At 47.3% G+C, this 49,830-nt stretch carries 59 protein-coding genes and 4 pseudogenes; 12 read left to right on the top strand and 51 right to left on the bottom strand.

From position 1 onward, the window contains the following. Positions 1–42: 42 nt before the first annotated feature. Positions 43–1,263 carry an ISL3-like element ISKox3 family transposase gene (locus ACQG2Q_RS26530; RefSeq protein ID WP_000343760.1) on the bottom strand — a complete coding sequence of 407 codons (1,221 nt, stop codon included), beginning with the start codon at positions 1,261–1,263 and terminating at the stop codon, positions 43–45. A gap of 101 nt (positions 1,264–1,364) precedes the next feature. Here ACQG2Q_RS26530 and ACQG2Q_RS26525 point away from each other — a divergent pair, with 101 nt between their 5' ends. Both ACQG2Q_RS26525 and ACQG2Q_RS26520 read left to right on the top strand, forming a co-directional pair. Further along, a complete protein-coding gene (locus ACQG2Q_RS26525) occupies positions 1,365–1,604 on the top strand; it encodes a hypothetical protein (RefSeq protein WP_001549892.1) in 240 nt (79 codons plus the stop codon). A 2-nt stretch (positions 1,605–1,606) separates the two neighbouring features. Beyond that, positions 1,607–1,963: a S24 family peptidase gene (locus ACQG2Q_RS26520; protein ID WP_004199403.1), complete on the top strand. Its 357-nt coding sequence runs from the start codon at positions 1,607–1,609 to the stop codon at positions 1,961–1,963. A gap of 33 nt (positions 1,964–1,996) precedes the next feature. On the opposite strand, the gene ACQG2Q_RS26515 is transcribed toward ACQG2Q_RS26520, so the two are convergent. After that, on the bottom strand, positions 1,997–2,701 hold the full coding sequence (locus ACQG2Q_RS26515; RefSeq protein WP_001067855.1) for an IS6-like element IS26 family transposase: 705 nt from the start codon (positions 2,699–2,701) through the stop codon (positions 1,997–1,999). Between the two features lie 58 nt (positions 2,702–2,759). Between ACQG2Q_RS26515 and cutA the strand changes: the two genes are divergently transcribed. Next, positions 2,760–2,894, top strand: a complete 135-nt coding sequence (gene cutA, locus ACQG2Q_RS26510; RefSeq protein WP_023408307.1) for a divalent cation tolerance protein CutA — start codon at positions 2,760–2,762, stop codon at positions 2,892–2,894. 4 nt (positions 2,895–2,898) lie between these two features. Continuing rightward, positions 2,899–3,930, top strand: coding sequence for a protein-disulfide reductase DsbD domain-containing protein (locus tag ACQG2Q_RS26505; protein ID WP_004201169.1), 1,032 nt, complete (start codon positions 2,899–2,901; stop codon positions 3,928–3,930). A gap of 10 nt (positions 3,931–3,940) precedes the next feature. On the opposite strand, the gene ACQG2Q_RS26500 is transcribed toward ACQG2Q_RS26505, so the two are convergent. From ACQG2Q_RS26500 to ACQG2Q_RS26490, 3 genes are read right to left on the bottom strand one after another with little or no spacing between them, the layout of a single operon-like run. Then, positions 3,941–4,579, bottom strand: coding sequence for a phosphoribosylanthranilate isomerase (locus ACQG2Q_RS26500; RefSeq protein ID WP_004201168.1), 639 nt, complete (start codon positions 4,577–4,579; stop codon positions 3,941–3,943). A gap of 4 nt (positions 4,580–4,583) precedes the next feature. Further along, on the bottom strand, positions 4,584–4,949 hold the full coding sequence (gene ble, locus ACQG2Q_RS26495) for a bleomycin binding protein Ble-MBL (RefSeq protein WP_004201167.1): 366 nt from the start codon (positions 4,947–4,949) through the stop codon (positions 4,584–4,586). A gap of 3 nt (positions 4,950–4,952) precedes the next feature. Further along, positions 4,953–5,765, bottom strand: coding sequence for a subclass B1 metallo-beta-lactamase NDM-5 (locus tag ACQG2Q_RS26490; protein ID WP_023408309.1), 813 nt, complete (start codon positions 5,763–5,765; stop codon positions 4,953–4,955). A 234-nt stretch (positions 5,766–5,999) separates the two neighbouring features. On the opposite strand from ACQG2Q_RS26490, the gene ACQG2Q_RS26485 reads away from it, so the two are divergent. After that, on the top strand, positions 6,000–6,980 hold the full coding sequence (locus ACQG2Q_RS26485; RefSeq protein ID WP_000019402.1) for an IS5-like element IS5 family transposase: 981 nt from the start codon (positions 6,000–6,002) through the stop codon (positions 6,978–6,980). Between the two features lie 108 nt (positions 6,981–7,088). On the opposite strand, the gene ACQG2Q_RS26480 is transcribed toward ACQG2Q_RS26485, so the two are convergent. The 3 genes and pseudogenes from ACQG2Q_RS26480 to ACQG2Q_RS26470 form a co-directional block, all read right to left on the bottom strand. After that, positions 7,089–8,090: an IS30 family transposase gene (locus ACQG2Q_RS26480; protein ID WP_023408311.1), complete on the bottom strand. Its 1,002-nt coding sequence runs from the start codon at positions 8,088–8,090 to the stop codon at positions 7,089–7,091. A gap of 219 nt (positions 8,091–8,309) precedes the next feature. Then, positions 8,310–9,902, bottom strand: a pseudogene (locus tag ACQG2Q_RS26475) (Tn3-like element IS3000 family transposase); the annotation flags it as partial. Between the two features lie 32 nt (positions 9,903–9,934). After that, the gene (locus tag ACQG2Q_RS26470) at positions 9,935–12,832 is read right to left on the bottom strand and encodes a Tn3-like element Tn5403 family transposase (protein WP_426759286.1); all 2,898 of its coding nucleotides are present in this window, start codon (positions 12,830–12,832) and stop codon (positions 9,935–9,937) included. 94 nt (positions 12,833–12,926) lie between these two features. On the opposite strand from ACQG2Q_RS26470, the gene ACQG2Q_RS26465 reads away from it, so the two are divergent. Beyond that, positions 12,927–13,532 carry a recombinase family protein gene (locus ACQG2Q_RS26465; protein WP_000509966.1) on the top strand — a complete coding sequence of 202 codons (606 nt, stop codon included), beginning with the start codon at positions 12,927–12,929 and terminating at the stop codon, positions 13,530–13,532. 30 nt (positions 13,533–13,562) lie between these two features. Here ACQG2Q_RS26465 and ACQG2Q_RS26460 read toward each other — a convergent pair. Further along, positions 13,563–14,996 (bottom strand): annotated as a pseudogene (locus tag ACQG2Q_RS26460) (Tn3-like element IS3000 family transposase); the annotation flags it as partial. 143 nt (positions 14,997–15,139) lie between these two features. Between ACQG2Q_RS26460 and ACQG2Q_RS26455 the strand changes: the two are divergent. Then, positions 15,140–15,652: pseudogene (locus ACQG2Q_RS26455) on the top strand (Tn3 family transposase); the annotation flags it as partial. A gap of 251 nt (positions 15,653–15,903) precedes the next feature. Here the strand turns inward: ACQG2Q_RS26455 and dqlB are convergent. From dqlB to ACQG2Q_RS26420, 7 genes are all read right to left on the bottom strand, one after another. Continuing rightward, entirely contained in the window at positions 15,904–15,999 is a 96-nt protein-coding gene (gene dqlB, locus ACQG2Q_RS26450) for a DinQ-like type I toxin DqlB (RefSeq protein ID WP_000609145.1), read from the bottom strand. An 804-nt stretch (positions 16,000–16,803) separates the two neighbouring features. Continuing rightward, a complete protein-coding gene (locus tag ACQG2Q_RS26445) occupies positions 16,804–17,082 on the bottom strand; it encodes a hypothetical protein (RefSeq protein ID WP_001093608.1) in 279 nt (92 codons plus the stop codon). Continuing rightward, the gene (locus ACQG2Q_RS26440; RefSeq protein WP_000557557.1) at positions 17,079–17,354 is read right to left on the bottom strand and encodes a hypothetical protein; all 276 of its coding nucleotides are present in this window, start codon (positions 17,352–17,354) and stop codon (positions 17,079–17,081) included. Before ACQG2Q_RS26440 ends, ACQG2Q_RS26445 begins: the two co-directional genes overlap by 4 nt. Before the next feature lie 17 nt (positions 17,355–17,371). Continuing rightward, complete coding sequence (locus tag ACQG2Q_RS26435) at positions 17,372–17,626, bottom strand: hypothetical protein (protein ID WP_000510385.1); 255 nt, start codon at positions 17,624–17,626, stop codon at positions 17,372–17,374. A gap of 109 nt (positions 17,627–17,735) precedes the next feature. Continuing rightward, the gene (locus ACQG2Q_RS26430; protein WP_000196235.1) at positions 17,736–18,557 is read right to left on the bottom strand and encodes a SprT-like domain-containing protein; all 822 of its coding nucleotides are present in this window, start codon (positions 18,555–18,557) and stop codon (positions 17,736–17,738) included. Continuing rightward, the gene (locus tag ACQG2Q_RS26425) at positions 18,554–18,733 is read right to left on the bottom strand and encodes a hypothetical protein (protein WP_023408316.1); all 180 of its coding nucleotides are present in this window, start codon (positions 18,731–18,733) and stop codon (positions 18,554–18,556) included. Before ACQG2Q_RS26425 ends, ACQG2Q_RS26430 begins: the two co-directional genes overlap by 4 nt. 16 nt (positions 18,734–18,749) lie before the next feature. Then, positions 18,750–19,016: a hypothetical protein gene (locus ACQG2Q_RS26420; protein WP_032072053.1), complete on the bottom strand. Its 267-nt coding sequence runs from the start codon at positions 19,014–19,016 to the stop codon at positions 18,750–18,752. On the opposite strand from ACQG2Q_RS26420, the gene ACQG2Q_RS26415 reads away from it, so the two are divergent. After that, positions 19,006–19,656, top strand: coding sequence for a YkgJ family cysteine cluster protein (locus ACQG2Q_RS26415; RefSeq protein WP_000351937.1), 651 nt, complete (start codon positions 19,006–19,008; stop codon positions 19,654–19,656). The two genes, ACQG2Q_RS26420 and ACQG2Q_RS26415, sit on opposite strands and share 11 nt — an antisense overlap. 37 nt (positions 19,657–19,693) lie before the next feature. Here ACQG2Q_RS26415 and ACQG2Q_RS26410 read toward each other — a convergent pair whose 3' ends face one another. The 31 genes and pseudogenes from ACQG2Q_RS26410 to ACQG2Q_RS26260 all read right to left on the bottom strand — a co-directional run. Beyond that, complete coding sequence (locus tag ACQG2Q_RS26410) at positions 19,694–20,149, bottom strand: H-NS family nucleoid-associated regulatory protein (RefSeq protein WP_001293458.1); 456 nt, start codon at positions 20,147–20,149, stop codon at positions 19,694–19,696. 11 nt (positions 20,150–20,160) lie between these two features. Further along, a complete protein-coding gene (gene topB / locus ACQG2Q_RS26405) occupies positions 20,161–22,488 on the bottom strand; it encodes a type IA DNA topoisomerase (RefSeq protein WP_004199098.1) in 2,328 nt (775 codons plus the stop codon). Between the two features lie 3 nt (positions 22,489–22,491). Beyond that, the gene (locus ACQG2Q_RS26400) at positions 22,492–23,754 is read right to left on the bottom strand and encodes an AAA family ATPase (protein ID WP_000517490.1); all 1,263 of its coding nucleotides are present in this window, start codon (positions 23,752–23,754) and stop codon (positions 22,492–22,494) included. An 82-nt stretch (positions 23,755–23,836) separates the two neighbouring features. Beyond that, positions 23,837–24,331 (bottom strand): thermonuclease family protein, encoded by a 495-nt coding sequence (locus ACQG2Q_RS26395; RefSeq protein WP_001215543.1) that lies wholly within the window; start codon positions 24,329–24,331, stop codon positions 23,837–23,839. Continuing rightward, positions 24,328–24,654: a hypothetical protein gene (locus tag ACQG2Q_RS26390; protein WP_004208538.1), complete on the bottom strand. Its 327-nt coding sequence runs from the start codon at positions 24,652–24,654 to the stop codon at positions 24,328–24,330. The genes ACQG2Q_RS26395 and ACQG2Q_RS26390 overlap by 4 nt, the downstream gene beginning before the upstream one ends. A gap of 85 nt (positions 24,655–24,739) precedes the next feature. Then, positions 24,740–25,054, bottom strand: coding sequence for a TrbM/KikA/MpfK family conjugal transfer protein (locus ACQG2Q_RS26385; RefSeq protein WP_000754496.1), 315 nt, complete (start codon positions 25,052–25,054; stop codon positions 24,740–24,742). 87 nt (positions 25,055–25,141) lie between these two features. Continuing rightward, positions 25,142–25,534: a cag pathogenicity island Cag12 family protein gene (locus ACQG2Q_RS26380; RefSeq protein WP_000738524.1), complete on the bottom strand. Its 393-nt coding sequence runs from the start codon at positions 25,532–25,534 to the stop codon at positions 25,142–25,144. Then, complete coding sequence (locus tag ACQG2Q_RS26375) at positions 25,531–27,366, bottom strand: type IV secretory system conjugative DNA transfer family protein (RefSeq protein ID WP_000053822.1); 1,836 nt, start codon at positions 27,364–27,366, stop codon at positions 25,531–25,533. Before ACQG2Q_RS26375 ends, ACQG2Q_RS26380 begins: the two co-directional genes overlap by 4 nt. Positions 27,367–27,368: 2 nt before the next feature. Then, positions 27,369–28,403 carry a P-type DNA transfer ATPase VirB11 gene (gene virB11 / locus ACQG2Q_RS26370; protein ID WP_000650512.1) on the bottom strand — a complete coding sequence of 345 codons (1,035 nt, stop codon included), beginning with the start codon at positions 28,401–28,403 and terminating at the stop codon, positions 27,369–27,371. After that, positions 28,400–28,597 carry a DNA-binding protein gene (locus ACQG2Q_RS26365; protein WP_000629109.1) on the bottom strand — a complete coding sequence of 66 codons (198 nt, stop codon included), beginning with the start codon at positions 28,595–28,597 and terminating at the stop codon, positions 28,400–28,402. The genes virB11 and ACQG2Q_RS26365 overlap by 4 nt, the downstream gene beginning before the upstream one ends. A gap of 1 nt (position 28,598) precedes the next feature. Continuing rightward, on the bottom strand, positions 28,599–29,813 hold the full coding sequence (virB10, locus tag ACQG2Q_RS26360) for a VirB10/TraB/TrbI family type IV secretion system protein (RefSeq protein WP_001295060.1): 1,215 nt from the start codon (positions 29,811–29,813) through the stop codon (positions 28,599–28,601). Then, positions 29,810–30,739: a TrbG/VirB9 family P-type conjugative transfer protein gene (locus ACQG2Q_RS26355; RefSeq protein WP_000783386.1), complete on the bottom strand. Its 930-nt coding sequence runs from the start codon at positions 30,737–30,739 to the stop codon at positions 29,810–29,812. The genes virB10 and ACQG2Q_RS26355 overlap by 4 nt, the downstream gene beginning before the upstream one ends. A gap of 5 nt (positions 30,740–30,744) precedes the next feature. Then, positions 30,745–31,473 (bottom strand): virB8 family protein, encoded by a 729-nt coding sequence (locus tag ACQG2Q_RS26350; protein WP_004199085.1) that lies wholly within the window; start codon positions 31,471–31,473, stop codon positions 30,745–30,747. A gap of 194 nt (positions 31,474–31,667) precedes the next feature. Beyond that, entirely contained in the window at positions 31,668–32,723 is a 1,056-nt protein-coding gene (locus ACQG2Q_RS26345; protein WP_000235886.1) for a type IV secretion system protein, read from the bottom strand. An 11-nt stretch (positions 32,724–32,734) separates the two neighbouring features. Then, on the bottom strand, positions 32,735–32,992 hold the full coding sequence (locus ACQG2Q_RS26340) for an EexN family lipoprotein (protein WP_000759841.1): 258 nt from the start codon (positions 32,990–32,992) through the stop codon (positions 32,735–32,737). Between the two features lie 9 nt (positions 32,993–33,001). Next, complete coding sequence (locus tag ACQG2Q_RS26335) at positions 33,002–33,772, bottom strand: type IV secretion system protein (protein WP_000716326.1); 771 nt, start codon at positions 33,770–33,772, stop codon at positions 33,002–33,004. A gap of 9 nt (positions 33,773–33,781) precedes the next feature. Continuing rightward, complete coding sequence (locus ACQG2Q_RS26330; protein WP_015060057.1) at positions 33,782–36,535, bottom strand: VirB3 family type IV secretion system protein; 2,754 nt, start codon at positions 36,533–36,535, stop codon at positions 33,782–33,784. A 24-nt stretch (positions 36,536–36,559) separates the two neighbouring features. Beyond that, positions 36,560–36,850 carry a TrbC/VirB2 family protein gene (locus ACQG2Q_RS26325; RefSeq protein WP_000916156.1) on the bottom strand — a complete coding sequence of 97 codons (291 nt, stop codon included), beginning with the start codon at positions 36,848–36,850 and terminating at the stop codon, positions 36,560–36,562. After that, positions 36,834–37,478 carry a lytic transglycosylase domain-containing protein gene (locus tag ACQG2Q_RS26320; RefSeq protein ID WP_000953538.1) on the bottom strand — a complete coding sequence of 215 codons (645 nt, stop codon included), beginning with the start codon at positions 37,476–37,478 and terminating at the stop codon, positions 36,834–36,836. Before ACQG2Q_RS26320 ends, ACQG2Q_RS26325 begins: the two co-directional genes overlap by 17 nt. A gap of 232 nt (positions 37,479–37,710) precedes the next feature. Next, positions 37,711–38,220, bottom strand: a complete 510-nt coding sequence (locus ACQG2Q_RS26315) for a transcription termination/antitermination NusG family protein (RefSeq protein ID WP_000455437.1) — start codon at positions 38,218–38,220, stop codon at positions 37,711–37,713. Positions 38,221–38,572: 352 nt separating this feature from the next. After that, positions 38,573–39,733, bottom strand: coding sequence for a MobP1 family relaxase (gene mobP1 / locus ACQG2Q_RS26310; RefSeq protein WP_004199101.1), 1,161 nt, complete (start codon positions 39,731–39,733; stop codon positions 38,573–38,575). A 2-nt stretch (positions 39,734–39,735) separates the two neighbouring features. After that, on the bottom strand, positions 39,736–40,281 hold the full coding sequence (ddp1, locus tag ACQG2Q_RS26305; protein ID WP_001348698.1) for a DNA distortion polypeptide 1: 546 nt from the start codon (positions 40,279–40,281) through the stop codon (positions 39,736–39,738). Positions 40,282–40,621: 340 nt separating this feature from the next. Then, entirely contained in the window at positions 40,622–40,879 is a 258-nt protein-coding gene (locus ACQG2Q_RS26300; RefSeq protein ID WP_004199355.1) for a hypothetical protein, read from the bottom strand. Then, the gene (locus ACQG2Q_RS26295) at positions 40,876–41,040 is read right to left on the bottom strand and encodes a hypothetical protein (protein ID WP_000004083.1); all 165 of its coding nucleotides are present in this window, start codon (positions 41,038–41,040) and stop codon (positions 40,876–40,878) included. The genes ACQG2Q_RS26300 and ACQG2Q_RS26295 overlap by 4 nt, the downstream gene beginning before the upstream one ends. A 74-nt stretch (positions 41,041–41,114) precedes the next feature. Next, complete coding sequence (locus ACQG2Q_RS26290) at positions 41,115–41,453, bottom strand: hypothetical protein (RefSeq protein ID WP_001099725.1); 339 nt, start codon at positions 41,451–41,453, stop codon at positions 41,115–41,117. A gap of 93 nt (positions 41,454–41,546) precedes the next feature. Continuing rightward, entirely contained in the window at positions 41,547–41,789 is a 243-nt protein-coding gene (locus tag ACQG2Q_RS26285; protein WP_000008707.1) for a hypothetical protein, read from the bottom strand. Then, positions 41,779–41,991, bottom strand: a complete 213-nt coding sequence (locus tag ACQG2Q_RS26280; RefSeq protein ID WP_004208549.1) for a hypothetical protein — start codon at positions 41,989–41,991, stop codon at positions 41,779–41,781. The genes ACQG2Q_RS26285 and ACQG2Q_RS26280 overlap by 11 nt, the downstream gene beginning before the upstream one ends. Before the next feature lie 65 nt (positions 41,992–42,056). Beyond that, the gene (locus tag ACQG2Q_RS26275) at positions 42,057–42,608 is read right to left on the bottom strand and encodes a hypothetical protein (protein ID WP_000662998.1); all 552 of its coding nucleotides are present in this window, start codon (positions 42,606–42,608) and stop codon (positions 42,057–42,059) included. A gap of 59 nt (positions 42,609–42,667) precedes the next feature. After that, positions 42,668–42,904, bottom strand: a complete 237-nt coding sequence (locus ACQG2Q_RS26270) for a hypothetical protein (RefSeq protein WP_000792381.1) — start codon at positions 42,902–42,904, stop codon at positions 42,668–42,670. A gap of 58 nt (positions 42,905–42,962) precedes the next feature. Next, positions 42,963–43,478: a DnaJ domain-containing protein gene (locus tag ACQG2Q_RS26265; protein WP_001025390.1), complete on the bottom strand. Its 516-nt coding sequence runs from the start codon at positions 43,476–43,478 to the stop codon at positions 42,963–42,965. Positions 43,479–44,067: 589 nt separating this feature from the next. After that, positions 44,068–44,220, bottom strand: a pseudogene (locus tag ACQG2Q_RS26260) (DNA-binding protein); the annotation flags it as partial. Positions 44,221–44,830: 610 nt separating this feature from the next. Between ACQG2Q_RS26260 and ACQG2Q_RS26255 the strand changes: the two are divergent. The 3 genes from ACQG2Q_RS26255 (at position 44,831) to ddp1 (ACQG2Q_RS26245) (ending at position 46,837) form a co-directional block, all read left to right on the top strand. Further along, the gene (locus ACQG2Q_RS26255) at positions 44,831–45,844 is read left to right on the top strand and encodes a replication initiation protein (protein WP_001348704.1); all 1,014 of its coding nucleotides are present in this window, start codon (positions 44,831–44,833) and stop codon (positions 45,842–45,844) included. A gap of 8 nt (positions 45,845–45,852) precedes the next feature. Continuing rightward, a complete protein-coding gene (locus ACQG2Q_RS26250; RefSeq protein ID WP_001074369.1) occupies positions 45,853–46,296 on the top strand; it encodes a hypothetical protein in 444 nt (147 codons plus the stop codon). 187 nt (positions 46,297–46,483) lie between these two features. Beyond that, complete coding sequence (gene ddp1 / locus ACQG2Q_RS26245) at positions 46,484–46,837, top strand: DNA distortion polypeptide 3 (RefSeq protein WP_000877224.1); 354 nt, start codon at positions 46,484–46,486, stop codon at positions 46,835–46,837. Positions 46,838–46,857: 20 nt separating this feature from the next. Here the strand turns inward: ddp1 (ACQG2Q_RS26245) and ACQG2Q_RS26240 are convergent, their stop codons facing one another. The 4 genes from ACQG2Q_RS26240 to ACQG2Q_RS26225 all read right to left on the bottom strand — a co-directional run bounded on the left by ACQG2Q_RS26240 (position 46,858) and on the right by ACQG2Q_RS26225 (position 48,741). Beyond that, positions 46,858–47,142 carry a hypothetical protein gene (locus ACQG2Q_RS26240; protein ID WP_001043731.1) on the bottom strand — a complete coding sequence of 95 codons (285 nt, stop codon included), beginning with the start codon at positions 47,140–47,142 and terminating at the stop codon, positions 46,858–46,860. A 35-nt stretch (positions 47,143–47,177) separates the two neighbouring features. Further along, the gene (locus ACQG2Q_RS26235; RefSeq protein WP_000469598.1) at positions 47,178–47,489 is read right to left on the bottom strand and encodes a hypothetical protein; all 312 of its coding nucleotides are present in this window, start codon (positions 47,487–47,489) and stop codon (positions 47,178–47,180) included. A 205-nt stretch (positions 47,490–47,694) separates the two neighbouring features. Beyond that, complete coding sequence (locus tag ACQG2Q_RS26230) at positions 47,695–47,979, bottom strand: hypothetical protein (protein WP_001185481.1); 285 nt, start codon at positions 47,977–47,979, stop codon at positions 47,695–47,697. A gap of 99 nt (positions 47,980–48,078) precedes the next feature. After that, positions 48,079–48,741, bottom strand: coding sequence for a division plane positioning ATPase MipZ (locus tag ACQG2Q_RS26225; RefSeq protein WP_000516402.1), 663 nt, complete (start codon positions 48,739–48,741; stop codon positions 48,079–48,081). 380 nt (positions 48,742–49,121) lie between these two features. On the opposite strand from ACQG2Q_RS26225, the gene ACQG2Q_RS26220 reads away from it, so the two are divergent. Continuing rightward, positions 49,122–49,784, top strand: a complete 663-nt coding sequence (locus tag ACQG2Q_RS26220; RefSeq protein WP_001549893.1) for a recombinase family protein — start codon at positions 49,122–49,124, stop codon at positions 49,782–49,784. Positions 49,785–49,830: the final 46 nt, after the last annotated feature.

The following is a 49,830-nucleotide window of genomic DNA, read 5'->3' as shown; positions in this document are numbered from 1 at the left end:
TACTGTATATGCATGGGTCTTCCCCGATCATGGTGGGAAGGCTCAGAACGCCATATTCAGCTTTCCGTAGTGGAACATCACCCCCAGTTTAAAGCGCTCCCGGTTTCGGTATCCCCTGGCTTTTATCCTCAGCAGCCTGATCTTGCTGTTAAGTGCCTCCGCATTTCCGTTTGAGACACTGTGTCGCATCGCATTCAGGATCCCGTACAGCCTTTTTCCTATCGTTTTCGCGGCATTTTTCATCATGGGAACGTCACTGTTAGCCGCCAGCGCCAACCATCTCTGCCAGTCACTCCGTCTTTCCTCGCTCCATGGCCTGTTCCAGATATCCTTTGCCAGCTCTTTCAGCGCCCAGCACTGGCTCGTCAGCTTCATCTGTGCACGCAGCCACATCAGCTTTTCCTGCCGGGATTCGGTCATCCACTTATCGCTGTACTGCCACAGGAAGCGGGTTCCTTTTGCCTGGTGTCGGCTTTCAACAGGGAGGTGCGGATGTTCATTCTGACGGGTTTTATCAACTACCTCGCCCAGTTGCTTCGCCACATGGAAGCGGTCAAAGGCGATTTTCTCAACCGCACTGGGTAAGTGGATACGCGCTGCTCTTATATAGCCCGCGTTCATGTCCATTGAGAGCGTTTTGATAGCCAGCAACTGCCCATCAGTGAGCGTGCGAAGATAGCCGGCAAGACTCTCTGTGCCGCGATCATCCGTTAAGGCCAGCGCCCGACCATCGCGATCGGAGATCACCGTTATGTAACGATGTCCTTTTTTAAAGGCGACCTCATCCACATTCATATGACGGGCGGATAATGGCTTTTTTATCCGGGCAAGACCTCGCTTAACTGCCCGGGTCATAATGCCGTCAACCGCATTCCAACTGAGCTTAAGTTGCTTCCTGACAGCATCAACGGTGCTGATTTTCAGCCATGAGAGAACGAACGATTCGAATAGCAACGTATACCGGCTTCCGGGGCCAGCCCACGGAACAGGCAACGTCAGGCAGCCATGCTCCGGACACATAATTCGTGGAACATCGGCTTCAACAATAGTGGTGAACTGGCAGGTATCAAGATGGCGCCATTTACGATGACGGTGATCGTGAACAGAACAGGATTTACCGCAGGTCGGACAGGCTAGCCGGGTGTTTTCAGCGATCTCAATAGTGACAGTAACAGAACCGGCATTTTCATCGAGAGAAAGGGACTTTACCTGCCACGGATCGGACAGGTTGAGAATATGAGCGTAGAGGGACTTTTCGTCCATGGCGGTGACCTCTGGCGATTAAATACACCATTATCATGCCTTCAGCCACCACAACAAGGGAAGACCCATATGCATACAGCTATATTGATCGGAGGTTTTTCATGCCTAGACACTATGAAATTGACTCAGCCTGGCGTGCGAGCATTAAGCGTGAGCCGAACGGTCGTCAGACAGTTACGACAGAAGCCTTTGTCAGCCAGCTTGCGCTGATTAATTTTCACTGGAGTTGTCGCCAAGCAAATCAGTGGATTGAAACCTACGTGACCGTTTTTAAAGACATTTCCACTCAGGAAGGAGAGAACCGGACATTCATGCTTTTTAACCCCAACGGAGGCCGTTAAAAATGGGTTTTCCATCGCCAGCAACCGACTACCAGGAAAACAGGCTGTCACTCGATCAGCACTGTAATACAGGAGCGCCGGGAGTATTCTTTTTTCGAAGTGATACCTACTCTTTCCGGGAAGGGATAAAGCCTGGTGCGCTGCTCATAGTAGATTTTGGGGGCACGCCCGTTGACGGGTCTTTGGTGCTCTGTGTCCTGGAACAAGAATTCAGGATCATGCGATTGCGACTACACCCCAAGCGGTGTCTCCAGGAACTCGATAAGCTGGATAACTTCAGGGCTATACCTGATGACGATGAGGACGGGTTGGAGGTCAGGGGGGTCATTACGCACATTGTGGCACTGTTGCAAAGTTAGCGATGAGGCAGCCTTTTGTCTTATTCAAAGGCCTTACATTTCAAAAACTCTGCTTACCAGGCGCATTTCGCCCAGGGGATCACCATAATAAAATGCTGAGGCCTGGCCTTTGCGTAGTGCACGCATCACCTCAATACCTTTGATGGTGGCGTAAGCCGTCTTCATGGATTTAAATCCCAGCGTGGCGCCGATTATCCGTTTCAGTTTGCCATGATCGCATTCAATCACGTTGTTCCGGTACTTAATCTGTCGGTGTTCAACGTCAGACGGGCACCGGCCTTCGCGTTTGAGCAGAGCAAGCGCGCGACCATAGGCGGGCGCTTTATCCGTGTTGATGAATCGCGGGATCTGCCACTTCTTCACGTTGTTGAGGATTTTACCCAGAAACCGGTATGCAGCTTTGCTGTTACGACGGGAGGAGAGATAAAAATCGACAGTGCGGCCCCGGCTGTCGACGGCCCGGTACAGATACGCCCAGCGGCCATTGACCTTCACGTAGGTTTCATCCATGTGCCACGGGCAAAGATCGGAAGGGTTACGCCAGTACCAGCGCAGCCGTTTTTCCATTTCAGGCGCATAACGCTGAACCCAGCGGTAAATCGTGGAGTGATCGACATTCACTCCGCGTTCAGCCAGCATCTCCTGCAGCTCACGGTAACTGATGCCGTATTTGCAGTACCAGCGTACGGCCCACAGAATGATGTCACGCTGAAAATGCCGGCCTTTGAATGGGTTCATGTGCAGCTCCATCAGCAAAAGGGGATGATAAGTTTATCACCACCGACTATTTGCAACAGTGCCCCCCGCCCTGCAGGAACGCCTGCGCCAACTGCATCCCTACGAACTCCCGGAGCTGCTCGCGGTCGAAGCCGCGTCCGGCCTGCCCGAATACCTGCAATGGCTGGCCGCCGAGAGCCGACCGGTAAACTGAGCCAATGACCGCATCCACGATCCGCCTGCGCCGCTGGCTGGCCGGGCTCGCCCTGCTGCTTGCGCTGCCCGCGACCTCGGCCGTCGCCCAGGACTTCGAACTGCCGCCGGTCGACGAGGTCTTCGTCCTGTCCGCGCAGGCCACCGCGCCGGACCGCATCGAGGTGCGCTGGCGGATCGCCGACGGCTATTACCTGTACCGGCACCGCACCTCGGTCAAGGCCGATGCCGCCTTCACCGGCGCGACCATGGCGCTGCCGAAGGGCAAGGCCTACCGCGACGAATTCTTCGGCGACGTCGAAACCTACCGCAAGGAATTGCTCGGCACCCTCACCGGCACGCCCGCGGCCGGCGCGAGCGCGACCACCCTGACCGTGAAGTACCAGGGCTGCGCCGATGCCGGCGTGTGCTACCCGCCGCAGACCCGCACCCTGAAGGTCGCGTTGCCGGGCGAAGCGGGCGCTGGCGGCTTCGGCTGTAAGGCGCGCGGGCTGCATGATTATGTCGTCAAGAACGGCTCTGCCGATCATCCCAACGCCGAGGTGAAATTCGCACTGGGTGATGTGGTCAACACCATGATCGGCTGCACTAATGGTGAAACGATCATGCTGTGCCACGACACCTCGCTGCCGCGCCCCTATTCTCTCGGCTTTCGGGTGCAAGGCACCGAGGGGCTGTGGATGGACGTCAACAAGTCGATCTATCTGGAGGGCAAGAGCCCACAGCCGCACCGCTGGGAGCCTGCCGAGGGCTGGTTTGCGAAATACGATCACCCGCTATGGAAACGCTACGCCGATCTGGCGGCAGGGGCCGGGCATGGCGGGATGGACTGGTTCGTGATCCACGCTTTTGTCGAGGCGCTGAAGGCCAAGGCCCCGATGCCAATCGACATTTACGACGCGCTGGCCTGGAGCGCGATCACGCCTCTGTCGGAACAATCGATTGCTGAGGGCAATCGCACGTTAGATTTTCCCGACTTCACCCGAGGGCAGTGGCGCACCCGCAAGCCGATCTTTGCGCTGAACGACGCCTATTGATCGACGCGATTTAGGCCAAGCGCACCGCAAAGGCGAAATTGGTAATCTTGTCGGTATCCTTGACGCCCGGCGCGCTTTCGACGCCGCTGGAGGTATCGACCAGCGGCGCTCCGGTGCGCGCAATCGCCTCGGCAACATTCGTCGGATTTAGCCCGCCTGCCAGCCCCCACGGCAAGGCACCGCGATATCCGGCCAGCAGCGACCAGTCGAACGCCAACCCCATGCCGCCGGGCAGCGCGCCTTTGGGGGTCTTGGCGTCGAACAAGATCAAGTCCGCCGCCCCGGCATAGGCTGCGGCGCGTGCGACATCGCTGGCGCTGGCGACGGGCAGCGCCTTCCACACCGGCTTGCCAAACCGCGCGCGCAACTGGGCCACGCGTTCGGGCGATTCCGAACCGTGCAGCTGCAGCGCGTTCAGCTTGGCTGCCACCAGTGCGTCGGCGATGACAGCATCATCCGCATCGACGAACAAACCGACCATGGCGATCTGGCCAGCTGCGCGCGATGTCAAAGCGCCCGCGACATTCGACGTAACCGCACGGGGCGACGCTGGATAGAACACCAACCCGGCATAGTCCGCCCGCGCCGCGATGGTCGCATCGAGCGCCTCGGGTGTGCTGATCCCGCAAATCTTGATTTTCGCGGGCATGCGGTCAGTCGGGGTTCTGGATCAGCCGCACCAGCGTGCAGTCGGGATCGATCAGGTAGCCGATCCTCAGGCCGCTCGCCTCCAGTTGCGGAGCTTTGAAGCGCGGCCAGCCGGTGCTTTTTTCCTCGGCTCCCGCCGCGTTCACCAATGCCACCATGGCATCGAGATCATCCAACCGCAGGCAACAGCCGAACGAGCTCGTAGCTGGGTCGAGGTCAGGATAGGGGAAGAATTCGAGCTGCAAACCGCCGCGCTGCAGGATCATCCAGCCGCGATCCTTCCAACTCGTCGCAAAGCCCAGCTTCGCATAAAACGCCTCTGTCACATCGAAATCGCGCGATGGCAGATTGGGGGTGACGTGGTCAGCCATGGCTCAGCGCAGCTTGTCGGCCATGCGGGCCGTATGAGTGATTGCGGCGCGGCTATCGGGGGCGGAATGGCTCATCACGATCATGCTGGCCTTGGGGAACGCCGCACCAAACGCGCGCGCTGACGCGGCGTAGTGCTCAGTGTCGGCATCACCGAGATTGCCGAGCGACTTGGCCTTGCTGTCCTTGATCAGGCAGCCACCAAAAGCGATGTCGGTGCCGTCGATCCCAACGGTGATATTGTCACTGGTGTGGCCGGGGCCGGGGTAAAATACCTTGAGCGGGCCAAAGTTGGGCGCGGTTGCTGGTTCGACCCAGCCATTGGCGGCGAAAGTCAGGCTGTGTTGCGCCGCAACCAGCCCCTCTTGCGGGGCAAGCTGGTTCGACAACGCATTGGCATAAGTCGCAATCCCCGCCGCATGCAGCGCGTCCATACCGCCCATCTTGTCCTGATGCGCGTGAGTCACCACCGCCAGCGCGACCGGCAGGTTGATCTCCTGCTTGATCCAGTTGAGGATCTGGGCGGTCTGGTCATCGGTCCAGGCGGTATCGACCAACAGCACGCGGCCGCCATCCCTGACGATCAAACCGTTGGAAGCGACTGCCCCGAAACCCGGCATGTCGAGATAGGAAGTGTGCTGCCAGACATTCGGTGCGAGCTGGCGGAAAACCAGATCGCCAAACCGTTGGTCGCCAGTTTCCATTTGCTGGCCAATCGTCGGGCGGATTTCACCGGGCATGCACCCGCTCAGCATCAATGCAGCGGCTAATGCGGTGCTCAGCTTCGCGACCGGGTGCATAATATTGGGCAATTCCATCAAGTTTTCCTTTTATTCAGCATTAAAAACCCCGCAAATGCGAGGCCTAGTAAATAGATGATCTTAATTTGGTTCACTGTAGCAAAAATATGGGGCGAATTCAAACATGAGGTGCGACAGTTTCAAAAGCCATATGATAATCAACAAGCTGAGCAAATTTCTCTAAGGAAGGTGCGAACAAGTCCCTGATATGAGATCATGTTTGTCATCTGGAGCCATGGAACAGGGTTCATCATGAGTCATCAACTTACCTTCGCCGACAGTGAATTCAGCAGTAAGCGCCGTCAGACCAGAAAAGAGATTTTCTTGTCCCGCATGGAGCAGATTCTGCCATGGCAAAACATGGTGGAAGTCATCGAGCCGTTTTACCCCAAGGCTGGTAATGGCCGGCGACCTTATCCGCTGGAAACCATGCTACGCATTCACTGCATGCAGCATTGGTACAACCTGAGCGATGGCGCGATGGAAGATGCTCTGTACGAAATCGCCTCCATGCGTCTGTTTGCCCGGTTATCCCTGGATAGCGCCTTGCCTGACCGCACCACCATCATGAATTTCCGCCACCTGCTGGAGCAGCATCAACTGGCCCGCCAATTGTTCAAGACCATCAATCGCTGGCTGGCCGAAGCAGGCGTCATGATGACTCAAGGCACCTTGGTCGATGCCACCATCATTGAGGCACCCAGCTCGACCAAGAACAAAGAGCAGCAACGCGATCCGGAGATGCATCAGACCAAGAAAGGCAATCAATGGCACTTTGGCATGAAGGCCCACATTGGTGTCGATGCCAAGAGTGGCCTGACCCACAGCCTAGTCACCACCGCGGCCAACGAGCATGACCTCAATCAGCTGGGTAATCTGCTGCATGGAGAGGAGCAATTTGTCTCAGCCGATGCCGGCTACCAAGGGGCGCCACAGCGCGAGGAGCTGGCCGAGGTGGATGTGGACTGGCTGATCGCCGAGCGCCCCGGCAAGGTAAGAACCTTGAAACAGCATCCACGCAAGAACAAAACGGCCATCAACATCGAATACATGAAAGCCAGCATCCGGGCCAAGGTGGAGCACCCATTTCGCATCATCAAGCGACAGTTCGGCTTCGTGAAAGCCAGATACAAGGGGTTGCTGAAAAACGATAACCAACTGGCGATGTTATTCACGCTGGCCAACCTGTTTCGGGCGGACCAAATGATACGTCAGTGGGAGAGATCTCACTAAAAACTGGGGATAACGCCTTAAATGGCGAAGAAACGGTCTAAATAGGCTGATTCAAGGCATTTACGGGAGAAAAAATCGGCTCAAACATGAAGAAATGAAATGACTGAGTCAGCCGAGAAGAATTTCCCCGCTTATTCGCACCTTCCCTAATGGTGTAAGCCAATCTAACGCCTTTCTAGGACGAGTATTCAGTGACATGGCAACTTGATTTAAATAATGCTGATCTGCCTGATTTAAATCAATCCCTTTAGGTAAATATTGCCTAATTAAACCATTCATATTTTCGCATGTGCCTTTTTGCCAGGGTGAATGTGGGTCACAGAAATATACATCTATGCCTAAATCTTCTTCGAGTATTTTATGTTCTGACATCTCACGTCCACGGTCATAGGTCAACGTTTTACGCAGTTCTGCAGGTAAATATTTCAGAGCTTCAGTTAAAGCCTTGCGCACTGATTCTGCCTTTGCATCAGGTAATGTTGCCAAGATACAGAGCCGTGTATTTCGTTCAATAAGTGTTGCTATCGAACTTTTATTGTCTTTACCTTTAATTAAATCAGCTTCCCAATGACCCGGTATTTTTCTTTCTTGAACTTCGGCTGGGCGCTCATGAATAGTTTTAATATCCTGTAATATAGAATCTTTTTTAGGTTCACCGTTAGCTTTTCGCTTTTTATTTTCATGACGTAGACAGGATAATAAGTCTTTTTTCAACTCACCCTTTGGTAATGCTCGTATCGTTGAATAAATCGTTGTATGGCTTACATTCATTGTTTGATCCAAATCAGGAAATGTCTTTAAACGCTTTGCTATTTGCTGAGGAGACCATAAACAACGGATCGCTTCAACAATAAATTTCCAGAGGATTGAATCGATTTTGAGTTTTCTGTGACCACGTCTACGTCTAGCGAAGGTGTTATCAGAAGCATATCGAGCTTGATAAACGTCATTGATGCTATTTCTTTTAAGCTCACGATAGATCGTACTAGGATGTCTTTTAATGAGTTCAGCAAATTTTCTGGCTGAAAAGCCTTCTTTTCTTGACTCAAGCATTAATGCAGTACGATCTTCAAAGTTAAGATGATGGTATGACAATTTTATATACTCCATAAACCCTTTAAATTAATTAGGTGGTTTATGTCGCACTTCAAGTTTTACTCTGCCAACTTTAAATCAGTGGCTCCACTAACACTCTTCACTTATTTATTTAAAATTTAGCGACGTTAAAAGACAATTAAGTATTTTTAGATAATGGGGTTCTAGGGATTTTCCGTCCAAAAACGACAAAGTGCTCTGGAGGCCGCGCCGTCCGTGGCCTCCAGAGGGGTATTACTTTTCGCTGACGGGTAAATATCCCTCGATTGAGCGCATAAGCTCCTCCAGATCTGGCAATTTTTCGCTCAATTCGAAGTGGTAAGTCCCCTTGAGGTTAATGTTGTGCCAGGCCACAGGGGATGCCTGTTTGACGATATCTATTCTCTTGGTATCTCCTTGGTATTCGAAGCTGGTCAACAGCTGGCTGAGTATCCTGGAGTTGAAGTAAACGATGGCATTGGTGACCAGGCGAGCGCACTCATTCCATAGCTGGATTTCTTCGTCTGAACTGCCCCGGAACTGATCCCCATTGACGCTGCTCACGGCCCGACGCAGTTGGTGATAGGCCTCTCCCCGGTTCAGCGCGCGCTGAACATAGTTTCTTAAACTGGCATCATCGATGTAGCACAGTAGATAATTCGCTTTCACCAGGCGATTGTATTCCGTCAGGGCTTCCAGCAGCGGGTGATTGCGCTTGTACTCCGAGAGCTTTCTCACCAAGGTGGCTTGCGTTGTTTTCCGCTGCTTAAGTGATACTGCAATCCGTTGGATGGTATCCCAGTGCTGCGCAATACGATGGGTATTGATTGGCTTTTTTAAGCACAGCTGAATTCGGTGTTCTTTGTCTTCCTTGACATCAAACATGTCATTGATCACTTTGCCAACCTGGGCATAGCGTGGGGCAAACTGGTATCCGAACAGATCCAGTAACGCGAAGTTCACATGGTTCACCCCATGGGTATCGGTTGAGAGCACATCCGGAATGATGTCTGACGTATTGCTCATCAACAAATCAAAGATGTAGTGCGATTCATGTTCGTTGGCGCCGATCACTCTGGCGTTGATCGCAGCGTGATTGGCGATCAAGGTCATGGCAGAAACACCTTTTTGAGTGCCAAAGTACTTCGACGAATAACGGGTTTTGAAGGTCTCGCGCCGGGCTTCGAACTTTTGACCATCGGCACTGGCGTGGATCACATCTTCCTGGATGTTGTAGTACCGGAAGATGGGTAGCTTGGCTGTCGCGTTATTGATGTTGTCGTTAGCAGCATTCAATGTTTCCAGGCGAAGATAGTTCGCCTGGATAGTGCTGAGCTGATCATAGGTACGATCAGAGATCTGTGCCATGCCGTAAATGCCTTGATTGGTTGCATTGCCGACCAGAATTGCCAACAGGTCATATTCATGGGAACGGCTTCTGGATTGGGAACCCAGCACATGAGCGAAGCAGTCAATGAAACCGGTGTCACGATCAACCATGCGCAGTACATCCGCAATCCCCGTTGTGGGAATTTGCTGGAAGAAGGGATTGTTGACCAGATGATGTTTGCTGGCCGAAGGCAGGCGCCAGAAGCGTTTACCCTGCGGATTACGCAAGATGATATTCCGGTTGTCTTCCTGTTCAAGATATTCGCCGACTTCGTACAAACGGGTATCCAATTCCATGGCCATCTGTTTGATCAGCTTTTCAGGCTCCTCCGCTAATTTTGTAAAATGGCTCTGTTGAAGCAGCGTATATTTGTTTTTTCGCCAATGTTCCCCGTCGATCAGGTCGGCGTCGAGTGCCCGGTATTTAGTGATATCAGGCAGCGTCAGCTGGCCATTCAGGGGTCGGTTCCGGCTGAGGGCGAAATGACACCCTAAGCTTTCGGTTCCTTGGGCCAAAGATATTCGCCAGTCAGTAGAATGTGCGTCCAGCCCAATGGGGATATGTGGGGAAGAAATTCAGGGGGAACATCCAACCCTTCGTTCCGCCGCTCCGTGACGGCATGACCAAGATGGACGGTATTCCAGTAAATGATCACCGCAGTCAATAAATTGAGCCCAGCGATTCGGTAGTGCTGCCCCTCTGTCGTGCGATCGCGAATTTCCCCCTGCCTCCCGATACGGAGCGCATTTTTGAGCGCATGGTGGGCCTCTCCCTTGTTAAGACCGATCTGAGCACGCCGCTGCATGTCCGTATCCAGGATCCACTCAATAATGAAAAGGGTCCGTTCAATACGACCAACTTCACGAAGCGCAACTGCAAGGTTGTTTTGTCGTGGGTAAGAAGCGAGCTTGCGCAGGAGTTGGCTGGGCCTGATTTTGCCAGCGGTCATCGTCGCGGCACAACGGAAAATATCAGGCCAGTTCGCAACGATAAGATCCTCCCGGGCTTTTCCACCTACCAACTTGCGTAACTCCCTGGGGGTCGTATCGGGATTAAATACGTACAACCGCTTCGATGGCAGATCCCTGATTCGCAGAACGAGATTGTAGCCGAGCAGGCTACTGGCTCCGAACAAATGGTCGGTGAATCCTGCTGTATCGGCATACTGTTCGCGAACATGGCGACCGACCTCGTTCATCAGTAGTCCATCGAGAATATACGGTGCCTCGCTCACGGTCGCCGGGATCGACTGACAAGCGAATGGCGCGAACTGGTCGCTTACGTGAGTATACGCTTTGAGGCCGGGAACAGAACCATATTTGGCATTGACCATGTTCATGGCTTCGCCATGCCGCGCTGTCGGGAAAAACTGACCATCGCTCGATGCTGACGTGCCCATCCCCCAGACGCGTGACATCGGCAGTTTACCCTGCGCGGCCACCACAATTGCCAATGCCTGGTTCATGGCTTCGCTTTCAACATGCCAGCGGGCAAGGCGTGAGAGCTGCCAGTAATCATGCGTGTTTGTAGCTTCCGCCATCTTACGCAGGCCCAGATTGAGCCCTTCAGCGAGCAGGACGTTGAGCAGACCGATCCGGTCGCGACATGGAGCCCCGGTTCTCAGATGGGTAAACGCATCTGTGAAACCAAGGGCTGCATCAACTTCAAGCAGCATGTCGGTAATCCGAACGGACGGCATTCGGCGATACAGATCCAGTATGAGTGCCTCGGCACCATCCGGCACGTCTGCTGTCAACCTGTCGATCCGCAACGTTCCATCTTCTATGCTACCGTGCGGAATAGTGCCGTTACGGGCAGCCCGGGCCAGCCGCTTAAGAGCGATCGTGAGTCGCGCCTTTCTGTCTGCCAGCCAATCCTGTGGGTTGGAAGGCACGGCCAGTTTTGCATTTTCCTGCGCCGCGATCATCGGCACCAGTACCTGCTTGAGGTCACCATAGCGGCGCGAATGAGCGAGCCAGACATCTCCGGAACGAAAAGCATCCCGGAGGTGAAAGAGTACCGCCACTTCCCAAAGACGGGTATCTCCTTTTTCCTGAGCTCGTAAATGACGGTTCCATTTGGAGCTGGGCCGCAGGAAACGCCTTTCTGGCGATGCAACACCTTTCATCTCTCCGATCGACAAAGCTGCTGCTACCAATGGTCCGGCGACCGGCGCGGCTTCGAGCTTCAGACAGCGCAACATGCGGGGCGCATAACGACGAAAGCGATGGTATCCCTGCCCGACATATGCAAGAGGCTCATCGGCTAGCGTGTTGCTGAGTTGAGTCCCTGTCGCTACCAGTTGAGCGAGCCGGTCCCATGCAACCGAACTGGCGACAGCCATCTCCAGCGGGGTTCCGTCACTGCGGGCCTCAAGCAACGAAGCTCCCAGCGCGGTGAAGGTACGGATCGTATCCGTGAGTGTGGCTTTAGAGCCGGAAATTGTTTCGTCATGCTGGCGCTTCGCTTCCCGCCAGGTTTTTCCTACGATCCTGTCATGGGTTTCGACTATGGCATCAGCAATCGCCGCTTCCCACTCCACAACACAGACGGCAAGGATCGCCCAGCGGCGGTCCGAAGTGATGTCACGCAAACCGTCGGTGAAGTAGCGTTCACCCTGCCGACGCAGCCGGGCAATGCGATGGGCAGGTATGCTGGCCAAAGCACTATGATTGATATTCAGGGTACGCAGAAATTCGAGCCTGTCGAGCAAACGGTTAGCAGCAGCCGAGTTGTTACCAACCTCGAAGTTGCGAAGCCAGATGAAACGACTGATATTGCCGGCGAGCATTTCACTCAGAAGTTTGTCCAGGTGATCGCGAACATCCGCTGTTAAATTTTCCGCAATCCGCGTTTCAATCCGCCGCTCAGCGGCGACCAGAGCATCCGCGCACAAGCGCTCGATTGTCGATACTGCGGGCAGAATGGTGGAAGTTTCCCGACACCGCACAATAAAACGATGAGCAAGATCCTCGTTTGATCTGGCATCTTCGGCCTGGCCGAAAGTCCACTCCCGCAGATCACGGGCACCACGGCCCGTGAAGGTCTTGTAGCCGTAAATTTCGCGCAGCGTGTCCATGTGCTGCTGACGGGTTTGGCGCCGTGTGGCATAAGTGAGAAGCGCATCAGCCGGAACTCCAAGCTGAGCACCGACGAAGGAAAGGACTTCACGCGGGATCATCTCACCAGGAGCCAGTGCACGGCCCGGATATCGTAAGGCACAAAGTTGCAGGGCAAAGCCAATCCTGTTTTCCGGTCTGCGGCGCTGCCTAATGTTTTCCAGGTCATCATCGCCCAGCGTGTAGAACTTCAGTAGCGACAGTTCGTCCGTGGGCAGATCGAACAGCGCTGCTCGCTGCCGTTCGGTGAAAATATGGCGTCGTGACATACAAATTCGTCCCTTTTGAAGTATAGTCTGTTTTGGACAACAGCCAGCCCATATAAATCAGGGCGTTCCGATACAAAAATCCAGGAGGGTTCAATTGGGACATCGTGCCGCCATTTACTGCCGGGTTTCAACAGCGGATCAGTCTTGTGAACGCCAGGAATTTGATCTGCGAGCCTTCGCCGGCCGTGCCGGCTACGACGTGGTGGGAATATTTAAGGAAACAGGTTCAGGAACTAAACTCGACCGGGCCGAGCGAAAGAAAGTCCTGGCGCTTGCCCAGTCCAGACAAATTGATGCAATCCTGGTCACTGAGCTTTCCCGGTGGGGGCGCTCGACGCTCGATCTGCTCAATACGCTACGTGAACTGGAGAACTGGAAGGTTTCCGTGATAGCCATGAATGGAATGGCGTTCGATCTTTCGTCGCCGTATGGACGAATGCTGGCGACGTTTCTTTCCGGCATTGCGGAGTTTGAGCGGGATCTCATCAGCGAGCGGGTCAAGTCAGGCCTTGCTGTTGCGAAGGCACGTGGTAAGAGGCTTGGTCGTCAGGCCGGAGTGCGACCAAAATCAGACCGACTTTTGCCTAAGGTGGTTGCGATGAGGGCCGAGGGACGCAGCTATCGCTGGATCGCACGCGAGCTCGGTATCAGCAAGAATACCGTCGCTGACATCGTGCAACGACACAGAGCTAACGCTTAGGGTGTCATTTCGCCCTCAGCCGGAACCGACCCCATTCAGGCGATCAGGAATCTGTTGATAGAGGAACCACTCATAACGATCGATCAGGATATTCCCTTCACCATCCAGCAGGAATTCACGTGATTTTTTGGAAAGGAGTCTGGTGTCGGCAGTTTGCAACTGAGCGTCCTGGCCGTTGAGTTCGTTTTGTGTTTTCGCCAAGGCGGCCGCTAAGTGCTGGGTGCCGTCGCAGCCTTCGAAGCGCAGACATAGGAACAACTCTCGCAGCAAACCTTTCCGCAGACTTTCTTTCTCGTCGCAGTACTGCCACATGGCTTCATCGACCGATCGTCGCTGCTCGTTCAGGAAGAGACATACAGATTCCAGATCCCTTTTGGTCAGCAGGCTCAGTGCTTGCTGTCTTACTGTTGCAAACGGTAGTTGCAGATCAATGCTGTCATCAATGAACAGGTGCAGTACTTCAGCTGCCTTGCTGACATTTTTAGCTGCTTTTTGCCAATCCTTAAACACCGCTTCCTGCGCATAATCCTTTGCCTTCTGTTTGGTCTGTCTGACATGATGCACAAAGCCATCGGCAATACGTTCCAGCGCTTGCTGCCATCGCGTTTGAAGATAGCACAATAAATACAGCCATTGGCTGCCTACGGTTTGACGTTTCAGTTTGGCACCGTAGTAGTCGACTTTCTCTGCCAGGTGTTGCAGATTTTTCTGCGACAGTGATAGCGTGCTCAACAGCAGATCCACTTCCGGCATCCAATGCTGGATATGGCGATAGACAATCAGTTCTTTCTCCAACTCGGTTCCGGTGAAGTTACGAGCCGATTGTCGCAACTGTCGGAACGGCAGTGGACCTGTGCCGTTCACGAGCTCCGCCAGTGCTTGCTTAAGACCGCGTGACATTGCACGCTCAAGGTGCGCGGCCATGTGTTCCTGTTCGTCTCCCACCACCTGACTGATGATCTTTTGCAGCGTGCTGTAGGCAGGGATTGCGATCTTCTGCCCCGAACAATATTCATTGGCCGCATCGAAGAGGTGCCTAGGCGCTGTCCAGGCTCTGGCTTGCTGGGATAAGTAATCTCTCAACGCCGCTCCATGGTCTTTGACATTCCAGCGCTGGTAGTTGCAGAGCTGGAAAACACGTTGGTAAATCCGTTCGTTCTCTTTTGGCGTGAGATTAAAGGGTCTACAGCCTGGGCCTGGTAGAACGGTTTGATAAACGTATTTGAGGTCCTGCTTGATCTGATGAAAGCCGGGATTCAGCACCACCGGCTTGGCTTTGAAATAGCCCAGCAGTACCACCAGCATGTAACGCTGGCCCCGATGACGGAGGCTTTTAGCGATCGCCAGTTCCTTATCGTTCAGCGAGAAAAAGAAGCGTTGGTCGGCGGAGGTGAAAGCGGGGGGTCCATATAACTCATCTTGTTCTGCCTCGGACAAGATTTGGACACGTTCTTCGAATGCCATGGATTTAGCCCAAAAAGACTAAATCTTACTCAAACAGAGCCCAAATAGGGATCTCGAAAAAAGTAATACCCCTCTGGAGGCCACAGACGGCGGGGCCTCCAGAGCACTTTGTCGTTTTTGGACGGAAAATCCCTAGAACCCCTCAGTGGGACGAAATGATCCGGACCGCTGGCTCCCTGAAGCTGGGCAAAGTACAGGTTTCAGTGCTGGTCCGTTCATTGCTGAAAAGTGAACGTCCTTCCGGACTGACTCAGGCAATCATTGAAGTGGGGCGCATCAACAAAACGCTGTATCTGCTTAATTATATTGATGATGAAGATTACCGCCGGCGCATTCTGACCCAGCTTAATCGGGGAGAAAGTCGCCATGCCGTTGCCAGAGCCATCTGTCACGGTCAAAAAGGTGAGATAAGAAAACGATATACCGACGGTCAGGAAGATCAACTGGGCACACTGGGGCTGGTCACTAACGCCGTCGTGTTATGGAACACTATTTATATGCAGGCAGCCCTGGATCATCTCCGGGCGCAGGGTGAAACACTGAATGATGAAGATATCGCACGCCTCTCCCCGCTTTGCCACGGACATATCAATATGCTCGGCCATTATTCCTTCACGCTGGCAGAACTGGTGACCAAAGGACATCTGAGACCATTAAAAGAGGCGTCAGAGGCAGAAAACGTTGCTTAACGTGAGTTTTCGTTCCACTGAGCGTCAGACCCCTGTTACCGATGCAAGAACAGGGGAGTTTCATGAAATGCCTGTTTAGGAGTGATTAAAGGTAACTTGTGCGCAGAAGGTCAGGTGTGTGGTGGTTAGTACAGACTAGTGAATGTTGTAACTAAACTATATTTTTATTAAAGGCCGGAGGTGGTGTTCCTCCGGCCTTAATTACGTTTCCGTGTTCATTAGTCGATGAACTGGCGGATCAGTTCCAGAATGGCAATCAGCGCGTTTGCAAGCGCCGCTACCGCCCTCAGAACGATGATTAACAGGTTAATCATCCGTTTTCTCCATAAATGGAGTAAAGACACCGTGGCTTGCTCTTACACTGCCTGTCACCACGGCTTCTCTTCGTCTTGTCAGTTGTAGAGAGTCTCACTCCTGCCAGAGCACAGATAACCAGCACCACCTGTATTACCTGTCAGGACTTTGAACCTGTTCATGCCGCATTTAGCGGAATGCAGGGAGAGACTCACCACAGAGCTAACCCTCTGATTATACGTTTATCTAACGTTCAGGCAAACCGTTAACGCACAGTCACTGCCCGTCATATTGCATAATCAGGCTTCACGGATTATCATACTATTGTCAGTTGTAGAGAGTTTCCCTTCCGGGCTGAGTTACCAGCTCGCACCGGAACCGTAAAAAAGCCGACCTCACCAGTCGGTTTTTTTACGTCTGCGGTTTCCCGCTTCGTTTAAATCTATTTTAAATGAATAAATTGTTCTGCGGCAAACCCAACAACATAAGGACGTTAGGGTTGATGGTTGCCGAAATCGCGGTGCGTTACGTGAATTCTGAGGTTTTGCGAGGGGGATTGGGCGCGAGAATTTACGAGAGAGCGCCGGAACAATGCCGGGATCACAAACCATCACCCGTGAAAGAAATCTTCCGGCATTGCCCGGTCAGGTAGTATGACATTCATTGTCAACGGCCATCAATTTATAAGCTGCTTTGCACTTCATAAAAGATCACCACCAGGGCTGCTAAAACAGTACCGATAGCCAGCACGTTAAAAAGTACGTCCTTCATCTTTACGAACGACATACTGATTTGCGTCCTTTCCCTTTTGTCAGCCTTCTCTATCATCCAGCGTTGGTATGAATCACTGTTACTTTTTCTGTCCATGTTCCCCCCAATTCATCAATGAGCACCAGGCGGCCACCAGGCTTCTTGCCAACAAAGTAACGGCCTCGCGGCAGACGTTCGCCAGTCTTCAGCCGTTCGATCCAGTCCTGAAATGCAGGGCGCGGTTTATAGCTGTAGCGGCCAAAATCAGCTAAAGACTGCGTGACCATGACTGTTTGGCAGCCATGCTTTCTCATATCACGAAACGTATTTTCCAGTGCAGCCAGTGTATTCATTTGCACGTTCTCTCTGCTTTTCCCATGAAGATATTAACGACACTCAAAACTAACACCGTTGGCATGATCACGGCAGCATAGCCGACAGCAACGGCCTGATATATGGTCAATGAGTAGTCGGGCTGTTTATACAATACGACTGAAAAAATGCTCCCCAAACAAGCAAGCAGAGTTAAAAACAAGTAATCGACAAATCTGTTTTTATAGATAACCCATGCAACGATGCAGGGATATGACACCAGGCACAGGATAATCGCATTTGTGGTATGCACGTTTCGCTCCTTGTTATTTAAGGGTTGTCAGCCAGATCAAACAGATTGTTCAGGCTGGAACGGAATTGTTTTACCGATGATACCAGCTCCTGACTCCGCGCTTTTTCCTGCGCCAGTTCACGCCGTAGCTGCGCCATCTCGTCTCTGTTACGCTGAAGCTCAAGGATAGCCGTCATAAAGGTTTTGCTGGCTGATGCCTGTCCGGTCGCTTCCTGCGCCTTTTTAATGGCCTGATCTTCGTCGTCATTCGTTCTGATTGTGTAATGCCCCATGATACCCCTCTTTTGCTGTCATTTTTGCGCTGCCGGCGCGAACCCGGGAAGAAACTTTGCTGGCAAAAAACACTGGCCAACAGATGTGACCGGGAAAATTTGCTGGCAATTAATTTTCGATGAAAGCCAGCTCGCAATCGCCGCATTCAATATTCAGTCCGGCTTTGCCCCACACGGCAGCGCCACACCCGCGACACTGATATTTAACTTTATTTCGTTTTGGCTTGTCCTCAAATGCTGCAACTGACAAATCATTGTCATTGCTCCCGGCCATATCATCTGAATGGCTCCCGTTCTGCGGTGACACTGACGGCAGCAGAGCCATAGAAAGCACCGCTTCTATATCAATCCCGGCCTCAGCATTTTGATGCGCCAGAGCAAGCGTTTCGCGCCATTGCTCTATTACGGCGGTCATATCTTTTTGTTGTTCGACCTGGACAGGGAAGCGATCAAACCAGCTCAAAGCAAATTGCCCCTGGAACAGTTCCAGTGTGACGCGCTGGAAGCGGCCACCAGGGATCGGATAGTCATTAATCTTCTGGCCGACTTTCGCACCACCAGGTCTCCCGGTGGAGGAGGGCATAAGTCCGATACTTTCCATTTTTGCCGCCCACTGCGCATTGTGGTACGTCTTACGCGACGGGTTGCCGTAGTGGTACTGCCACATATGGCACTGCTCATGAACCAGCGTTTGCATGACTTCAATAAGCGGGTACACCGGGAAGTATTCAGGATTGAGGGCGATTTCATCAATCATCCTGCCGCTGCCGTCAGCAGCAACAAAGCGCCTGTAACTGAAATAGCCCATTGTGTTCTTGCCGCGCTGGAACGTAATCAGACAGTCAGGGAGTTCGCCGTCAAAAAGGCGCTGGTTATAGAAATCAAACGCCTGTTGTAGCTCGCTGTAAGCGCGTTCCGTGGCTCTTGTCATGCTGAAGTTCGCTTAGCGGCGTTCCGATATTCCTGTAACTCTGCAACAATAGCAGGGAACACATCAGCGCAACGCTGTGCCAGCTTAACCGCCTTTGAACAAACGCCCATACCATGTGCTCTTTTGAGCGCCTCCAACAAATCTACCAGTTCCTCGTCAGTGATTTTTTCAGTCATCTATTAAGCTTCTCCATTATCTGTATCGTACGATACAGATAATATAAACCACACCTTTGATAGCGGCAATCTTTTTTGCTGGCAATTTCACGCCCAGGGCGGGCATCGAGCGGGTAATATTGCTGGCAAAAATCAACGGCCAAACCGGCTGCAGGAAACTGGTTTGCTGGCAAGCGTGATTTACTGCTGGGCTTGACACCTTGCCATTGTATGACGCTTGTTTTAGTGTCAAATGAACAACCAGCGCGAGAAGAATATAGGAAGCAAAAGCAATGGATATCAAACCTAACTCAGTGATCCACCTGGAGCCAGGCGAAACATTACCCGGCTATACCAATCTGAAACCCGTACCTGATAAGTATTTCGATGAGTTAAAGGCACTCATAAATAAACTCAATACTCAATCCGGTAATATTTACCTCAAGTTAAAACAGATGTACGCCTTTTTGGATCGTTTTAACAAAGAATTTGTGAGCACGTTTACCTCCTGTCAAAAGGGGTGCTCTTCGTGCTGTAAAATGGATGTTCATTTAACCGCGCTTGAGGCAACACATATTGCACAAGCAAGTAAACTTACTGCCAGAGACAACCCGCTTACGACCGGGCATGAGTCAAAATGTCCGTTTTTGTCTGAGAAGGGAACATGCTCAATCTACAATTACCGCCCGCTGTTATGCAGGACATATCATGTACTCACTCCGCCGGAGATGTGTAATGACCTGGATGCACAAGTCATGCAGTATGGTTCTCAAAGCGCGAACATGGGAAATCACATCTACAAAACAATAGCAGAGTGGATCTATTTTCAGACGTATCACTGCACTGGTAAGTTAGAAACCAAAGATATCAGAGACTACTTCCCTTATCCCCGCGAAGATATCCAAAGATTTCTTCACCATAACCCCCCGCGCCCTTTTTGCTAAAAAAAAGCCTCTGACGCAGTGTCAGAGGCTTGTTAGATTACTGTTCGTCACCAGCAGTGCTGGAAGCATCTTTTTTGATGAGAAACTCATCAAGAGAACGGCCAGCTTTTAACGCTTCGTCGATTGGTTTTGGTGTCCGGCCACGACCAGACCAGTATTTCGTTTCGCCGTTTTCATCAAACTGATATTTAGGCGGCGCTTTTGGCAACGTCTTTTTGCGTGTTTTTTGCGCATCTTCGGACAGGCCAAGCAGTTCTTCCGGTGAAAAACCTTCTCCGGCAATCAACTGGAGCAGTTCCTGGCGCTTTCTTTCGCGCTCTGCGCGTTCTGCTGCCTCACGCTCTGCTTCTTCACGACGTTCTTCGATCACGGCGTTAAGCTTTTCCTGCATTTCCAGCAGTTGTTCAAAGCTGGTTTCTCGCGCAAAAACACGAACAGAGCGAATATTCAGGAGTAGCTTTTTTGTTGCGTCAAACGTTTCATTTTCACTCATCGAGTTAATCCTTATTTTTTACTGAACTGAAACCCAAGTTTACCCGTAGTTTTATCCTGCAAAACAATTGCAGCGTCAAACTTTTTCCCGGTTTTATTACTGGTAAAGCCTTTAATCTCTCCGGTTTTACCTTTTTTGATTAATGTCTCAACCTGATTTTGTGTCAGTTTTTTTCCTGACACTTCAGACCAGATTTTAAACTCGCACCCGGAACAGAAAAAGCCTTTAGGCCGGATAATAATTTCTTTACTGCATGAAGGGCAGGGGGCTTCGAGCCGGGACATGGAACCTTCTGATCTGGATTTTGCTTCCATATCCGGTTTGCCGTCTTTGTCCGGGAATGTTGTCTTGCATTCAGGGTAGCAGGAGCATCCCCAGAAAAAGCCATTTTGCCCCTTACGCTTACGCAGGAAACCGTTGTTACAAACCGGGCAGGGCGTGGCATTTGAAGAAATCGAAATTCCGTTCCTGTCCAGCTCGTCGATTAACCCCTGGACGTACTCATCATTTTCCTTAATAAACTCCTCAACTGTCAGCTCTCCGGCTTTGATCTGAGACTGCTTTTCAGCCCACAGAGCGGAGATATCCGGTTTAGTGATTTCAGGAGGCAGTGCAGCGCAAAACTCCTGGCCTTGTTTTGTGGTTTTCCATACCAGCTCCGAATACCCCTTTTCTTTTTCGATGGAGATAAGCCCGGTATTTGCCGCCAGTTTCTCAAGAATACCCGCGCGGGTGGCTTCCGTTCCGATACTGCCACGATCACTGCTGCCCTCGTCTTTCGCTTCCAGCGCCTTTCTGAGAGCCGGATCATCAATGAATTTTGCCGCACTCGTCATGGCGGCCAGTAACGTTGACTCTGTGAAATAGCGAGGTGGTGTAGTCTTTTTCTTGTCCACGTCTGCCGATTCACACAGGCCGCTGTCATTAAATTTCAGCAATGAAAGGTCAAAACCGTCCGTTCCGGCATCTTCGGTTTCGTCCTCGTCATCACTATCCTTACCCAGCGCTTCCCAGCCCTTTTGTACCAGAACGCTCTGTGTGGCCGTAAAGGTATCCCCCTTAATATCAAAGTGGATTTTCGTCTTGTTGCGGATCGCATCCGGGTAGAACAGCCCGATAAAGTAGACGGACACCAGGTTATAAACGTTCCGCTCTTTTTCATTAAGCTGAATACCGGCTCCGCTTTTTGTCGTCGGGATGATGGCGTGGTGCGCCTCAATCTTACTGGCATTAAAGGCTTTGTGTTTCTGGCCTTTATCCATATCTACGATCGCAGACGCCAGTTCGGGTACGGTGGCCGCTATAGCAGTGGCAATATCTCCGGCCTGGTAATAATGCTCATCTGAAAGATAGCGATTGTCAGAACGTGGATAGGTCAGAAGCTTGTGAGTTTCATACAGCCCCTGCATCACATCGAGCGTATCTTTTGCAGAATAACCAAATCGCTTTGCGCAGAGCTGCTGAAGCGTGGAAAGGTTAAGCGGAAGCGGAGGCTTGCTATTTTCCGGCTTTGTCGTCGCGATAGTAACAATAGCATCCTTACCCGTAACACGTCCGGCAATATGCGCGGCCTGAGCTTCGGAGATCAGGCGTTTTTTCTCGTCTATCTGATCGTCGTCTGTTGTCTGATATTTCGCCTTAATCTGATGCCCGTTCATCGACAGACTGGCGAATACATCGTAATAAAAGCTTTCTGTGTGATTCTGGTTCGCCAGCGTGCGCATGTTCACCAGACCAAGAACGGCACTTTGTACCCGGCCAACGTTCAGAACGCCGTCATAGCCCTTCTCACGGCCTTTTAATGTACATCCCCGCGTCATGTTATAGCCAAAACCCTGATCGCACAGGGAACGCGCCAGGGCGCTTAACGTCATACCGCGAAATTTATCGTTAGGTTGTAAATTCGACAGTGATTTTTGCACTGGCGCAAGGTTGAGGTCGGCAACAAGCAGTCGCTGGACGGGTTTCTTGTTTCCGGCATAACCCAGAATCTCATCAACCAGCAAACATCCTTCATCATCGGGGTCGCCTGAATGAACGATGCTGTCGGCTTTATCGATAAGAGACAAAATAATGCGGGTCTGTGCTTCTGATTCAGGCTTGATTTTATATTTTGGCGGATAAACCGCTTTAATGGGTAAATCACTATAACGCCAGTTGGAATATTTGTCGTCATAATCCTGTGGGTCGTAAAGCTCCAGCATATGACCATAACACCAGGTAACGACATCAGAACCGTGTTCAAAATAGCCGTTTTTCTTTTCTGTATTGGGATTTCCGCCCAGTCCTTCAAAAATAGCCTTTGCTAAAGACGGTTTTTCTGCAATAAAAAGTCTCATTAATCAATCCTCAAGGTAACTTGAATAGTCAGGCTGCGCACCATTCTTTTTAAAGATTTCTTCCCTTTCCTCTATGTCTTCTTCTGCCTCCTGCACACTAAGGTCAAGGGTTCCTTTCAAAAAGGCACGCGCATTCTTGATTACATCTACTGTTAATTCGTTTTTTGTTCCGCGAATCATGCCAATAGCAATATTTATTATCTCCTTTATTTCAGCAGGAGTCGTTCTGTCCAGCACCGCGCCAAGTTCTTTAAGGTCAATATTTATATCGTCTGGTAAGTACATTTTGGCACAAGCGGCAGCGGCTTTAGTCCGAAAAGCACCTACAGATATGATTCTGTCAATTCTGCCAGGGCGTTTTCTGATGCGCGGATCAATCCGGTTAGGATAGTTCGTTGAAAAAATAACATATGTCCCGGCAAGATTTCGCGGTGTATCAGCCCCATCAAGAAAACTTAACGTTCCGGCATCAGCCCGATAAAGTTCATCAACCTCTTCAGCTATTATGATAACGGGTATTTTCTTTTGAGCTGCGGCATAGCAAACATCTTTAAAGTAATCATCAGCATAAACAAATACATATTTATCCTGATATTTTGCCCCCAAAGCTTTTGCGATAGTCGTTTTCCCTGTGCCCGGAGGACCAGTAAAAAGCACTTTTCGCATTCCTGACTGACCATAACGGGTGTAGAAATCAATATCCGAAAAGAACTGATTAAAGTCATTCTCCAGCTCATTAAACTTTGGATGAACAGAAAAACGTAAAGCGTTTTCTATTTCTTCCTTCCTTGCCTTACCGTGATAATAAACGCCGTCGTAACACCCGATTTTCCAGATACCTTTACGGGGTAAAGAGCGGTTTAATTTAGCGCGTCCAGCTTCGCAAAGATTATGAAGCATCGACATACTTTTGGTTGTGCCAACTGCGTACTCCATTCTGACTTTAGAGTTAAGAATGAAGCGAATAATATGAACCACTTCATTTTGACCAAGATGAATCCGGTATGCTCCCGAACCATCTTTAAACATAAGCTTTTTAATCCTCCCGGCTTTAGCCATAACAGGGCTACTTCCCGTATGAACGACGGTTGAAGCAACGGGTTCGATATCAAGATTCGAATAAATTTTACGATTCTTTCTGTTTATAAAAATCTCTGCCACTTTAGGATAGTAATCACAATCCTTTACGACAGTACCAAAATTATCTTCACCGTAATATTCTTTATGGAGCCGTAAAGCCTGCTCTACCAGAGTTAATTTACCCATATGCGCACCATGTATATTAAAAACCGTGACGTTGCCTGAAGATTTTCTTCAGGCAGAGGAGGGGTTGGACAAGCGAAGCGCGTCAGTTTTGTTTATGACGCCACTCCCACGGAGGAACGGGATTACTGTCAGCCCACAGGCCGCGCTTCTGTGTCTGAGCTTCCCGTTGCAGAGCCGGTAATGAGTTATCGGTGTTGTACCTGTCATAAACCCATGCAGCCCCTTTTAGCACTTGCTGGCGGTTAGCCTCAGTGCCGTTCGCTGTCACCACTCGTCCCAGGACTCGCCCGTAGCGATCTGTTTGCGTATAAGAGACGGTAACTGATTGCCCTGCCAGCAGGGCTTTAAGTTGATTGGTTGACCAGCGACCAAAGGGTTGTTTTTTTTCCGGTGCATCGATATTTATCAATCGGACTCGAATCGGAACTTCATACACAACAATTTTCGCGGGTAGTGTTTTAACTTCGATGGTATCTCCATCGAGAACGCGAATAACTTTCCCCTGAATCTGAGCAGCACACAATGTAGCTGGCAACAGGGCAACAGCAAAGGAAAGAACATTAAAAAAATGTCTCATTGCTTTCTTCCCTCCCATATTGCTGAGAGTCTTTTAAAAATGGATAAAACGACGACTAAAGCCACTGCGATAACAGCCAACGAAGGAAGTACATAGCTGTATAACTCAACCATGAAATTAATAAACTCAATGAGCGATTGCGGCTTTAAGGAAGCATCCCACAAAACGATAACAAAACGATAAAGCCCATAGACAATTGCCGGAAACCAGACCATAAACAACAAAATTTCAGTAAAAACAGAAGCGACCGATTTGACACTATCGATAATTTCAATTCCGGCAATTCTCACACTTCTTGCATCAGGTACGTTAATAATTTTCATCCTCCCACCCCTGTAAAAAATGTTCGCAAGTTCCAGTCTCAAACCTGAAACTTGCGTATTCACATCAGAATTAAATCAAACAGAATTAAAAGTTTTTCAATCGGCCAAAGCTTGAAATAATTTTACTTACTGTACCTGCATCAGCCGCAGGACATTCATTTAGTTTTTTCTTTCTGGCATCTGCCGTGTGATCGGGTAAAAAACCATGTTTATTCTTTTTCCTGATTGACATAAAACTTTTATACATCGGGTCACATTCTGCCGGACTACTTCCGTCAAGTTTTCCGGCAAGGCATAACACCATTGCACATGGATCGTTCGGGTCGGCCTTTTCCTCAGCATGAGCAGTTCCGGCAGCGAACGCACAAAGCAGCACTGCCGTGGTTACGGTCTTTTTCATATACACCTCATGGATAACGGGCAACTAACGCCCTGCGGTTGTTCAACCCCGGCTCAATAAAATTACAAGAATTTTATTAATCCGGCGTTATCGTGATAAATAAACACTGGTAGTCCGGCAAGAAAAACAGTTCATTTTATAACGATACTGTATGACACCGTTTGCACCGTTCGCCCTCAACCAGTTTTTAGCTGTGAAAAAGTCTGTTCCGTTACTGGTTTCAACAATCACTGAATCAGAATGTGCAACAGAATAAAAAACAGCATCATCGTAAAGGCGGTTTTCAGGCCTGAAATTATGGATAACCTTAACCCACGATGAATTAACCTTGTCTGATTTAATAACTGAGTATGTCGGTTGCCAGTCCATTAATTGTGTATTCACCGTTTCAGGATTCTGTTCCCAGTCAACCTGTGGTGGTTCAGGCGGAGAGGAACAGGCAGAGAGAAAAAGGACACTGACCATTAACATTTTTTTCATAGTAAAACCTCTGACTCCAGCTCACCGACGGAGAGCATTTTTTCTTTAGAAGGATATTTAAGCCCTTTAACACCCAATACTTTTTTAGTCTTATTCAGAGAGGCGGTTAACTCGGTAAGTTTGGGGCTTACCATCATCAGCCTGTCCATAAAATACGGGTCGAGGAAGTAGAGGGCTTTCTCAGCTTTAACCGGGTTTTCACCTTTAAGAATGATAAATTCTTCTTTAAAATCCAGCGTTCCCAGCTCCTGCGGGAGCACAAGGGCGCGCTGCGCCTCACTTTCTGAACTGCTTTTCGACGTTGAGCGTCCGCTTGTCTTGCTTGAACCTGTCGATTTGGTGGTGATATAGCCCAGCTTTTCCGAAATCTTTTTAGCGTCATCTTCTTCACTGACAGCGTAGATAATCCGGCAGGGATGCGCACTCATCAGCGTTTTGGCACCTTCAACACCATAGATTTCATTAAGCTGACTGATATTCTGGTAAATCGTCAGAAGTTTGAGTTTAAACCCGGCAATATAACCCGAACCTTTTTTAATGATTGGCATGTAACCAATAGACGGAAACTCATCCAGGAACATCAGACAGTCATGTTTCAGTGTCGGGTCAAAGTCAGGGTTTTCTCGTAACGTGACTTCCACAACGAAGTTAAAGAACAGGTTGAGGAAGTCATAGGCCAGGGACATATCTTCAGCATTAACGCCAACATAAACAGTGATATCTTCCCGGCGCAACTGGCGAAGGTCGAAATCATTGCCGTCTGTACATTTGCGAACAGTCGGAAGATAAAACAGACTCATTTTCTTACGAAACGAACCATCAATACTCGAACGTTGTTCGTCTTCGGTTTCGTGATACTCCCTGATTTTGGTCAGGGCATCGCGCAGATGATACAGCGCGTTTTCATCAAGTCCTTTTGTTCCCTCCAGGTCTTCTCGCTTACTGAGTATCAGCTCCCGGTCGATGTTGCTGTACAAATCGACTACAGAACCAATTGAGAAAACAGGTTTAAGCCCGAACTCACCAAGCCAGGAGGGGTCGTAGTTAATAAAGAAATGAAGCAATTTTGCCAGCCCCGTCCAGTACTGCCCCGCGAGGTTATTAAAGTGTGCTTCCGCTCCGGTCAGACCGTAAGACGGGAACAGGATCTCAATCAGCTTCAGCAGGTCTTTAGCCCCGCTCTCTTCTTTTAAATCAATATAGAAAAGCGGGTTAAACTGATGCGTTTTACTGTTGAAAGGGTCAAGAAGATAGACCTTATTACCCAGCAGTTTTTCACGTACCTTACTGGTGATTTTCCACAGTTCCTGTTTTGGATCTAATGCAATCAGGGAATGTTTCCTGACCAGCAGGTTTGGAATACCTATTGCAGCCCCTTTACCTGCGCGGGTTCCTGCGCCAAGTGATACAAAATCTGGTGCGGTATACCACAGGTATTTACCTTTATATGCACCTACAAGAATATCAGTATCGTTTTCTTTCTCCCATTTCAGAAGTTTCGATTTTCTTAAATCATTATCACTGGCAAACTTCGCGTCACCATAAAGAGCAACATCCGTTTTATTCAGTTGCCAGATAATAAAAACAGGCACAATGAGAGACGAAACCATACCTGATAAAAGAGAGGGGATTGCGGTTAACCTGATATCTGTCCGTATATTACTCTCTGTTATTATCCGCCACAGCAGCATGGAATCAAAATTCTTCCATATATAAAGCGGCGTTTTTCCGTTCAGGAAGTAAACAGCAACTGAGCCAGTATAATACGTCACAAGACACATAACCAGACCGATAAAAGCCCACTGGCCTTTATCGGGTAGTTTCAGAGACATAATCACTCCTTCAGCTTTTCAAAGTATTCCTGAAAATGAATATCACGATAGTAAATACCCGATGCAAATCGGTTATCTTCCTCATCGATGTACTTAATACTCATAATCACATCGACGTTGCTTAACACCCTCCGCAATATAATGTTATAAGGCAAATTCTGACATTCAGGGTTCATATAGCACCGTTGAACCAGTCCAAGCACAGCATCTTCAGGGGTGCTCTCATGGACGGTTGTAAGGTTCCCTGCATGGCCGGAACTTGAGCCTTTGAGAAAATCCCAGGCTTCCGCGCCGCGAACCTCAGTCATGAGGATTCTGTCCGGGTTCATACGAAAACCAGAACGTAAAAGAGAAGCGGAACTGACAGTGCTACTTTCCCCTTCTGACGGGTAATACAATTTCACATGATTTTTGTGGAACCTGAACTTTGCTTCATCTGTATCTTCAATTGAAATACATCGTAAATGATGGGGTATGTACTGAAGACAGGCATTTGCAAAGGTGGTTTTACCCGCCCCCGTTCCGGCACAAAATACCATCGTTTTACCCTTAACCAGGCATTCAGGGACAAATTGTTCAAAACAATTATCTTTAAACATTGAAGATAATTCATCTTCTTTATCCCTGAATTTCCCCCCTTGATTTAGCCTTGAGTAAAACCCTTGTTTAACAAAGGTATCATGGTCGATAAACACACTGGACGGCTTACGGATTGTAATAGACACCGTTTCCCGTTCCGTTGCCGGGGGAATAACTATTTGTACACGCTCCCCTCCGGGGAGCGTAACAGAACGTAAGGGATATTCTGGCGTAACCGACCCACCATCATGATAATCAGAAATTGCCCCTGCAAATGACATACAATCTTTAAAATCCATTTTTAATTCATGCTGCTGCCATTTCCCACTCACTTTAACAAACAGTTCATCAGGCCGATTTACCGCGATTTCAGTTAAACCATCGACTTCATTAAGCCAGTGGTGGAAGTATTCATCTATTATTTCATAAACAATATGTCTGTTCTCTGCATCCTTCATAATTCACCTTTTCCTTTAAGATCTTCAATAAAACGCATGACTTCTTCGTAATTAAATCGATGCGTTTTGATTTGTTTCAGTGGTTTGGGGAAAGGAACGCCATTTATTGGTATGCCCTTACGAATATGATGGTATATTTCGCTTTCCCTTATTCCTAACAGCATTGAAAACTCTTTGATATCCAGCGTTATCAAATTACCTCCGGGTACCCACCATTTTTAATTTGTAGATGCTGGAGAAATCCAAATCCTGACCAACGATCAGAGTAATGATTTCCCCCTGGTTTTTATAAAGCGTTGGAGGGATATTTACGCTGTTTGCAAACGCTTCGCGTGCTATATCAGCAAAAGCCTGGCGACTGTTAGCTGTATAGTCGGTCTGATTGTCTTTATTACTTTTAGCCGCTCCACTTGCGGCCTGTGCCACATCGGGGATCATGCCAACCATCATCGCGCCCATAAAGCGATCTGCAAAATGTGTGTCAATCCAGCCTGAAGCCCCGGCCTCACCCAGCGCTCCCGCCGCCTGTGTATCAATCAGCGGAATATCAATGAAAGGTTCCTTACGTGTTCTAAGCTTCGTAGCAGCGATAAACACGGCTCCCTGACCATGATTGAACGTGCCCGTTTTATACATCAGATATGCGGCTGTTCCCTTTTCAATTAGCTTTACATTCCTGTTTGCACTGTATACGTCCTCATTAATCGTACAGACCAGCTTGCCAGCCAGATCAGAAATAAATCGTCTGTCCAGCGAGCACTTAATCGCGGTATTTTCAGGAATGAAAAGGTTAGGGTCATAAGGAACGCGCGTAATTTTAGAAAGCTGCGCGGGTTGCCCTGCATTAACAGGCTGAACCTCTGCCTGTTTGTCACTGCCGTCCCCCTCGTTCCTGGTATTGCTGGCCGTTGATGAGCTACCACCGGAATTTGAGGAAGCAGAGCTGCTCCCCCCATAGGCCACATCCAGCGCACGACTGAAGTTTTGTTGTACTTTTTCCGGTGGCGTTTCCGCTTTGCCGCTGCTTTCCTTCCGTTCTTCCGTCTTAGCCGGTTCTTCCCTGGTGTTGAATGGATCAACATCATCGCTGAGTCCTGTCGCGCGTTTTACTGAACCAGTAGATACCGCATTACTGGCAGGCTTATCATCACCGCTGGACATTGCACGAATAATCGACGGGATATAGTAGACAGACACCCCGGCGGCCAGCAGAAGGAAAGCGGCCACAATAATCACCAGCCCCTTACGCGATTTTTTAAGCTTCTCGATACCCAGGCGTTTTACTGATTTACCGTCATCTTCATCTCCCTTATCCGTTTTATCGTTTTGCTCAATTTCTTTCTGATGCCGTTCCCGTAGTGCCTGTTCAATTTCTACAGCGGTCGGGATTTTATTTTCCTGTTCGCTCACTGGATCACCTCTTTCTCAACGTTCGGGGAAACGGTATCTCCTGCCGGAAGACGGACTTTGCCAAAGCCCCGGTTTTCAACCCCAACAACCTGATTTCCCATACGCAAAACAAAGCGCTGGTCTACAGGAACACCAACAACGGTGAAACTACCGCTGTTTTTGACTACCGGGTTAGTCAGCGTTTCCTGTTCGCCGCTCATAACAAAGACGCTGGGGATTTTCTTCAGGGGGCTGAAGCCAAACCAGGTATAGCGGCCATCGTCATACGCATAATCCGGGCTGATTGACTGGCTGCCGTCAGCTACCCGCTTCCAGTAATCCCAGTTCTTGGGCGACTTCGCATTTTCAAGAGAACGGTTGATTGCCTGCTCCTCCTGCCGCTTGTTAAGAGCCTCAATCCGTTTCTTCTCGATTTCGGCTTGCTCCTTCCGGCGTTCCTGCGGGTACTGGTAATTAACAACAAACGCGATCTTATCCGGCTGCCGGAACGTTCGGGCGTTCAGCTCCATGCTGTAATTACGTTTTGTTGTGCGAACAAACAGGTTTGTTCGCCAGCGTTCCAGGTCGTTTTCAGGATCAAGGGCTACACTGACCACCTCTGAAGACTGGTTGCCATTGTCATCGGTACTGTTCTTCTGTACGGTCTGTTTGACGGGCTTCACTTCGAGATACACCAGGTTATCTTCTTTGTTCACTTCCCAGCCCTGGGGAAAGCCGGTTCTGGCACTGATGACCGTTTCATCCTCGTCAAATACCAGTGTGGTTGTATAGCCAACCGCACTGTTTATGACTGTCGTGTTTTGCGGGTTATAACTGACAATCTGATTACGGGGATCAAAACGGCTGGCTGCTGGCGTAACGGCTGCATGGCAGACGTGCGACACCAACAGAAGCGCCACAATTAGCGCTCCTTTATTCATTTTCATAGTTTTCACCCTTTCACTTCTTTATCGCGTACATAGCTCGTTACAACGAATTTAAGCGGGTTATTGTTTCGGTCACCCGATGCCATTTCGACCTGTGGTTCAATACGGTAGGTCAACCGGACGTTCCAGTATTCATAATCATCCTGGCCTGTCGCGACATTTCGAATGGTTAATTTAAACCGGATATATGCTCCCATATCCTTATCATCGCGCCGGGATGACGGACTGATAATCACGGACGGATTATCCTGAACAGATGCGGTTTTTTCCGCTTTATTATAAATAACCTTTGGTGACTGGTTGCCGTTGATTAAAGCGTTGTAATCCGTCGCCACATTCTCAGCGCTGTATAACAGAACATAATCATAATCATGCTGGAGACTGAAATAGTTATACCCTTCACGACGCTTCACATACTGAGTAATGAAGTATTTCGCCAGCGCTTCATTTTCAGAGAGGTTTTCTTTTTTAACAGAAGTCAGTCTTTCAGCAACGCCAGTGACACCATTAATAAGATAAGCTTCGACAACCGTACTCTTTAACGGTAGCGCTCCATTCAGTGCCAGCAGAGACAACACACCTACGGCAATTCCTGCAATACCACCGAATTTATAAATGCGGTTCATTTTCTCCTGCATCAATACATTTTTCTCTTCAAAAGTAGTTGAAGAGTCTGTTACTTCTTTTTTCTTGTTAAAACCGGGAAGTTTTAATCCTGAGAGTTTAAACCCCATTGCGCATTACCTCTGCTGAATTAACAGGTTCGCTTTTTCCGGATACCGGAGGTTGTTTATGTGACGCCTGGCATCCGACAAGGCAAAGCGTCACGATAGCCGTGATAAGTAGTTTCATAATGTGAGAACCTAAATAGAGGAGTGAATATTTACTGCGGAATACTCAGAGTTGACAGATTTAAATAATAAATCGGTTAACCTCCATATTTCTTTTTCGCCGCATCTATCGCAGCCTGGCGAAGCCTCTTAGCGCCAATATTAACGCCCTGCCCGGTCAGATTCCCCAACTTACCGGATACACCAGGAGACTGGTTGAACCCTCCATCCTGACGGCGAACGCCTTTCCATGCGCCAATCCCTGCATTTTTACCCATACCAAGCAGATTACGCCCCATACGGGAAGCGCCGAACACGCCAGCACCAATCCCCATTGCGGCTGCCCCTTGCATCGCGCCTTCAACACCTACCCCTGCGAGCTGGGAAGCATAGGTTTTGGCTTGCCAGATAATCCAGGCCATAAATGCACCTGCAACCCCGGCCTGAGCACCTGTTGATATCAGATTTAATTCATCTGCGTTAGCTATCGAGATTGTCAGAATGCCATTAAGGAACGTCATTCCCGCTTTAATTGCCAGTCCACAAAACAAGAATATGAAGCATGAGCTAAATATTAACTGAAGCCAGCTATTAAACATCTGCCTTAAAAAACCAAATGAAAGACAAATAATAAACAACGGCGCGGTAATAGTAAGTATCTTAATAGTAACTTCGGCGGCGAGATAAACTATTGAAGTTAGCAATAATGCAATTATCCCTCCAGCATATGTTAATAAAGATGCGATTGCCCCATCTGTTTTCACATACTTCGAAGTATCTTTGGACATAAGATATGCAGCTACCTGCTGAACTTTCTCCCAAAGCTCGTCAACCCATTTCCAAGGATCACCTCCTGCAAATGTTTCCTTCAGCCCATCAATGGCCTGAGTTGCACTATCTAACCACCCCCCCATATTTTTGACAAAAACAAGAATTAACCAGAATCGACATAGATTCCATAAAAAATCCTGCACTGCGGTTTTTTGCTTCCCAACTATTGTGGTATAAGCATACCACAATATATAAATGGAAATACCATACTTACCCAACTGAGACGCTATTGAAGAAAAGTTATCTAACTGACCAGTCAAAGACTGGTCAAGAGTTTTAACAATAACGTCATGAGCGGCCTGGAAATACCTAGAAGTTGCCATAGTGGCTCCTTTTAACTTCCATCTTTACCCAATACATTTTTGAATGCATCTTTATAGTCAACATGCTTAGGATGTAATTGCTTATACCTAAACAAACCTTCCTTAGCGTTTTTACAATTTTCGCTATCACTCCCAGACTTTTTGCATTCAGCTACTTTTTTCGTTGCATCGTCTACGTGAGACTGCCACCAGTCTACAGATTTAACCTCTTCACACCCGGTAAGAAAGAATGTAAGCCCCAACGCCGCAACTAATCCATATTTTTTCAAAATGCCCCCTCAGTTCATTTCATAACTCTGCTGCTCAAATGCTGCCTTATAATCAACAACTGGAGTTTCTTTATTAACAGCCCCTAATTGTTTCTCCTGGAAAGCAGCCTGTAACATTTTCTCCTTGTATTCTGCAAGATCGCGCTGCTTATCGCGATACATTTCATACTGAAATTTGAGCTTGTTAAATTTCAGGCTTGCCAGAGATACAGCGTTTGTCGCGTCCTGCGTGGCTTTCGTGTCCTGGGCGTTCTTCACCTGGTCGATAAGGTCGGCCATTTCCTGATTATCTTCACGCAGTTTACTTTCCAGCTTATTGCCGTACTCGATCCCCGCCAGTTGGGACAGGAACGAGGCTTCACAGCCCCGCACCAGGTCGCCCGTATATCCCAGCCCCTTACAGGTGTTTGTCACCTTATAATCGGCCAGTAGTGATCTGGCTTGCTCAGACAGGGTGGCTTCCGGGTTCTTAATGTAATCATCAATGAAGGAGTTCCCCTGGTCGTAAATATTCTCCAGCTCCTTACTGACAGATTGCGCAGACTGCACCAGTCCCTGAACATCACGAATGCCCGTTTTGGTCAGCAGCTCCTGCTTATAGGCATTAATCTGTTTCTGGTAGTGGTTCACGGTGTCCTGCCACTGTTTGAGGCGTTCTGTCCAGCGCTGCGCTTCGACAGCCCATTCAGGGTTTGCATCAATGGCAACGGGAACACCAGCCTGAGCACCAGAAATAACCGTAACAGAGGCGATAAGTGCCGCAACGATATGCTTTTTCATAGGGATTCCTTAAATCAGGTTTGCACGTTCCAGATAGGTATCAAGCCACTCTTCCGGCTTCATACCCTCTTTCCAGATTTCATCGAACAGTTCAAGCTGGGGTTTCGATGCGCTGAGAACCGGTAGGTAATACGCCGCTTTTCCCAAATCCAGTCTTGCGAAAGCCGCAAAATCATCACTTTCCCCCTTCCTCTGTGGGTTTTTGACGACCAGGAACTGACGAGATAACGGGTCAATGGCTTTAATTTTGTCAAAATAAAGTTCTCTCACTTCCAACTCGTCTACGTACTCACTACGTTTCGCTTTGGGGTTCGCCAGATAAATATGTGTTGCGCACTGCTCACGAACGGCAGCCGCGATAGGTGATTTAATTAGTTCATCCGGCGATTGTGTCGCTACGACAAGCACCATATCCAGCTTACGCGCGGTTTTGAGTTTGTTATAAACAAAATCTCTGAACGCTTCGTTGTTAATCCATTGCCAGAACTCATCCATGTAGATAAGGAGTCGGCGGCCATCAGCCAGCATGGTGACACGGTAGATGAGATAGAATGAAGCGGCGCTGGAAAGTACTTTGTTATCCAGAAACTCCGTTCCGTCTATACCGAAAACGTCCAGGTTGTCCACATCAAACGTATCGTCCGGGTTATCAAACACCCAGCCAAATTCCCCTCCCTGCACCCAGGCATTCAGGCGTGCTTTAAGCCCATGCCGCCGGGTTTCAGTATCATCAGGCTCCAGAATGAGTGGTCGCAACTTACTGATCGGATAAGAGCGGTTTGACCTCTGCATCAGGCGCTCAACGGCATCAGAAATCAGGCGGTTCTGGTAATCATCAAGCGGCTCACTGTTAAGCGTACAAAGTAGCCTCACCAGGTCTTTCATAAAGGAAATATTTCGTTTGGTTGGTGGCAAAGCCGCAGGGTTCCAGCCAGTCGGCTCTCCTTCTTTCACCCGAAAGTAAGCACCTCCCATTGAACGTATACCGGGTTCCGCTGCCCGATCTTTGTCGAAAAATACTGTAGTTAACTTCTTTAATTTCCTCTCAGGTGGAAAAGACTCCGGCGTTCCGAACTGCTGGGCGGCGAAAGCCTTAGTCATCATCACTACCGTTTTACCCACGTTTGACGTACCAAGAATTTCGGTATGCCCCAGCGTGGGGTTTTTACCGAAGTAATTTTGATGCTCGGTAGTCATGTGATAGTTCAGGTTATAAATATCATTTCCTGAGCCGCCCAGGGTGATAAGGTTGTTACCCCAGGTATTTCCTTTCTCCTTGCCCGTAAAGAAATTATGGAAGCTTTCCATTTCGGCAAAGTTCAGACTGCTGATAGAACTCAGGCGTGGCCGTAACGTGTAGTTACCAGGTAACTGAGCAAAATACGCTGCGCCAAGACTCAAGGTTGAATAGGTTACGATCAGCCCTAAATCCTCCAGGGTCGTCGTTACAATATTGGTGTCCTTCACCAGACGCTCCGGCGAATCTGCGTAAACAATCAGTGTCTGGTGACTTTTCCCGAAAGAAATATAGCCGCTGGAGACCATATCGAGACCAACTTTCAAATCAGCGAGCAAGGATTTAGCGGCATCATCGGTCATTTCGAGTTTGTCGATCTGATCATCCAGCGCCTTGATTGCAGACTGCTTGTCTATCGGAGTTAAAGAGGAAGTCTGTACATACTCAACCGGGAGATACATCAGTGCATCAAAAATTCCGGCATCCGTTTCCTGAAAGTAGTCCTTGATCTCGATGCAACGAAAGTACCGGGCATGGTCAGAGGCAGTGATTTGTCCAGCATCGTTACCAAAGAACAGGTCTTTACCACCCAGGTATGTATAAAACGGACTATTGGTGACTCTGACTTTCTGCCAGCGCCCGGATAGCAGTTTCTGGAACAGCGTAAGCTGTTCTGAATAAACTATATTATTTTCTTCATATAACCCAAGACGACGGGAATGAAACCGGGAGAGATAGGTGCTCAATCTGCCACATATTTCATTCATATCATTAATGGGTTCTTCGAAGATATTTTTATTACCCTTTTTCCTTGAAAGAAAATGCGTCACTTTATCTTCAGCGCTGAACGGTTTATAGCATACGGTTAAGTATAATTTGTTTTCAAAATACTCAGCCGCCGAAAGCGATTCGTAATAATCGTTCATCACTCTGTTGACGAATGGGATCTTGCTGTCAAATACAGGTCGCACTTCTTTTCTAACCCGAATACGATGCGTATAAAAGGTAACGGGTTTCCCATCAAAACTACGTATCAGCGTATTGAGCTGGTCAGTAAGCAAGGCTAGATCCGCTTCATCTACACATTCAAAATAAGCTCCGTCAATCTGCCAGGTCGCCAGTAGATCATGGTTTCTGGTAACAATGAGGTTATCAGTGATGTGTGATGAATACGGGATTAACTCTTCAAGAGAAGACTGGTCTTTAAGCTTCATAAAATTGTCCACTTTCGATATATCGACTGCGTCGTACGAACTCCCCGCATAATGGACGGCATTGAAGCGCTTGTTTGCCAGAGGATTACCTTTGATTTGCATTCGCAGATAAAGCAGGTCAAAAAAGCGTTCATCTATCTTCGTAACTCGCTTGATGGCATACCAGCCAGGGAGGATGAGGGCATACATAGCCTCATGAATCCAGACACCAAGCAAAACGCAGATAACGCACATTCCAAGAAAGGGGTAGAGCGGAACGCCCAGCCCCCTAATCAAAGCGGGGCGTGTCAGCCCTTTAAAAACGGTACTCATTTTTACGCCCCCTTTTATTACATATTACGCTAACCAGTCAGGCAGATATGGCGCAACAATAAAGATGATAATCCCGATAATTAAAGGCGTAATCCACGCTGCATGCTGGCGTGAGAAGATAGCGATATAACCAATTACCAGCGCAATGATGGTGATTGCTGGCTTACGGATATCCGTCAGAAAATCGATAATCTTCTGCAAGAAGCCAGTTGTTTTAGTGGATACATCATCAGCAAAGGCGGGTTCTGCTACACAAAGCATCAATGCAGCCATAAATACAGAAAGAGTTAAATAACGTTTATTGAGTTTTAACATCGTTTGTTTCCTTTTCATCTAAAACAGTGCCACGCATGGCATATTGGGGATATACGGTAACTTCTTTAGGTTTGATACTCTGTGTTACATTCTCCTTTCTGATTGCATCTTTAACTGAAGGAACCACCCAGTTTTTTTTGTTATCAGGCGGATTAAACCCTATGCGCTGTATATAACTGGTGTTATTAAAATCTGATTCAGGTTTAGTTCCTGTTTCTGGATTGCCGGAATAATAGCAACTCAGGCCACGTAAAATATCGCCACCACGTTTATAACAATCCACCAAAATTTGCTCTGAAACCTTGAGATTTTCGCAGGGGTCAAACATTTTCTCAGCGGTTGTATTGAAGTTTGCAAAATTCGTACTCGTTATTTGCATAAGACCGACTGAGTAACGATGATTTCGTGATTCAATTTGATTTACGATCTGGAGTGCAGCCTCCTTAGTTTTGGGAAAGTAGGACACTACGCCTTTGTCACCGGGCTTACGTTCAACCTTCGGTATTATCTCGGCAATAGCATATGGGTTAAAACCAGATTCAACCCTTGCAACTTCATGCGCAGTATCGGGATGAACGCTGGCCGCGCATTGCAAAGCAAGCGCCGCAAAAGCAGTAGTAGATAACATGATTTTCTCCCGGCCAGAACAGCGCGGAAAGTTTAGACTGAATGGTTAGTCATCGAAGTCGTCATCGTCTTCATCGTCTTCGTTTATCAGCTCCTCAATAGCCTGGCTGGAATATTTTTTTATGAGGTACTGGACAACACCAGAGCTTGAAATACGTCGCCCCCTGCGATAGCCAATCTCCAGAGCAATTTTATCCAGTTCCTCACGAGAAGCTGAGGGCAGGTAGAGTGTATTACGTTGGGGCTTGCGTCTCGTTGCGGTTTTTTTTCGGGTAGCAGTCATTTTTCTTCCGTTTCATTTTGTGGGTTAAGCTTCTCTCTGTGATGTAGTGGATGAAAGCCATACTTCTTTGCTGCGGATTATCCATGAGTAGAATTTCAGCAAAATCGTGTGGAATTGATTTCCTTAAAAGATTTGCCTGAGCTGTTGTATGTGATTGTCTGTACAAAAGCTCCGCCATCACATCTTCTGGTACAGGTAAAGGCTCACCGCCAAATGAGATAAAGCGTTGTACGTAAGGGATAGCAGTTATTGTAGTGGAATGAACCTCTTCAAAATCTGCCTGGATAAAAAGATAACCGGGAAAAAGCGGCAAACGTCTTTCTCGATATGAAATTATCTTATCCGGGCGACGATACCTTTCAGTCTCCATAGGACAGAAGTAAGAGAAGTTCAGGCGTTCGAGATGAGCAAAAACTGCTGCAAATCTCGTAGTGGTGAATTGCAAAACATACCATTCCATAGTTTTTCCTTTCAGGCGCTCTCTCGACTCGGATGACCCCGAATCAGAGAAAAAAAACAAAAGGACAAATTTACATCTCATAAAAACTTTATCAGCTACATGTGCTGCGTTCAACCACACAAGCAGATCTTTAGATCGCATTTACGACACATTTCATTTTGTTTGTGCTTGTATTTTATTTATATCTAGATACATATGCTATTTGATAACAAAAAAGCAGATCGATTGATCACCATGCGCTTATTTTATAGTCAAGTTAACTAAATTTTTTACCGCTAGTTACTTTTTACAAAAACTCTGCTAACAAGATAAATAAATCGATCTTAATCAATAAGTTACCGGAGAGTATGAATTATCCTAAACGAATTCCGATTTTCACTTTCTGTTCGCTTTGAATCATCGACTGTTTTATTTGCGAGAAATTTCTCATCTGGAGTTGCTGTTTCTTAATCATCTCCGCGCTGTTCAGCACCAGCTCTTTACTGGATGAAGAGATTCTGTCTATGCCCTTAACCCCCAGGTTCTCTAGCTGCCACTCATTCCTGTGTGCAGTCTTCCAGCCATGCTGTACACCGTTCTTATCAAGTGCAGGGATTTTCACCTCCTTTTGTCCTAACTTCTTCAGCTTAACAAGATCACCTTTCTTAACGTTCTCGCGAGTGGTTAACTCACCAAAATCAGCCCCCCAATATGTTTTCTCCACGCCCTTGTTCAGTGTCTTAAGCTTTATGAAATGCTGCTTTGGTTTGGTTTTATCGTTCTGATAATGGTCGTAGCCAACATCAACAACCTCATAAACGCCCTTCTGTCGTTTTGGCGCTGTTTTGTGCGCATCTTTAATAGACTGGTTAAGTCCATGCTGCTGCTTATGAGTGGCTTTAACGTCATAGCCCTTCATCTTCAGCTCTTCACAAAAACCTGTACGAATTTCCCGTAAATCTTTTTTCCTGATATCAGCTCGTTTACCGTCATTATCACGAATACGAAAAACGACATGCACGTGTGGATGTTCTTTTTTGTCGTTATGATAGCCAAGCACAAAACGATGATTTGGGTACTTCTTGTTCATCGTTTTCCTGACAGACTCAAGCAGATCTTCAGGTTTTACCTTTGCTGATACAGGCGGTGAAAACACAATATTTTGGGTTACTTTTTTATTTTCCTTACCTTTATCATCGAAAACATTTTGAGGGTCATTAGCACGATCTATCATGTGCTCTTTAGCCTCCTGAATCTCATCACCTTTCCATACCTGACCGCTTTCACTCATCACTGGCAGCTCTGACTCCCGGCTCATATAGTCAATACTGTTTCGAACTCCCTGCCGGGTAATCGCACCTCCTGAGATTTTGACAACAACCTCCTTACTGGCACCCTTGCGGTTGATACGTTCCTGAACGTTGCGTTGATAGTTTTTACCACCATTTTTAACTTTATGGGCGAAAGCAGACTTGCGGCCAGCTTCAGAGGACTTACGCTTAACCCTGAATTCCTTGTCAACATAAACGCCCATGATTACACCTCAACCTTGTTAGAAACAGTTCGCCCTTTGCATAACATAATGTAGTTTTCAAACTCACTTTTGAGACTCATTATCTCTGAACTCAACCGCTCAGCGTCCTGATAGAACCCATCTTTATCAAGTACTCTGGCATTATCATTAACGATAATATAATGAAAGTTTCGCCCTATTTTATCTATTGCATTACGGCAACGATTCATCACCAGAAGTTCCTGATCGAAAAAATCAAGTTCATTTTCAAGTGTCGTCTGGATTCGATAACGACATTCTCTGGATAAATTCCAGCCATGACGATGAGCCGCTTTCTCTATTAAAGTTCTTTGTTTCCCTGTCAAATACATTGTGGTTTTGATAAAATCATCATTGTCTTTTGACACATTAACATCTTCATTTTTAACCTTGCTTTTCAGTAAAGCATTGGCAAGCAGCTTCATTCCTTTTGCCACGGTTAAACCCGGTTCATCTGGATAAAGTGTTTTAAGACAATCAAGTAGATCATCATGTTGGCTTTCTTCAATCCTGAATTGAACTTTTTTCATAAAACTCTCCAACAAGAACCGACTGTAGGTCACCGGGCAAACGTTGCGGAATGGCGTCAGAGACGTCATTTTGCGGCGTTTGCCCTATCCTGCATCGCAGTGAACTACCTCCACACATAAATTGTGCTTCAGCGTCCATCGAAATGCAAAAAATGAAAGGCTATCGTGGCTGTGATCTGGTGCGTCTGCGACCGGAGACAACGGATTCGCGGCTAACTTGGGCGGAAATAAATTCGCTACGCGAATGGCCTGGCAGGGGGCGCGAGCGCTGTTTTACGGAATATACAAAAAAAGCACCTCCCGTAAACGGGAGGGCTTCGGCGATTCAGGAACGGGAATTTTATTCTGCCTCTGGTGTGTCGCCTTCCATGCCCTGCCGGGCATCATGGAGCCAGCGGCGGAGGTTACTCATTCTTTCCCGGTTTGCCCGGCTGGGACTTTTTCCCCTGTTACCGCTTAGTATACTCCAGACTCTTAACCCGGCCTCGTTAGTCCAGTGCAATACAATTTCCCCTTTGCTGTTAAATCCCAGCGAAAACCGGACAGCTCCCCGCCTCTGTTCTGCACTGATAAAATCTAAAAACTCCTGTTTTTTCATAGCACCTCCTGTTTTTCTATCAGTGCTTTTGTTTCTTTCTTTTCCAGGGCTTTTCTGAGTAATGCCATGTACTCAGGAAAAGCAGAGAATGGCATCAAGGGAAAAACCGGACGCCCACCCTTTTCAACAGTCTGTATTGCTGATAACATGCGTTCCGACATTTTATATTCCTCGCGAGGGAATTGAGTGTCACGGTATCAGGTTGCCTCCACAACCTGATACCACCCCTAATTGATTAACTCCGCAGTTCTCTTATCGCTTCATTTTTGGCTTCCTCCAGTTCTTTAAGGGTATATGCGAAATTCTTCCAGTTAATTACTTCGTTTATAACCTCAGATTTACTTAAACCACACTCATTAAACCAAAAGTTAATATTTTTCTTGAGGGAATTTTTCGCCGTCAGTTCCTCGGACAACAATTCACTAACAGACGTGATAACATAACCACGACCGCGATTTTTATCTTCGAAAGAATGAACGGCAAGGAAGAGAGTTTCTGAATGGACAAAAGCAGAGCAGGTGATTTTTTCTTTCTTAGTGTTTAAAGCCTGGAAAGTGATAACATACGTGTTCATTTTAGTCTCCCGCCCGTTTGGGCTACTGGATCATGGTAAGGAACTATTCCCGACCTACAAATAAATTATACCATCATATGATGGTAATGCAATTTATTTAGTCACTTTATCCTGATTTTTTTCTCTCTTAACGAGCTGGTAATCTGGATGTTCATCAGCCAGGAGCAAAAGTAATTCATACGTACCAGCGGCTAAACCACGAGACGTTTTACCGGATGTTTCTTTGGCTTGCCAGGCTGATAACGTAAAACCAAACCGTTCAGCGGCTTCCTGCTGCGTAAAGCCAGCTTTAATACGTGCTTGTTTCACCTCTTCAGGTGTTGGCTTAAAACTCATGATTTTGTACCTTCACAATAGTATCTGTATAGAATTTCAATAAAATTGGATCATCAATTTCATCTTTAACGTTCGAGAATTCTTCGTAATAAAATGATTTTTGGAAAACAATCTTTTTAGTTGTTTTTTTATCCGCTTCTTTAGAGCGTACCTTCATCAGTTTTTCAAGTTCAATAAACAAACGTGTTGCATCTTCAGACACAACAATCCTGTATGTTACATTACCTTTGTTTTTCCTGTCGCTCAGGACTTCATTCATTTTTTGCCTCATAGCTGTTTAATAAACCCCGCTACCTTTATGAGCTGATCTACACTCAGGCCACGAATTACCATTTCATATCCGTCGCCCCGTTCTGATACGTTACCATCTAACCCATTCTCAACTTTAAACCCGGTCAATGTCCCATGCCAGCTTTCAAGATGCACTAAACGAGATAGCATTCCTTTCAGGATCAGTTTTTTCTCGCGTTTTTGCTGTAACTGTTGTTCATACTCTCGCGCCATATCTACATTATCTAAAGCATCCGACAGGATTTTCTTTTCAATATCGGCGGCGATTTCTACAGGGTTACGTTCTGGCGATACTGTGCAAGTATGGTAAGGACTTCTCCAGCTGCGACTATCTACGCTTCCAATGATAACTAACCTTCCTTTCTCCATTCGAATATGTATAGAGTAATTTTTAAAATCAGGTGAGGTTAGCTTAATCCTGTACTGGCAATCATCGAGCAGATTTACACGCCAGCCGTTCCCCAGGATTCGACAAACGATTTCAAACACCGGTTTATACCGTTCAAAGAAATTTTTCTGTTCTTTCATCGATTCAGCCTTTTGAACTCAATAAAAAAGCCGTAAATCGAATTACGGCAGTTTTAAGACTATTCATCAAAGTGTCCATCATCACTTGCAGCTTCCTGGGCTTCGCATTCCTGCTGATATGCTTCTTCCTTCGCAAAAAGATGCGCCCATCCTTCTGCGTTTAAGCCACGGTGCAAGACTGAACCATTTTCATTGCATTCTTTGGCTGTAACTTCGATCTCATCCGGGCAAATGTAGGCTCCGTAACTTTCAAAAATGTTTATCAGCTCCGCTTCCGTTATGGTCTTGTTTTTCATCAACGTGTCTCCGAATCAATCTTTGCCATGTTCTAGGGGGCTTTCGCCCCCATTCCGGTTATGCGCTTGCTTCTACACGTGTCCAGCCTGACGCCTTACGTTTACCCGCTGTACCATACATTTCACGAATTTCTTCAATGCTGTGTTCTTTACGGTTCCAGCGGCTTTTGTGTTCTTCAGGACGGTAAAACCATTGTTTTTTCTTAGATGCCCACTTACAGCCCATTTCCTTTAAAATGTCTTTGTGTTCTTTAGTTTCTCCGCTAATCCAGACCCAATTACCAATAACTTCATAGACAATCCCTGTAAGGCCGGAAAGCGTATTCAGAACTTTTTCCAGATCTTCACCGTAGTTGTAACGTGCGTTTTCATCAGTGCTTTGAAACTGATTGATTTTATCAATGTTAGCCATGAGAAAATCAAACGCAGCATTTACTGCTTTCATCAGCTCGGCACCCAATGGATTGCGGTCTGGATGATATTTTAAAGCCGCTTTTTTGTATGCCGCCTTGATGTCCTTTTCAGTCAGATCACCGGATAAACCAAAAACGTTTAATGCTTCCTGAATATTCATTTTTCGCTCCCGCCCGTGTGGGCTTCTGGAATCTGGCAGGGAACCATTCCCAACCAACAAATTCATTATACCATCAAATGATGGTTATGGAATCATTTTTAATGCTTTACATTGTAAAGATTACATAAAGATGTATATTGCTTTACCGCGCATGAAGGGATTTCCGAAAGAGGCGCGAACTGTAGTTACATAATGCGCTGTCGTAACATCGCGCCGGAGACGTTCGCCAGGACTGGCGAACCAACAAGCCCGAATGAGAGCGATAACCCCCCTCACCCCTGCCAGGCCAATTTCTGACTATCAGACGATGTTTAGCCTGTCGCAGTTAGCGCGTGAGCTTGCGAACGGTACGCCGGGTCAGTGTGAAACACTGGCGCGGGGCGCTGTATCTGCGCGTTATGAGATGCGTTAGCAGCGAATTACGGGGCGGGTTGCTGAAACCGATTGATGCCTGACAGCAAAAAATGAATCCGGGCGCCAGCTGCTGCACGAAAATTGCCAGCAAAAAACACTTGGCCATCCTCGCCGGTCGTGAAATTTTGCTGGCGTAAGAAATAATCCCCCCGGTATGAGGGGCTTGTCTGAAAGGTTAGTGGTTGGGCTTACTGAGAGTGAACTGTAACCCGGCTACTGCTGCAAGCTGTGCAAGTGTTGTGATGGTCGGGTTTCCGTTCGGGGATAATGCGCGGTAGATACTCTGACGAGCAAGGCCGGATTTTTTGGCCGCCTCTGTTATACCCCCTGATTAGGGATCAGGTTAAAAACGAGCTGTATGACGTTCTAAGCGCATTTTACCCGCTCCGTTGAACCATGACCGGGTTAAAGCGGTTAAAACGCCTCTGAGGGCTTTTGAGAGCATTTAAGAATTGGATCGGAAAAGGATCCCGTCTGGATCTTTTAGAGAGATTACACCGCTCGCCGCAGCCGAACGACAGGGCGAAGCCCGCGAGTGAGCGAGGAAGCGGAATTTCCACGGGGTTTCAATAGAGCACTTACGCGCTAAGGTTAATATTTGCTCAATTTTTGGTGGTGCAGTGCTCAGGGAGGCCAGACGGATCTATCCTCTGGATTTATGCTGAGTTATCCACAGACGCTGTGCATTAAAAGCCTTATATTTTCTTCTTGATCTTAAAAACTTAAAAACTTAGCTCGCTTCAATTACCTGAAAATTATGGAAAAAAATTGCTAAAGGTGAGAGGATTTTTCACGTAAGGTGAGAGGATTTTTCACGTAAGGTGAGAAGATTTTTAAGTTAAGGTAGTTAGATTTTTCACTAAAGATGAGAGGATTTTTCACGTAAGGTGAGAAGATTTTTAACGGTTTCCACAGTTTGACTGAACATCAAGTGAAACATGCGGTTGTTGCTATCTTTAGATATGAAGATCCTCAGATCTTCATATCTAAAGGTGAGAGGTTTTTTAATTAAAGGTTGTATTGTTGTCTTGAATTACAACCTTTGTGGGGTTATGATTTGCCTACATAGGAAAGGTTATATGAGGCTTATCGTGAAGACAGTAACGGGATTAACGAAAGTTAGACATAGAAATGAAGTTGGGGTAACTCTTGCATCCCTTTCCCTTTCAGCAAAAAGAGTGCTTTTTCTGGCTCTTTGCCAGATTGATACAAAGGAAATGTTAGATGATGATATTTTGGAGGTTGATGCTGACTTTTTTTCAAAAGCTACTTCTTTAGATAAATATGCCTCTTATGCAGCTCTGAAAGAGGGAGCTAAAGTTCTTTCTTCAACTACGTTAGTTTTAAACAGAGATGATTTAAAAAATTTGGCTGATGAACTTGGGATACTATCATCTAAGAATAAAATACCTGATCGCTTGGATTTAAACTTAACAGAATTCTGTGCCTATTACGATCATCTTGCAACTGTACGGATAAAATTCACAAATACAGCTAAGCGATATTTTTCTAAGTTGATTGGTTCTGAAAATAGATATACCACTCAGGTATTGAAATCAGTTGTGTTGTTGAACAGTGTAAACTCAACAAACCTTTATCAAGTCATTAGGAAATATTACAGTCAGAATAGTTCAAAAAAATCTTTTGATATATCCGTGGATGATTTAAAAGAGGAAATGGGACTTTATACTATTGAGGAAGGGGAGAAGAAATATAAGTATCCTAAATACTCATTTTTTGTTCGTGATGTTATCAATAAAAGCATTAATGAGATAATTGAGAAAACGGAAATAAATCAGTTATCTTTCTCTGTTGTTGGGAAAAAAGGGAGAATGGCTCACATGCTTAGATTTGAGTTTAGTATAAATGAAAAATCCTCATCCTTTTCGGAAGATGATATGGCATTTTTAGAGGAGTTTGACAAAGTCGTTCCACCAAAAAAGAATAAGTGAGGCAAAACATGGCTAAAATATATGAGTTTCCGCAGGGAGCCGAACGAAGTAAGCTGAAAAAAGAAATCATCCGGGAACGTAAAAAACGATTGCGAGAAACGAACGGTAACCCGGTTATCCGGCACGCTAAATGGTTCTGGTTTTATCTACGTCTTGCTACGGCTGGCGCACTGCATTTAGTCTCTGTTATTTCTCTGGCAGTCCTGGGGGCTTTCAGTAAAGCTATTTTCTGGATTGGTGGAATGCTCTGTGTTGTTACATGGTTCCACCTTGAGCGCCAGTTCTGGACGCCGCAAAATTTCACGATTCCAGTAATCGTAACGCTGTGGGGATTGAGTTTGTTTGCCACTCCCCTGATGGAGCTGCTTAACAAAAAAATGCCGTGGTATCGTCTTCTGGTTCCTGATGCAAAGCACACTAGCACTGAGGCAACCAATGATGATCAGCCGTGAAGCAACAATGTTATCCAGTCGGCTTGCAGTGCTTCTTTCAGCCTTTTATCATCGGTTAATCATAGCGCACGAGGCGAGTTCTTTTCACTGCGATGCAGGATAGGGCAAACGCCGCAAAATGACGTCTCTGACGCCATTCCGCAACGTTTGCCCGGTGACCTACAGTCGGTTCTTGTTGGAGAGAGTTATGAAATATCAGGTTAAAGAGTTTATTAACGAAAAATATTCTAAGGCTGTTAATATTTTAAAGGATAACCTTAAAGAACACTACCATATTTTTTATGGTTTGAGATTAAGTGAGATTCTTTTTCCTGCCAGCGAATACGGCTCTGAAATGTTTTTTCAGGAGTTTGAAGCGATTAACAGTGTAATATTGCCTTTGGTGATTTTTGATTTGATAGACCGAAAGCCGATTATGGTTATCGGCTTCGGTGAAGTATGTGGAGTTGATTCACTTGTTGATTCTGGTATAGAAGTTGTTTCTTTAGACGGTTTAAGCGATCTGCTACTGGTTGAAAAACTGACGCCATTATTTAACTAAACCTCTGGATAACTATCTTTTCAGTTTTCCAGTAAGATTTTTTCTATATCTGAAAGCACTATTTTTTCAATGCTTTCTATATAGTAATGCTCATTAAAACCTGTCATTTCTGTAAATTTTAGCTCTGCATCATCTTTCGAATAAGCAATAACAACTCTGAAATCATTTTCCCACAAATCCCACCTGTATTTGTCTTTTATACGAACCCTGTACAATCCTTTTTGGATAGTGCCATCTTTTTTCTCTTCCTGTACTTTTTTTAATTTTTCATTTTGCACCTGTTGTTCAAGCCATGATTTATTCATAAATCCCCCACGGTTAACGTCTTTAGGCTCGGTTTTTACTTAACGAAATCTTCCGGTTTTACACCTGTTTTTACCTTCATATACTTGCCCTCCCCCCTTAGCTTCGGCTGAAGTTCGGTAAAGTACCATCCGGCAACGGTAATAATGCCTAAAAATACAAAAATAGCAGGCTTCAGAACATCAATAGCTGATACAGCGCATAACTCAATATTGAGATTAGTACAAGTTCCCTCATCAGGTGCATAGAACCCCCATAAGCCTATACCTATAAGGAACATCCCCAATATCGGTTGGATGTATAACAAGTAGATATTAATAAGAGTTTTAATATATCTGAATATGAACATTTTTCTTTCCTTAGGTTTCTTTCTATTTTGGATTTCCAATTCTTAACCAATGTGATGGTTCGACAATCCATTCTCCGCAGTCATAGGCAACGGCCTTATTATGCCTGTTAGCGAACCATACTAACCAGGCTAATAATCGCTGATTGCCGCTGTATTTGGTTTATCTCTAACCATCACAACATATCTCTTTTTCTTAGCCATAACGCTACCCTAATTTTGCAGATTCAAGCAGCCAGTGGTTTTTCAGGTTCTCGTCCAGGTTATCGAATGCGGCCAGCGCTGCCTTTAGAACGGTTGTCTTGCTCTGGCCTGTTCTCTGCGCCTCCGCTTCCAGGATCTCCTCAAAGTACGCTGGCAGTCTGAAGTTCATCAACTTTGGTTTACCCGCTACAGGCGCTCTGGTAGCGCCGGAGATAAAACGCGCGGTTTCTGCGTTTGTTGCTGGTTGCTGAGATTCATCGATGTTCGGGCGGTTTAGTTTTAAAGCCATGAAAATTTCCCCTTGTACGGTATGCATTAATTGTAAATATCATAGTATCTTTATGGTGTATTTACAATGTAAAGATTTCGATGAATATTGTTGATATTTCTATAAAATGCCAATTTCCTGTGCCACAAGTTCAATCTGTGCTTTCGCTGTTGAAAGGCTCGATGCCCGGCTAACGTCATGTACCCCTGCCCCTTCATTACAGGCGCTTTCATACACATCCAGCTCGGATATCCGGGTTTTCAGAGGTTGAATCCAGATGTTGTCCGAACGCAGTAATTTATCCAGATCAATGGCCGCTTTTCTGTGGCGGGGTTTCGCTGAGTTGATTCTGGTGAACAGCACCCACGGTTCCAGAGCTGCGTTAGCTTTCTGAGCGGTGCGGATTTTCTCTGTAACACTGGTCAGTGTTTCGCTTTCGAAATCAGAGGACGGCTTAACCAGTGTCACCACGATATCTGATACTGTCAGGGCGCTACGGAACTCCTGGCTGTCGTGGCCGGGGCAATCGACAATGAGAACTTCACACAGCTTACTAAGGCGCTTAATTTCGTTGCTGACGTTTCCGTAAGCTGCGTGAACCGGGATAGTGAGTAAGCCGTTATCTGTCCGCTTTTCGTTCCAGCTCAACAGATCGTGGTTTTTATCTGTCTTCAGGATAATTACCGACTTACCTTTGTTGACCAGCATTGAGCCTGTGTTAGCCACGTAGGTGCTTTTGCCTACCCCACCTTTATCTGATACGACAAGCAAGATTTTACCCATTTCAGAATCCCTCTCTTTATGTTGTAAAGCTCATGTAAAGATATGAATGTCTTTACATGGTGTGTTTTTCGTAAAGATACTTTTGTCTTTACAGTGTCTTTATAATGCAATGGCTTTACCATGTAAAGCACAAATAAAGATATATTTATCTTTATGGTGTCTTTACATGGTAAATGTTGCTGTGTCTTTATGTGCGCTTTATGGTGTAAATCTTGGTGTGTCTTTACATCATCTTTATGTTGTAAATTTTTAGTGTGACGTTGTCACTATAGGGCTGGGGTCTGTTTGCTGGTTCTTTTTGAGTGTGCCTTCCCTGAACCAACTGAAATGGGTACTGTATGGGTGTGTCTGGTTAACTCAAAATGAACTGGTTCCCTATAATGACTCAAACAGTACCGAAAGGCTTTGTCAGAGCTTACTTACGCGCATCCACGACTGAACAGGATGCAACACGCGCCCTGGACACGATAAATACCTTCGCCATCGAGCGCGGCCTGAGCATCTGTAACTACTACATTGAAAATGAATCAGGTTCTAAGCTTGAACGCCCTGAGTTGTTCCGGCTCCTGAAAGATTGTCAGCAAAACGATATCTTGCTGGTAGAGGATGTGGACAGGCTTTCACGCCTGGTAGGGGAGGACTGGAACACACTGAAGAAAATGATCCGGCAGAAAGATATCCGGGTTGTGGCCGTCAACGTTCCGACAACCTGGCTCGCATCGGGTCACAATGATTTTGACAGCCGAATGTTTTCGGCCATAAACGATATGTTGCTGGATATGCTGGCCGCCGTCGCCAGGCGAGACTATGAACAGCGCCGGGAACGGCAGCAGCAGGGGATCGCCAGGGCGAAAAGGGAAGGGAAGTATAAAGGCCGCCAGGTTAATCAGTCTCGCTATGACGCCATAAACAGGCTGATTGCGAGCGGCAGCTCCTGGAGCCAGATTCAAAAAGTGCTGGGTTGTAGCCGGGCGACTATCAGCAAAGCTGTGAAGCAACAGACCGTTAACAAAATGAACCATGAACCTGAAGGTAGGGAGTAGTTACAACATAATAAACAGTGTGTTGAAGAATAAAACTGATTCTTTA

Source organism: Enterobacter cloacae complex sp. 370H10, assembly GCF_050031535.1.
GTDB classification, from domain to species: Bacteria; Pseudomonadota; Gammaproteobacteria; order Enterobacterales; family Enterobacteriaceae; genus Enterobacter; species Enterobacter intestinihominis.
This window is presented reverse-complemented; position numbering and strand designations above follow the sequence as displayed.

Bases quoted from the DNA above. Each gene is read 5' to 3' on its own strand.
- ACQG2Q_RS26530 (WP_000343760.1), bottom strand. From the start codon at position 1,263: ATGGACGAAAAGTCCCTCTACGCTCATATTCTCAACCTGTCCGATCCG.
- ACQG2Q_RS26525 (WP_001549892.1), top strand. From the start codon at position 1,365: ATGCCTAGACACTATGAAATTGACTCAGCCTGGCGTGCGAGCATTAAG.
- ACQG2Q_RS26520 (WP_004199403.1), top strand. From the start codon at position 1,607: ATGGGTTTTCCATCGCCAGCAACCGACTACCAGGAAAACAGGCTGTCA.
- ACQG2Q_RS26515 (WP_001067855.1), bottom strand. From the start codon at position 2,701: ATGAACCCATTCAAAGGCCGGCATTTTCAGCGTGACATCATTCTGTGG.
- ACQG2Q_RS26505 (WP_004201169.1), top strand. From the start codon at position 2,899: ATGACCGCATCCACGATCCGCCTGCGCCGCTGGCTGGCCGGGCTCGCC.
- ACQG2Q_RS26500 (WP_004201168.1), bottom strand. From the start codon at position 4,579: ATGCCCGCGAAAATCAAGATTTGCGGGATCAGCACACCCGAGGCGCTC.
- ble (WP_004201167.1), bottom strand. From the start codon at position 4,949: ATGGCTGACCACGTCACCCCCAATCTGCCATCGCGCGATTTCGATGTG.
- ACQG2Q_RS26490 (WP_023408309.1), bottom strand. From the start codon at position 5,765: ATGGAATTGCCCAATATTATGCACCCGGTCGCGAAGCTGAGCACCGCA.
- ACQG2Q_RS26485 (WP_000019402.1), top strand. From the start codon at position 6,000: ATGAGTCATCAACTTACCTTCGCCGACAGTGAATTCAGCAGTAAGCGC.
- ACQG2Q_RS26480 (WP_023408311.1), bottom strand. From the start codon at position 8,090: ATGGAGTATATAAAATTGTCATACCATCATCTTAACTTTGAAGATCGT.
- ACQG2Q_RS26470 (WP_426759286.1), bottom strand. From the start codon at position 12,832: ATGTCACGACGCCATATTTTCACCGAACGGCAGCGAGCAGCGCTGTTC.
- dqlB (WP_000609145.1), bottom strand. From the start codon at position 15,999: ATGATTAACCTGTTAATCATCGTTCTGAGGGCGGTAGCGGCGCTTGCA.
- ACQG2Q_RS26445 (WP_001093608.1), bottom strand. From the start codon at position 17,082: ATGAATACACTGGCTGCACTGGAAAATACGTTTCGTGATATGAGAAAG.
- ACQG2Q_RS26435 (WP_000510385.1), bottom strand. From the start codon at position 17,626: ATGGGGCATTACACAATCAGAACGAATGACGACGAAGATCAGGCCATT.
- ACQG2Q_RS26430 (WP_000196235.1), bottom strand. From the start codon at position 18,557: ATGACAAGAGCCACGGAACGCGCTTACAGCGAGCTACAACAGGCGTTT.
- ACQG2Q_RS26425 (WP_023408316.1), bottom strand. From the start codon at position 18,733: ATGACTGAAAAAATCACTGACGAGGAACTGGTAGATTTGTTGGAGGCG.
- ACQG2Q_RS26415 (WP_000351937.1), top strand. From the start codon at position 19,006: ATGGATATCAAACCTAACTCAGTGATCCACCTGGAGCCAGGCGAAACA.
- ACQG2Q_RS26410 (WP_001293458.1), bottom strand. From the start codon at position 20,149: ATGAGTGAAAATGAAACGTTTGACGCAACAAAAAAGCTACTCCTGAAT.
- topB (WP_004199098.1), bottom strand. From the start codon at position 22,488: ATGAGACTTTTTATTGCAGAAAAACCGTCTTTAGCAAAGGCTATTTTT.
- ACQG2Q_RS26400 (WP_000517490.1), bottom strand. From the start codon at position 23,754: ATGGGTAAATTAACTCTGGTAGAGCAGGCTTTACGGCTCCATAAAGAA.
- ACQG2Q_RS26395 (WP_001215543.1), bottom strand. From the start codon at position 24,331: ATGAGACATTTTTTTAATGTTCTTTCCTTTGCTGTTGCCCTGTTGCCA.
- ACQG2Q_RS26390 (WP_004208538.1), bottom strand. From the start codon at position 24,654: ATGAAAATTATTAACGTACCTGATGCAAGAAGTGTGAGAATTGCCGGA.
- ACQG2Q_RS26385 (WP_000754496.1), bottom strand. From the start codon at position 25,054: ATGAAAAAGACCGTAACCACGGCAGTGCTGCTTTGTGCGTTCGCTGCC.
- ACQG2Q_RS26380 (WP_000738524.1), bottom strand. From the start codon at position 25,534: ATGAAAAAAATGTTAATGGTCAGTGTCCTTTTTCTCTCTGCCTGTTCC.
- ACQG2Q_RS26375 (WP_000053822.1), bottom strand. From the start codon at position 27,366: ATGTCTCTGAAACTACCCGATAAAGGCCAGTGGGCTTTTATCGGTCTG.
- virB11 (WP_000650512.1), bottom strand. From the start codon at position 28,403: ATGAAGGATGCAGAGAACAGACATATTGTTTATGAAATAATAGATGAA.
- ACQG2Q_RS26355 (WP_000783386.1), bottom strand. From the start codon at position 30,739: ATGAAAATGAATAAAGGAGCGCTAATTGTGGCGCTTCTGTTGGTGTCG.
- ACQG2Q_RS26350 (WP_004199085.1), bottom strand. From the start codon at position 31,473: ATGGGGTTTAAACTCTCAGGATTAAAACTTCCCGGTTTTAACAAGAAA.
- ACQG2Q_RS26345 (WP_000235886.1), bottom strand. From the start codon at position 32,723: ATGGCAACTTCTAGGTATTTCCAGGCCGCTCATGACGTTATTGTTAAA.
- ACQG2Q_RS26335 (WP_000716326.1), bottom strand. From the start codon at position 33,772: ATGAAAAAGCATATCGTTGCGGCACTTATCGCCTCTGTTACGGTTATT.
- ACQG2Q_RS26330 (WP_015060057.1), bottom strand. From the start codon at position 36,535: ATGAGTACCGTTTTTAAAGGGCTGACACGCCCCGCTTTGATTAGGGGG.
- ACQG2Q_RS26325 (WP_000916156.1), bottom strand. From the start codon at position 36,850: ATGTTAAAACTCAATAAACGTTATTTAACTCTTTCTGTATTTATGGCT.
- ACQG2Q_RS26320 (WP_000953538.1), bottom strand. From the start codon at position 37,478: ATGTTATCTACTACTGCTTTTGCGGCGCTTGCTTTGCAATGCGCGGCC.
- ACQG2Q_RS26315 (WP_000455437.1), bottom strand. From the start codon at position 38,220: ATGGAATGGTATGTTTTGCAATTCACCACTACGAGATTTGCAGCAGTT.
- mobP1 (WP_004199101.1), bottom strand. From the start codon at position 39,733: ATGGGCGTTTATGTTGACAAGGAATTCAGGGTTAAGCGTAAGTCCTCT.
- ddp1 (WP_001348698.1), bottom strand. From the start codon at position 40,281: ATGAAAAAAGTTCAATTCAGGATTGAAGAAAGCCAACATGATGATCTA.
- ACQG2Q_RS26300 (WP_004199355.1), bottom strand. From the start codon at position 40,879: ATGAAAAAACAGGAGTTTTTAGATTTTATCAGTGCAGAACAGAGGCGG.
- ACQG2Q_RS26295 (WP_000004083.1), bottom strand. From the start codon at position 41,040: ATGTCGGAACGCATGTTATCAGCAATACAGACTGTTGAAAAGGGTGGG.
- ACQG2Q_RS26290 (WP_001099725.1), bottom strand. From the start codon at position 41,453: ATGAACACGTATGTTATCACTTTCCAGGCTTTAAACACTAAGAAAGAA.
- ACQG2Q_RS26285 (WP_000008707.1), bottom strand. From the start codon at position 41,789: ATGAGTTTTAAGCCAACACCTGAAGAGGTGAAACAAGCACGTATTAAA.
- ACQG2Q_RS26275 (WP_000662998.1), bottom strand. From the start codon at position 42,608: ATGAAAGAACAGAAAAATTTCTTTGAACGGTATAAACCGGTGTTTGAA.
- ACQG2Q_RS26270 (WP_000792381.1), bottom strand. From the start codon at position 42,904: ATGAAAAACAAGACCATAACGGAAGCGGAGCTGATAAACATTTTTGAA.
- ACQG2Q_RS26265 (WP_001025390.1), bottom strand. From the start codon at position 43,478: ATGAATATTCAGGAAGCATTAAACGTTTTTGGTTTATCCGGTGATCTG.
- ACQG2Q_RS26255 (WP_001348704.1), top strand. From the start codon at position 44,831: ATGCGGTTGTTGCTATCTTTAGATATGAAGATCCTCAGATCTTCATAT.
- ACQG2Q_RS26250 (WP_001074369.1), top strand. From the start codon at position 45,853: ATGGCTAAAATATATGAGTTTCCGCAGGGAGCCGAACGAAGTAAGCTG.
- ddp1 (WP_000877224.1), top strand. From the start codon at position 46,484: ATGAAATATCAGGTTAAAGAGTTTATTAACGAAAAATATTCTAAGGCT.
- ACQG2Q_RS26240 (WP_001043731.1), bottom strand. From the start codon at position 47,142: ATGAATAAATCATGGCTTGAACAACAGGTGCAAAATGAAAAATTAAAA.
- ACQG2Q_RS26235 (WP_000469598.1), bottom strand. From the start codon at position 47,489: ATGTTCATATTCAGATATATTAAAACTCTTATTAATATCTACTTGTTA.
- ACQG2Q_RS26230 (WP_001185481.1), bottom strand. From the start codon at position 47,979: ATGGCTTTAAAACTAAACCGCCCGAACATCGATGAATCTCAGCAACCA.
- ACQG2Q_RS26225 (WP_000516402.1), bottom strand. From the start codon at position 48,741: ATGGGTAAAATCTTGCTTGTCGTATCAGATAAAGGTGGGGTAGGCAAA.
- ACQG2Q_RS26220 (WP_001549893.1), top strand. From the start codon at position 49,122: ATGACTCAAACAGTACCGAAAGGCTTTGTCAGAGCTTACTTACGCGCA.